At 37.3% G+C, this 57,671-nt stretch carries 60 protein-coding genes and 1 pseudogene; 9 read left to right on the plus strand and 52 right to left on the minus strand.

Going from position 1 to position 57,671, the window contains the following annotated elements; all coding sequences use genetic code 11:
• From G396_RS12050 to G396_RS0100060, 12 genes are all read right to left on the minus strand, one after another.
• Positions 1-152, minus strand: a 152-nt coding sequence (locus G396_RS12050) for a helix-turn-helix domain-containing protein (RefSeq protein WP_034907268.1), incomplete at its 3' end; no start/stop codon positions are given.
• Between the two features lie 84 nt (positions 153-236).
• Complete coding sequence (locus G396_RS09690) at positions 237-1,121, minus strand: aldose 1-epimerase family protein (protein WP_051220996.1); 885 nt, start codon at positions 1,119-1,121, stop codon at positions 237-239.
• 10 nt (positions 1,122-1,131) lie between these two features.
• Positions 1,132-2,532 (minus strand): ATP-dependent protease ATPase subunit HslU, encoded by a 1,401-nt coding sequence (gene hslU / locus G396_RS0100015; protein WP_006418287.1) that lies wholly within the window; start codon positions 2,530-2,532, stop codon positions 1,132-1,134.
• Positions 2,533-2,541: 9 nt separating this feature from the next.
• The gene (gene hslV, locus G396_RS0100020) at positions 2,542-3,069 is read right to left on the minus strand and encodes an HslVU peptidase proteolytic subunit (protein WP_006418217.1); all 528 of its coding nucleotides are present in this window, start codon (positions 3,067-3,069) and stop codon (positions 2,542-2,544) included.
• Positions 3,070-3,984: a tyrosine recombinase XerC gene (gene xerC, locus G396_RS0100025; protein WP_028124626.1), complete on the minus strand. Its 915-nt coding sequence runs from the start codon at positions 3,982-3,984 to the stop codon at positions 3,070-3,072.
• A 135-nt stretch (positions 3,985-4,119) separates the two neighbouring features.
• Positions 4,120-6,177, minus strand: coding sequence for a type I DNA topoisomerase (gene topA / locus G396_RS0100030; RefSeq protein ID WP_028124627.1), 2,058 nt, complete (start codon positions 6,175-6,177; stop codon positions 4,120-4,122).
• Positions 6,178-6,261: 84 nt separating this feature from the next.
• Positions 6,262-7,167: a DNA-processing protein DprA gene (gene dprA, locus G396_RS09695; RefSeq protein ID WP_051220998.1), complete on the minus strand. Its 906-nt coding sequence runs from the start codon at positions 7,165-7,167 to the stop codon at positions 6,262-6,264.
• Between the two features lie 48 nt (positions 7,168-7,215).
• Positions 7,216-8,016 (minus strand): ribonuclease HII, encoded by an 801-nt coding sequence (locus tag G396_RS0100040; RefSeq protein WP_034907272.1) that lies wholly within the window; start codon positions 8,014-8,016, stop codon positions 7,216-7,218.
• Positions 8,009-8,881, minus strand: coding sequence for a ribosome biogenesis GTPase YlqF (gene ylqF, locus G396_RS0100045; RefSeq protein ID WP_028124629.1), 873 nt, complete (start codon positions 8,879-8,881; stop codon positions 8,009-8,011). The genes G396_RS0100040 and ylqF overlap by 8 nt, the downstream gene beginning before the upstream one ends.
• 242 nt (positions 8,882-9,123) lie before the next feature.
• On the minus strand, positions 9,124-10,569 hold the full coding sequence (locus G396_RS0100050; protein ID WP_248623887.1) for a S41 family peptidase: 1,446 nt from the start codon (positions 10,567-10,569) through the stop codon (positions 9,124-9,126).
• 18 nt (positions 10,570-10,587) lie between these two features.
• The gene (deoD, locus tag G396_RS0100055; protein ID WP_028124631.1) at positions 10,588-11,304 is read right to left on the minus strand and encodes a purine-nucleoside phosphorylase; all 717 of its coding nucleotides are present in this window, start codon (positions 11,302-11,304) and stop codon (positions 10,588-10,590) included.
• A gap of 10 nt (positions 11,305-11,314) precedes the next feature.
• Complete coding sequence (locus G396_RS0100060; RefSeq protein ID WP_028124632.1) at positions 11,315-11,539, minus strand: YozE family protein; 225 nt, start codon at positions 11,537-11,539, stop codon at positions 11,315-11,317.
• A 135-nt stretch (positions 11,540-11,674) separates the two neighbouring features.
• On the opposite strand from G396_RS0100060, the gene trhA reads away from it, so the two are divergent.
• On the plus strand, positions 11,675-12,313 hold the full coding sequence (gene trhA / locus G396_RS0100065) for a PAQR family membrane homeostasis protein TrhA (protein WP_006418497.1): 639 nt from the start codon (positions 11,675-11,677) through the stop codon (positions 12,311-12,313).
• A 122-nt stretch (positions 12,314-12,435) separates the two neighbouring features.
• On the opposite strand, the gene proC is transcribed toward trhA, so the two are convergent.
• From proC to lepA, 8 genes are all read right to left on the minus strand, one after another.
• Positions 12,436-13,212, minus strand: coding sequence for a pyrroline-5-carboxylate reductase (gene proC / locus G396_RS0100070; protein ID WP_028124633.1), 777 nt, complete (start codon positions 13,210-13,212; stop codon positions 12,436-12,438).
• Positions 13,205-13,726 (minus strand): dihydrofolate reductase, encoded by a 522-nt coding sequence (locus G396_RS0100075; RefSeq protein ID WP_028124634.1) that lies wholly within the window; start codon positions 13,724-13,726, stop codon positions 13,205-13,207. Before G396_RS0100075 ends, proC begins: the two co-directional genes overlap by 8 nt.
• Positions 13,727-13,734: 8 nt before the next feature.
• Entirely contained in the window at positions 13,735-15,642 is a 1,908-nt protein-coding gene (locus tag G396_RS0100080) for an ABC-F family ATP-binding cassette domain-containing protein (RefSeq protein WP_028124635.1), read from the minus strand.
• A 16-nt stretch (positions 15,643-15,658) separates the two neighbouring features.
• Entirely contained in the window at positions 15,659-16,327 is a 669-nt protein-coding gene (locus G396_RS0100085; RefSeq protein ID WP_028124636.1) for a uracil-DNA glycosylase, read from the minus strand.
• Complete coding sequence (locus tag G396_RS0100090) at positions 16,311-18,056, minus strand: ABC transporter ATP-binding protein (RefSeq protein ID WP_028124637.1); 1,746 nt, start codon at positions 18,054-18,056, stop codon at positions 16,311-16,313. The genes G396_RS0100085 and G396_RS0100090 overlap by 17 nt, the downstream gene beginning before the upstream one ends.
• 75 nt (positions 18,057-18,131) lie before the next feature.
• Positions 18,132-19,646, minus strand: a complete 1,515-nt coding sequence (gene glpK, locus G396_RS0100095; protein WP_028124638.1) for a glycerol kinase GlpK — start codon at positions 19,644-19,646, stop codon at positions 18,132-18,134.
• A gap of 209 nt (positions 19,647-19,855) precedes the next feature.
• Entirely contained in the window at positions 19,856-19,990 is a 135-nt protein-coding gene (locus tag G396_RS11080) for an LPXTG cell wall anchor domain-containing protein (RefSeq protein ID WP_006418309.1), read from the minus strand.
• 81 nt (positions 19,991-20,071) lie between these two features.
• The gene (gene lepA / locus G396_RS0100105; protein WP_428829634.1) at positions 20,072-21,904 is read right to left on the minus strand and encodes a translation elongation factor 4; all 1,833 of its coding nucleotides are present in this window, start codon (positions 21,902-21,904) and stop codon (positions 20,072-20,074) included.
• Between the two features lie 260 nt (positions 21,905-22,164).
• Between lepA and coaBC the strand changes: the two genes are divergently transcribed.
• Positions 22,165-23,385, plus strand: coding sequence for a bifunctional phosphopantothenoylcysteine decarboxylase/phosphopantothenate--cysteine ligase CoaBC (gene coaBC / locus G396_RS0100110; RefSeq protein ID WP_028124640.1), 1,221 nt, complete (start codon positions 22,165-22,167; stop codon positions 23,383-23,385).
• A gap of 145 nt (positions 23,386-23,530) precedes the next feature.
• On the opposite strand, the gene G396_RS0100115 is transcribed toward coaBC, so the two are convergent.
• From G396_RS0100115 to G396_RS0100125, 3 genes are all read right to left on the minus strand, one after another.
• A complete protein-coding gene (locus tag G396_RS0100115) occupies positions 23,531-24,307 on the minus strand; it encodes a type III pantothenate kinase (protein ID WP_028124641.1) in 777 nt (258 codons plus the stop codon).
• A gap of 22 nt (positions 24,308-24,329) precedes the next feature.
• Complete coding sequence (locus G396_RS0100120; RefSeq protein ID WP_028124642.1) at positions 24,330-25,091, minus strand: ECF transporter S component; 762 nt, start codon at positions 25,089-25,091, stop codon at positions 24,330-24,332.
• Positions 25,092-25,202: 111 nt separating this feature from the next.
• On the minus strand, positions 25,203-26,162 hold the full coding sequence (locus G396_RS0100125) for a P1 family peptidase (RefSeq protein ID WP_028124643.1): 960 nt from the start codon (positions 26,160-26,162) through the stop codon (positions 25,203-25,205).
• A 260-nt stretch (positions 26,163-26,422) separates the two neighbouring features.
• On the opposite strand from G396_RS0100125, the gene G396_RS0100130 reads away from it, so the two are divergent.
• Positions 26,423-27,763 (plus strand): MATE family efflux transporter, encoded by a 1,341-nt coding sequence (locus tag G396_RS0100130; RefSeq protein WP_028124644.1) that lies wholly within the window; start codon positions 26,423-26,425, stop codon positions 27,761-27,763.
• 77 nt (positions 27,764-27,840) lie between these two features.
• On the opposite strand, the gene G396_RS0100135 is transcribed toward G396_RS0100130, so the two are convergent.
• From G396_RS0100135 to G396_RS0100160, 6 genes are all read right to left on the minus strand, one after another.
• Positions 27,841-28,473, minus strand: coding sequence for a YitT family protein (locus G396_RS0100135; protein WP_034907277.1), 633 nt, complete (start codon positions 28,471-28,473; stop codon positions 27,841-27,843).
• Between the two features lie 408 nt (positions 28,474-28,881).
• A complete protein-coding gene (locus tag G396_RS11740; RefSeq protein ID WP_028124646.1) occupies positions 28,882-29,649 on the minus strand; it encodes a thermonuclease family protein in 768 nt (255 codons plus the stop codon).
• A 226-nt stretch (positions 29,650-29,875) separates the two neighbouring features.
• Positions 29,876-30,844, minus strand: a complete 969-nt coding sequence (locus G396_RS0100145) for a glycosyltransferase family 2 protein (RefSeq protein ID WP_028124647.1) — start codon at positions 30,842-30,844, stop codon at positions 29,876-29,878.
• A 19-nt stretch (positions 30,845-30,863) separates the two neighbouring features.
• A complete protein-coding gene (locus tag G396_RS0100150) occupies positions 30,864-32,369 on the minus strand; it encodes a glycosyltransferase family protein (RefSeq protein WP_028124648.1) in 1,506 nt (501 codons plus the stop codon).
• 117 nt (positions 32,370-32,486) lie between these two features.
• On the minus strand, positions 32,487-33,068 hold the full coding sequence (locus G396_RS0100155; protein ID WP_028124649.1) for a uracil-DNA glycosylase family protein: 582 nt from the start codon (positions 33,066-33,068) through the stop codon (positions 32,487-32,489).
• 30 nt (positions 33,069-33,098) lie between these two features.
• Entirely contained in the window at positions 33,099-33,452 is a 354-nt protein-coding gene (locus G396_RS0100160; protein WP_028124650.1) for an arsenate reductase family protein, read from the minus strand.
• Positions 33,453-33,598: 146 nt separating this feature from the next.
• On the opposite strand from G396_RS0100160, the gene G396_RS0100165 reads away from it, so the two are divergent.
• Both G396_RS0100165 and G396_RS0100170 read left to right on the plus strand, forming a co-directional pair.
• The gene (locus G396_RS0100165) at positions 33,599-34,129 is read left to right on the plus strand and encodes an EndoU domain-containing protein (protein WP_028124651.1); all 531 of its coding nucleotides are present in this window, start codon (positions 33,599-33,601) and stop codon (positions 34,127-34,129) included.
• A 6-nt stretch (positions 34,130-34,135) separates the two neighbouring features.
• On the plus strand, positions 34,136-34,438 hold the full coding sequence (locus G396_RS0100170; protein WP_028124652.1) for a hypothetical protein: 303 nt from the start codon (positions 34,136-34,138) through the stop codon (positions 34,436-34,438).
• A gap of 132 nt (positions 34,439-34,570) precedes the next feature.
• Here G396_RS0100170 and G396_RS0100175 read toward each other — a convergent pair whose 3' ends face one another.
• Positions 34,571-35,620: a CobW family GTP-binding protein gene (locus G396_RS0100175; protein ID WP_028124653.1), complete on the minus strand. Its 1,050-nt coding sequence runs from the start codon at positions 35,618-35,620 to the stop codon at positions 34,571-34,573.
• A 162-nt stretch (positions 35,621-35,782) separates the two neighbouring features.
• Between G396_RS0100175 and G396_RS0100180 the strand changes: the two genes are divergently transcribed.
• Positions 35,783-36,811 (plus strand): YeiH family protein, encoded by a 1,029-nt coding sequence (locus G396_RS0100180; RefSeq protein ID WP_028124654.1) that lies wholly within the window; start codon positions 35,783-35,785, stop codon positions 36,809-36,811.
• A 70-nt stretch (positions 36,812-36,881) separates the two neighbouring features.
• Here the strand turns inward: G396_RS0100180 and G396_RS09705 are convergent, their stop codons facing one another.
• The 10 genes from G396_RS09705 to G396_RS12010 form a co-directional block, all read right to left on the minus strand.
• Positions 36,882-38,417: a cation:proton antiporter gene (locus G396_RS09705; RefSeq protein ID WP_034907283.1), complete on the minus strand. Its 1,536-nt coding sequence runs from the start codon at positions 38,415-38,417 to the stop codon at positions 36,882-36,884.
• A 114-nt stretch (positions 38,418-38,531) separates the two neighbouring features.
• Positions 38,532-39,131 carry a 3'-5' exonuclease gene (locus tag G396_RS0100190; RefSeq protein WP_028124655.1) on the minus strand — a complete coding sequence of 200 codons (600 nt, stop codon included), beginning with the start codon at positions 39,129-39,131 and terminating at the stop codon, positions 38,532-38,534.
• A 182-nt stretch (positions 39,132-39,313) separates the two neighbouring features.
• On the minus strand, positions 39,314-39,673 hold the full coding sequence (locus G396_RS0100195) for a YbaN family protein (protein ID WP_028124656.1): 360 nt from the start codon (positions 39,671-39,673) through the stop codon (positions 39,314-39,316).
• Positions 39,674-39,701: 28 nt separating this feature from the next.
• A complete protein-coding gene (locus tag G396_RS0100200) occupies positions 39,702-40,505 on the minus strand; it encodes a TatD family hydrolase (RefSeq protein ID WP_028124657.1) in 804 nt (267 codons plus the stop codon).
• Between the two features lie 5 nt (positions 40,506-40,510).
• Positions 40,511-41,254: a tRNA threonylcarbamoyladenosine dehydratase gene (locus G396_RS0100205; protein ID WP_028124658.1), complete on the minus strand. Its 744-nt coding sequence runs from the start codon at positions 41,252-41,254 to the stop codon at positions 40,511-40,513.
• Positions 41,255-41,267: 13 nt separating this feature from the next.
• Positions 41,268-41,615 carry an alpha/beta hydrolase gene (locus G396_RS11570; RefSeq protein WP_051221003.1) on the minus strand — a complete coding sequence of 116 codons (348 nt, stop codon included), beginning with the start codon at positions 41,613-41,615 and terminating at the stop codon, positions 41,268-41,270.
• A gap of 371 nt (positions 41,616-41,986) precedes the next feature.
• Positions 41,987-43,522, minus strand: a complete 1,536-nt coding sequence (gene abc-f / locus G396_RS0100215) for a ribosomal protection-like ABC-F family protein (RefSeq protein WP_028124659.1) — start codon at positions 43,520-43,522, stop codon at positions 41,987-41,989.
• 258 nt (positions 43,523-43,780) lie between these two features.
• Complete coding sequence (locus G396_RS12000; protein ID WP_028124660.1) at positions 43,781-43,975, minus strand: hypothetical protein; 195 nt, start codon at positions 43,973-43,975, stop codon at positions 43,781-43,783.
• Positions 43,975-44,196, minus strand: a complete 222-nt coding sequence (locus G396_RS12005) for a cadmium resistance transporter (protein ID WP_428829635.1) — start codon at positions 44,194-44,196, stop codon at positions 43,975-43,977. Before G396_RS12005 ends, G396_RS12000 begins: the two co-directional genes overlap by 1 nt.
• 79 nt (positions 44,197-44,275) lie before the next feature.
• Positions 44,276-44,401, minus strand: a complete 126-nt coding sequence (locus G396_RS12010) for a cadmium resistance transporter (RefSeq protein WP_345917256.1) — start codon at positions 44,399-44,401, stop codon at positions 44,276-44,278.
• Positions 44,402-44,515: 114 nt separating this feature from the next.
• Here G396_RS12010 and G396_RS0100230 point away from each other — a divergent pair, with 114 nt between their 5' ends.
• Complete coding sequence (locus G396_RS0100230; RefSeq protein ID WP_028124662.1) at positions 44,516-44,716, plus strand: hypothetical protein; 201 nt, start codon at positions 44,516-44,518, stop codon at positions 44,714-44,716.
• A gap of 21 nt (positions 44,717-44,737) precedes the next feature.
• Positions 44,738-44,905 (plus strand): annotated as a pseudogene (locus tag G396_RS12055) (hypothetical protein); the annotation flags it as partial.
• 462 nt (positions 44,906-45,367) lie between these two features.
• Here G396_RS12055 and G396_RS0100235 read toward each other — a convergent pair.
• From G396_RS0100235 to G396_RS0100245, 3 genes are all read right to left on the minus strand, one after another.
• On the minus strand, positions 45,368-46,096 hold the full coding sequence (locus G396_RS0100235; RefSeq protein ID WP_028124663.1) for an amino acid ABC transporter ATP-binding protein: 729 nt from the start codon (positions 46,094-46,096) through the stop codon (positions 45,368-45,370).
• Position 46,097: 1 nt separating this feature from the next.
• Entirely contained in the window at positions 46,098-47,549 is a 1,452-nt protein-coding gene (locus G396_RS0100240) for an ABC transporter substrate-binding protein/permease (RefSeq protein WP_081683504.1), read from the minus strand.
• Between the two features lie 296 nt (positions 47,550-47,845).
• The gene (locus G396_RS0100245) at positions 47,846-49,042 is read right to left on the minus strand and encodes a M20 metallopeptidase family protein (RefSeq protein WP_028124665.1); all 1,197 of its coding nucleotides are present in this window, start codon (positions 49,040-49,042) and stop codon (positions 47,846-47,848) included.
• A 207-nt stretch (positions 49,043-49,249) separates the two neighbouring features.
• Here G396_RS0100245 and G396_RS0100250 point away from each other — a divergent pair, with 207 nt between their 5' ends.
• Positions 49,250-49,924, plus strand: a complete 675-nt coding sequence (locus G396_RS0100250; protein WP_028124666.1) for a helix-turn-helix transcriptional regulator — start codon at positions 49,250-49,252, stop codon at positions 49,922-49,924.
• 66 nt (positions 49,925-49,990) lie between these two features.
• On the opposite strand, the gene G396_RS09720 is transcribed toward G396_RS0100250, so the two are convergent.
• From G396_RS09720 to G396_RS0100290, 9 genes are all read right to left on the minus strand, one after another.
• Positions 49,991-51,436 (minus strand): ABC transporter ATP-binding protein, encoded by a 1,446-nt coding sequence (locus G396_RS09720; RefSeq protein WP_248623889.1) that lies wholly within the window; start codon positions 51,434-51,436, stop codon positions 49,991-49,993.
• The gene (locus G396_RS11745; protein ID WP_248623890.1) at positions 51,433-51,693 is read right to left on the minus strand and encodes a hypothetical protein; all 261 of its coding nucleotides are present in this window, start codon (positions 51,691-51,693) and stop codon (positions 51,433-51,435) included. Before G396_RS11745 ends, G396_RS09720 begins: the two co-directional genes overlap by 4 nt.
• On the minus strand, positions 51,686-52,801 hold the full coding sequence (locus G396_RS10815; RefSeq protein ID WP_051221005.1) for a helix-turn-helix domain-containing protein: 1,116 nt from the start codon (positions 52,799-52,801) through the stop codon (positions 51,686-51,688). The genes G396_RS11745 and G396_RS10815 overlap by 8 nt, the downstream gene beginning before the upstream one ends.
• A 330-nt stretch (positions 52,802-53,131) precedes the next feature.
• Positions 53,132-53,485, minus strand: a complete 354-nt coding sequence (rplS, locus tag G396_RS0100265) for a 50S ribosomal protein L19 (RefSeq protein ID WP_006418246.1) — start codon at positions 53,483-53,485, stop codon at positions 53,132-53,134.
• A 167-nt stretch (positions 53,486-53,652) separates the two neighbouring features.
• Positions 53,653-53,850, minus strand: a complete 198-nt coding sequence (locus G396_RS0100270) for an LPXTG cell wall anchor domain-containing protein (RefSeq protein ID WP_028124667.1) — start codon at positions 53,848-53,850, stop codon at positions 53,653-53,655.
• Between the two features lie 361 nt (positions 53,851-54,211).
• A complete protein-coding gene (locus G396_RS0100275; RefSeq protein WP_028124668.1) occupies positions 54,212-54,865 on the minus strand; it encodes an ABC transporter permease in 654 nt (217 codons plus the stop codon).
• 1 nt (position 54,866) lies between these two features.
• A complete protein-coding gene (locus tag G396_RS0100280) occupies positions 54,867-55,781 on the minus strand; it encodes an osmoprotectant ABC transporter substrate-binding protein (protein WP_028124669.1) in 915 nt (304 codons plus the stop codon).
• Between the two features lie 3 nt (positions 55,782-55,784).
• Entirely contained in the window at positions 55,785-56,420 is a 636-nt protein-coding gene (locus tag G396_RS0100285; protein WP_028124670.1) for an ABC transporter permease, read from the minus strand.
• Complete coding sequence (locus G396_RS0100290; RefSeq protein ID WP_028124671.1) at positions 56,413-57,624, minus strand: betaine/proline/choline family ABC transporter ATP-binding protein; 1,212 nt, start codon at positions 57,622-57,624, stop codon at positions 56,413-56,415. Before G396_RS0100290 ends, G396_RS0100285 begins: the two co-directional genes overlap by 8 nt.
• Between the last annotated feature and the right edge of the window lie 47 nt (positions 57,625-57,671).

The following is a 57,671-nucleotide window of genomic DNA, read 5'->3' on the forward strand; positions in this document are numbered from 1 at the left end:
TTAATCCCTGACGTTTGATAGGCATTGACCCACCGCCTAATCTGTTGAGTATCCTTCATGTTGTATTTTTTAGCTAACGGTTTGTATCCAATCGTATCCGAAAGATATTCTGCGACGACTTTCATTTTGAATTCTAAGCTATATTTAGCCATACAAAGACCCCCTAAAGTTGGATTTTTTGGTCCAACTTTAGGGGGTCAGTACAATATAATCCGTCTTTCTAACTAGGGATTTTTTTACTGTTTCTTAAGTTCGAGCGTGAAGCCATGAATATTCATCGCTTGGGGCTCTAAAGCGGTCATTTCTTGTTTCTCTTCAAGAATACCTGAGGCATTATTTCGGTCAGGCAGACCAGTCCAAGGTTCGATTGCAATTAATTTTGCTGGTTTAGGATAAGGATACCAAACACCTAAATAATTCATTTCATTCGGCTTTACTAAGATTTCTACCCCTTGTGCTCGGTCAGTTAAGCGGACTTGGGTCCGTTTAGAAATCTGAAACACATAGGTATCAATATTAAAATTGGCCTTTTGTACGGGATTAGCTGGTAAATCTTCGTATTTGGCCTTATTGGGTGTCATTAAACCGTGACGGTTGACAGGAATCCTCAAATATTTAGCTTCAGGTACAAAATCTAAATCTAAGTCAGCAAAATCTTCTGTACCTGGATCCATGGCGACATTGAAGGCAGGGTGTCCCCCTAAGGCATAATACAAGGTTTCATTATGAGAGGTATTTAATACCTCATAGGAAACGGTCACATGGTTGTCACTCAGGATATAGGTTACCTGTAAGGAAAAATCAAAAGGATAAATTTCCTTGGTAGCCGCGGAGCTTTTTAAAAAAAAGGAGGCTGAGTTTTCGGTCACACTCTGTGTATAAAACTCCATGTCACGAGCAAAACCATGTTTATTGGGTTTAAAAATTTGGTCTTGATAGGAATAGGTACCTTTTTTTAACTTACCAATAAAGGGAAAAAGAATTGGAGCCTGTCCCTTCCAAATATCAGGATCCCCTTGCCAAAGAAATTCAAAGCCTGATTTATTATCGATAATAGAGGTGATTTCGGCCCCTACTTCTCGGATAGTGATTGTTAGAACTTCATTTTTTAATTCAATCACAAGGCACCTCCTATAAAATATAATGACTTAAGTCTTTATTCTCTGTTATTTTTTCTAAACGCTCGGACACATAATTTGCAGTGATTTCAATCTCTCCCATGGGAGTATCAGCTGCTTCAAATAGTAATTCTTCCAAGACGGTTTCAATAATCGTATGCAAGCGGCGCGCCCCGATATTATCAGTCGTTTCATTCAATTCCACAGCATAATAAGCCATCTTTTCAATGGCATCATCGGTAAAATGGATTTGAACACCCTCGGTAGCTAACATGGCTTGGTATTGCTTAATCAGCGCATTTTTTGGTTGGACTAGGATTTTAACAAAATCATCATGACTCAAGTCGTCCAAGTTAACCCGAATCGGAAACCGGCCTTGTAATTCAGGAATTAGGTCGGAAGGTTTTGCTAAGTGAAAGGCACCTGAACCAACAAACAGAATGTGATCGGTAGAAATAATCCCATATTTAGTTTGAATTTGCGTTCCTTCAACGATAGGCAAAATATCACGTTGCACTCCTTGGCGAGATACTTCACCAGAATTTTGATTTTTAGTGGCAATTTTATCCATCTCATCAATAAAGATTATTCCAGAATCCTGCGCTAAGCTGAGGGCTTTTTGATGAATATTATCCATATTGACCAATTTTTCAGCTTCTTCTTCGGAAAGCAATTTGATTGCTTCCTTCACAGTAACCGTCCGTTCAATTTTCTTCTTGGGTTGTAAGGCGGATAGACTCTCTTGCATTTCCATCATTTGTTCCATTGCAGGATTTAAATTGGTCATTTGCAATTTTTTTTCTTGCATTTTAATGGTTACTTCATGATTATCGAGTTTACCTTCACGAATTTGAGCCCGAATTGCCCTTCTGGAAGAGGCAATTTCTTCAGTGACTACTTCATCATCCTCTGAATCCTCTTGGCCAACCGGTGCAAAATTTTTCATCATTTCCATAAAATCAAAATTACCATTTTGATTCGTTTTCTTCTCGACTTTCTTGCCAGGTCTTAGAGCTTTAGCAATTCGTTCAATTGCTAAATTCTCGGCTTGGTCTTGAACTTTTTCAAATTCTTGGTCTTTAATGATTCGAATGGCATTTTCTACCAAATCACGGACCATCGATTCCACATCCCGACCCACATAGCCAACTTCAGTATATTTAGTTGCTTCTACTTTGACAAAGGGTGCTTGAGCAATGGAGGCCAACCGGCGAGCTATTTCAGTTTTACCGACTCCAGTTGGACCAATCATTAAGATATTTTTAGGCTTAACTTCCTGCCGCATTTCATCATCTAAGCGTAAGCGACGAAGGCGGTTACGTAAAGCGACTGCCACCGAGCGTTTAGCTTGATCTTGGCCAATAATATATTTGTCTAATTCACTGACAACATAACGTGGTGTTAATTGGTTCATAAAGCCCTCCTAAAACGATTCTACTAAAATATTATCATTGGTATATACATCAATCTGACTAGCAATTAGCAGTGCTTCCCTAGCAATCTCTTCTGCTTTAAGATCGGGATTTCCTTGTCTTAGCATGGCCCGCGCCGCTGCTAAGGCATAGTTGCCACCTGATCCAATCGTCAAAACCCCATCATCCGGTTCAATCACCTCACCGGTACCAGATACCATCAATAAATCTTTATTATCCATAACAATTAATAAAGCTTCTAACTTTTGTAAAGACCGGTCTGTCCGCCATTGTTTAGCTACTTCAATGGCTGCACGAACTAATTGTCCTTGGTGGCTTCTTAATTTTTCTTCAAACATTTCCGATAAGGTAATCGCATCAGCAACGCCACCTGCAAAACCTACAACGACCTTATCATCATAGATTCGTCTTAATTTCCGAGCGCCACCCTTCATAATGACAGTTTCACCCATAGTTACCTGACCGTCCCCAGCCATGGCTAATTGATTATCTTTTCTAACAGCACAGATTGTTGTCATTTATAAATCCTCCTTAGTTTGTCGATGTGCACGGGGATGAAGGTGCATATAATTCTCCCGTAGCTTATCTTTAGTAATATGTGTATAAATTTGAGTGGATGATAAGTCAGCGTGGCCTAACATTTCTTGGACACTCCGGAGGTCAGCCCCATTATTAAGTAAGTGAGTCGCAAAAGTATGTCTTAGTTTGTGGGGATGAATTGACAAGTTTAAGGCCCCTTCGCCGACAATCTCATTCAAAATTTGGCTGACCTGACGAGTAGTTAGTGTCTTTCCCTTATTAGATAAGAATACTTGCTTGGCTTGGCCTGTGACATCCAACTTAGGTCTGAGATATTTAATATAATCTTGCATAGTCTGGCTGGCAGAGTCACTCATGGGGACAATGCGTTCTTTGTTACCTTTACCGTGCACCCTGAGAACTTGAGCAAGGAAATCAACCTGACCTAGTTCTAACAAACGACATTCACTAACACGGAGTCCAGAAGCATAGAGCACTTCTAAAATAGCTTGATTACGCAAGGCTAAGGGATGTTCAGACTCAGCAGCTGCTTTTAATAAGGCTTGCATTTCATCTTCATAGAAAAAATCAGGTAAACGTTGTTTTTTCACTTGATAATTGACAAAATCCATCGGGTTCTGATCTAGTTTTGTTTCAACCAGCATAAACTTAAAAAACGATCTGAGGGTTGAAAGTTTACGAGCAATACTTGTCCGGCTTAACCGTTTTTCATTCAAAAAAGCAATAAACAGACGGATATCATAGTAAGAGATACTTTGGACCTGGTCATTACCTGAAGAAGCTAAGAAATGTGCAAATTCTTTCAAATCCCTTTGATAGGCTTGGACAGTTAGGGGTGAATACCGTTTTTCATCTTGAATATATGTAATAAACCGACTGATTTCAGCTTGCATAGAAATTTCCTCCCCCATCACAAGATGCATTATACCATAAGCATACAAAAGTAGAAAAAAGGATGATTAATACATAAGTAACCCCCACTAATATAAAAATCTTAATTAGTGAGGGTGTTTGCTTTATTAATCGATTTATTTTTGTATTTCTTCTTCATAGTCACAATGACTACACTTAACCTGACTACCCTTGCGATTTGATTTTGTTACTAGATAATGGTCACACTTGGGACAAGACCGAGCTAAAGGCTGATCCCAAGAAACAAAATCACATTCAGGATATCGATTACAACCGAAAAAGACACGATTTTTCTTAGATTTACGTTCAACTATTTCGCCTTGATGACATTTAGGACAGGTTACCCCAATCTTTTTAACAATCGCCTCTGTGTGACGACAATCGGGGAAATTTGAACAAGCATAGAATTTACCAAAACGTCCGATTTTAATTACCATCGGATTACCACATTCTGGACAATCAAATCCTGCTGGTTCATCTTTAATCTCAATTTCAGCCATTTCTTCTTCAGCCTTAGATAATTCAGTGTTAAATGGTTGATAGAACTGATCTAGAACTTCAATCCATTCCCGTTTGCCGGCTTCAATATCATCCAAATTTTGTTCCATTTGGGCCGTGAAATCTGAGTTGACAATATCAGGAAAGAATTCTTCCATGGTTGTATTGACAATTTCACCTAGTTCCGTCGGTTCAAAGCGTTTGGCATTCATTTTTACATAATAACGTTTCCGCAAAGTTTCAATCGTAGGAGCATAGGTTGATGGCCGTCCAATTCCCATTTCTTCTAAAGCCTTTACTAAGGAGGCTTCATTAAAACGAGCAGGTGGTTGCGTAAAATGCTGGCTTGGTTCAATCTTGCTTAATTTTACTTGGTCACCAACAACTAGGTCAGGTAAAAGATTATCTTTATCTTTTCCTGGATATAATTTAAGAAAACCATCGAATTTAATCGCAGAGCCATTTGCCCTAAAATCGACCCCATTTTGGCGAATGGTTACCCGGACAGTATCATAAACGGCATGGGCCATTTGACTCGCCATAAAGCGAGCCCAAATTAATGAATAAAGACGGAATTGGTCTTTACTTAAACGTTCTTTAATCGAATCAGGGGTAATGCTAGGATCAGATGGACGAATGGCTTCATGAGCATCCTGAGCCCCTTGTTGGTTGGACCGTTTAACCCCTTTGCCTAAATAGTTTTGACCATAGTTCTGACTGATATAGGAGACAGCAGCTTGGCGAGCTGTATCAGATATCCGAGTTGAGTCGGTACGCATATAGGTAATTAAACCGACGGTTCCACTCTTTAAGGCAATCCCCTCATAGAGTTGTTGGGCAATCATCATAGTTTTACCAGTTCTAAAATTTAAACGGTTTGAGGCTTCTTGTTGTAAGGTTGAAGTGGTGAAAGCCGGATTAGGTCCCCGACGTCTTTCTTTCTTCTCTACCTCACTGACATCAAAAGTTGCTTTTTGATCTAACTTAGCCATAATGTCTTGGCTAGATGCTTCATCATTTAATTTAACTTTTTTACCTTCTAAACCATAAAATTCAGCATCAAAAGTCTTTTTATCTTTTTTGAAACTGGCTGGAATGGTCCAATATTCTTCAGGTTTGAAAATCCGAATTTCTTTCTCGCGGTCAATAATTAATTTTAAAGTAGTCGATTGAACTCGTCCTGCTGAAAGCCCTCTTTTAATTTTTTTCCAGAGTAAAGGAGAAATAGAATAACCTACAATTCTATCTAAGATACGGCGAGCTTGTTGGGCATCCACTAAATCATAATTAATCGTTCGCGGATGCTTAAAAGCTTCTTTAACCGAGTCTTTAGTCACTTCATTAAAGACAACTCTGTTTTTTTCAGCCAAGTCTAGGTTGAGTAAGTGACTTAAATGCCAAGCGATTGCCTCCCCTTCACGGTCCGGGTCAGCTGCTAAGTAGACATTTTCAGCACTTTTAGCAAGTTTCTTTAATTCTTTTACTGTGTCACCCCGGCCACGTATCGTGATATAATGAGGTTCAAACTTGTTTTCTAAATCTACGCCCATTTTGGACTTAGGTAAATCACGTAAGTGTCCTTTAGAAGCGACCACTTTATAATTACGGCCAAGATATTTATCAATCGTTTTGGCCTTGGTTGGTGATTCGACAATGACTAAGTTTTTATATGCCATGTGAATTCACACCCTTTCTTATTCTTGTTAGATAAATCGTACCAATCTTATTCGATAGATTGTATATTGTCAAATAATTTTTTCTTAAACAAGAGGAAATTTAGGATAAAAATAGCTTGAAATCCGGTCTAATTCTTGACTTAAATCCTGTAAATTTATGATCGGGATGGCCCCTATTTTAATTAATTCATTACAGCCTGCTGATTGCTGATCAGTCATTCGGCCAGGAAGAACTAATAATTCCCGGTTGGCTTGTATAGCATAGTTTGCCGTAATTAAACTCCCAGATTTTAACGCGGCTTCAACCACTAAGGTTACGGGACTAATCCCCGCAACTAACCGATTTCGCATAATAAAATGGTGTCGTTTTGCCTTCTGGTCAGGTAAATATTCTGATAATAACAAGTGCTTTTGACCAAGTTGAGCTTGGAATTCTTCATGATTTTTGGGATAGACCTGCTTAAATCCAGTAGCGATAATAGCAATGGTTGACATGGGTCCATAGACCATAGCATGGGCATGACAAATTTGGTCTACTCCTTGCGCCATACCAGAAACAATTTTCCAATTTTTATTTAATATTTTATTTATTAATAAAGGTAGGACGCATTTACCATAATTGGTAACCGACCGTGTTCCTACGATTGAGATTAATCTTTGTTTTAATAGATCACGATAACCTCTAAAAAACACCAAAAGTGGTGGTTGAGCTAATTGCTGCCAAGCATGAGGAAAATCTTCATCTAAAATAAAAAGACTCTGCTGGGATAATTGGTTTAAATGTTCGTAATTAAACTTAGTCCGAATAAAAGGATTAAGCGGTTGATGCCGGAAATTTAAACTAGCATAAATTTCTTGGGCCTCTAGTAGACTCAACTCTTTTTCAAGTAGGTTCAACTTGATTAATTGCTTAAAATAGGCTAATTCTTGATGGTAAGTCCAGCCAGCTTTGCGTAGACATAAAATTTGAAATTTACTATTTATAAACATATTCGTCACCCCTCTGTATATAAATACAGTAAAAGGTGACGAATCCTTTTAGGTATTATTTAATTTTTTGACCATCGATTTGACAGGTTCAAATGAGCGACGGTGGATTGGGCTATAACCGAATTCTTTTAGCCCAGCCAAATGATTTTGAGTCCCGTATCCCTTATTATGTTGGAAATCATAATAGGGAAACTCCAGAGCATATTGGTCCATAATTTGGTCACGGTAAACCTTGGCTATGATTGATGCAGCTGCAATTGATAAGGACTTCTGGTCCCCTTTTATTATAGACCTTTGCGGGATGGAGCTTTCAATTTGCATAGCATCTAACAGAAGATAATCAGGCTGTATAGCTAAATTTGCGACAGCTTTTACCATCATTTGGCGGGTAGCTTGATAGATATTTACTTGATCAATTAATTGAGCAGACCCAATTGCAATACTATAAGCTAAAGCATTTTCCTTAATAATTTCCGCATAGCTTACTCTTTGTTGATGACTTAATTGTTTTGAATCATTGATTCCTATAAAAGCAGCACAATCTTGCGGTAAAATAACCGCGGCCGTAACCACTGGTCCTGCCAAGGGCCCACGCCCTACTTCATCTATCCCAGCAATATACTTAAACGATTGATTTTTCCATAAGTCATTTTCATAGACCAATTTTGCTTGGTGAGCTTCTATTTTAGCTTTTTCTCTTATAAATGCTTTTTCCTTAGCCTTAAGCGCCATTTGAACCCCCTTTCGAGGGTCCTTAGCTAGTATAAGTAATCGGTCATCGTCCGGACTAGATATTTGACTTAACAGGCTTTTTACTTGAGCAACTGTAAACTTACTTATATCAGTCATTCGCTTGGTCTCCAAAAGTTTGTTCTGGAATCCGGTCAAGGGTTATACGGCCCACTTTACCCTTACGGAAATCATTTATTAATCGTTCAGACCCAGCATCATAATCATCCTTAAAGCCCCAATTTTGGCTAAGTGTTAATAATAAATCAACATTGGTTAGTTTAGCCAGGCTATCATTGGATAACTTAGTATAATTACAAAGTGAATCTAAATAATGCTCTCTTAATATAGCTAAAAGTGTCAAGGCCAAATCATCCATATGAAGCAATTTATCCTTAATTGCCCCCGTGAGTGCTAGATTGATTCCAACTTGTTCATCTTCAAACTTCGGCCAAAGAATTCCAGGTGTATCTAACAACTCAAAACTCTTGCCAATTTTCAACCAACGCTGAGCTTTAGTCACACCAGGTTTGTTGCCTGTGATTGCCTGATTTTTCCCAACAAATCGATTAATTAAGGTTGATTTACCCACATTTGGGATTCCTAAGATCATCAGCCGAATAGGTCGAGGTTTAAGCCCTTTTTGAGCTAATTTTTCAAATTCAGGGGCCATTAATTCTTTAATCGCATTCTCTAAGCCTTTAAGTCCTTTATTGTGCTGTGCATCAATACTCAATGCCTTAAACCCTTGTTCTAAATAAGCTTTCACCCAAGCTTGACTCAACTTCGGATCTGCTAAATCGGCTTTATTTAAGACAATTATTCTTTTTTTATCCTGAATCAAGTCTTGTAGAATTGGATTACGACTGGATTCTGGAATCCTCGCATCGACCAACTCGATGACTACATCAATTAACTTTAATTTTTCCGAAACTTCTCGTCTGGCCTTGGCCATATGACCAGGAAACCATTGAATCGTTGCCATGCTTCCACCTCTTTACTTATAAAACTGTGCCTATTATAGCACAGACTCGCACTGGGTTAAATATTCCCACATTATCCAAAGACTTCGGTTAGTTATAGAAACATTATTCAAGCAGACAACACTCATGCAATTTAATAATAAAAAAACCAGCCTAACACGCCTTAATAATCCATAAATTACTAAGAAGAAAGTTAGACTGAGTGTCTAAAGACATGTCTAAATTATAAAGATAGAATAAGAAACTAGTTCTTTTCCTTTAATATCTTAATGGCTTGGTCTAATTGACCATCATGATCTTGTAAATACTCTTGAGCAGCTAAATTAATGGCGGCACTGGTATCCCCGGTAACGATTCCATCTTGGTCTAAATCATGGTCTTTTTGAAAAGCTTTAACTGCTTTCTCGGTATCTTGATCAAACTCATCTTTTTGATTAGCTGAGTAGCCCATCCCATTTAAAATCACATTTAAGTTAGCTACTGAATCAGAATGTCGTCCCAAACTTAATTGATCTTCACCATTCAAGAGAATGGAGGTCTGAATTGGATCAGCCTTAACTTCTTGACTCGGCTCAATTCCCTTTTCATGGATCCATTGACCTGATGGCGTTAGCCACTTGGCGATAGTTAATTTGAGTTCTCCATAATCTCCCTGCGGGATCACTGTTTGGACGGTCCCTTTACCGAAAGTTTTAGACCCTAAAATTTTGGCATCTGTATTTTCTTTGATGGCTGCCGTCAAAATTTCTGAAGCAGAAGCTGAACCGCCATTGACTAATAAGACATATGGTTCTTTAATTTTAAAGTTGCCATACTCCTTATCATTGGCGACGTAAACGGTTGGATTTTCAGTATTGGCTTCTTGAACCTGCATAATCGTATCTTTATCTTTTAGAAACATATTAGAAATTGATAAAGCCTGATCCATTAGTCCACCTGGATTATTTCTTAGGTCAAACACAAATTGTTTTGCCCCTGCTTTTCGAAGTTCTTTTACTTTATCCTGTAATTCTTGAGCAGTTGTGGTATTAAATTGACTAATCTTTACAATTCCTACATTTTTATCGGATTTTGCGATGTCACCTTCAACCGTATAAATTGGAATATCATCCCGTTTTATATCCACTTCAAAGGTTTGCTGATCTCTTTGAATTTTCAAATGAACGGATGTTCCTTTTTTCCCTCGAATAATTTGAACGACTTCATTAGCAGTCATCCCACTTAAATCCTTATCATCAGCTTTTAAAATAATATCTTTCGGTAGTAGCCCTGCTTTTTCAGCGGGAGTATCAGCGATGGGCGTCATAACTACGACTTGGTTATTTTGCACTGTAATTTGTACCCCGATTCCTGAGAAAGAACCAGAAAGATCTTCATTCATATCTTGGGTTTGATCTTGGTCAAGAAATTCAGAATAAGGATCACCCGTTGCTTCAACCATTCCTTTTAAAGCACCTTCAAGTAATTCTTTTTTATCCACATCATTAATATATGAGGTCTGTATTTGATTATAGATAGACTCAATTAGAGCTAGGTCTTCTTCGCTTAATTGATCTTCCTCAGCAACCGTATCTGAAAGTAAATCAGCTAGTCCCTGACTATGCCCTACCTCATACCCTATACCAGTTGTAATTGCAAGACCGGCAATGACGGCCAAGATAATTTCGATAAATTTTTTATTTGATCGCATATTCTTATCCCACATTCCCTAAGCAAATTCTTTAGCAGTTTGTAAAGCAATTTCCATCATTTGAGTAAATGAAGTTTGTCGTTCTTGGGCCGTAGTTTCTTCACCCGTTAAGAGATGATCAGAAACTGTACAAATAGCTAAGGCACGTTTATGGTGTTTGGCAGCAACTGCATACATACCAGCCGCTTCCATTTCAACTCCTAATACTCCATATGCTGCTAATTTTTCCTTATCCATTTCTTGATTATAAAAACGGTCACTCGATAAGACATTTCCTACATGAATATTTTTAGATGGAATCATGGTTAAAGCCTTATGATACAGGGTATCTAAAAGTTTAAAGTCTGCAATCGCAGAATAATGAACTTGACCATCAAAAATATTTCTTAAGATATTCGAATCAGTCGTGGCTCCTTGGCCAATGATAATATCTCTCACTTTAACATCTTTTTGCATACCACCAATGGATCCAATCCGAATAATGGTTTCAACGCCATAAAATTGTATCAATTCTTCTGTATAAATCATGGCAGATGGAATCCCCATCCCAGTACCTTGGACCGAAATTTTTACTCCTTGGTAGGTTCCAGTATATCCAAACATGTTCCGCACGGTATTATATTGTTGAACATCTTCAAGATAGGTCTCCGCAATATATTTAGCTCTAAGCGGATCGCCTGGTAATAAAACAACTTTAGCAATTTGGCCTGCTTGGGCTTCAATATGTGTACTCATTTTTTTCTCCTTAATCTAAATAATCAAATTTATAACGTTGCCACATTTCATCAAAAACCGAAATTAATTTTGAATATTCTAGGCTATGTTCCATATAATTAGAAATTTTTTGAAAGTCCTGACTTTGTTTGGGAAAAGAGCTATCATCATGAATTGCATTCGCTAAACGACTAATTGGATCCTTTGCTTCTTCATTTACAAACCGCATCATAAATTCATAAAAACTGGGTATCATCTTAATCTCACTTTCCTTGTTTTATAATAGATTATACTAAAATGTGACGACTAGCAAATATAAAACAAATAATTATGATTAAACTTGAAGCTTGAACATTTGAGTATATAATAAAATTAAAAAGGAGGTTGTTTTATGAAACAAGAAAGCTTAAAACCTTTCATCATAGTTGAAGTCTTTAATGCCTTGACCCATGGTATTGCAACCCTGCTTAGTATCATAGGCTTAATTGCTTTATTACAAAAAGGAATCCATCTTTCATCACCCACTGCGATTGTTGCTTATTCAATTTATGGCGCTTCCCTGATTCTTCTATTTTTAAGTTCAACCCTCTATCATAGCTTTAAATTTAGCCGGCTCCGTCACCTTTTTCAAAAGTTTGACCACTCCGCCATCTATCTATTAATTGCAGGCACCTACACGCCTTATATTCTCTTAACCATGCGTGGTTGGCCAGCCTACACCTTTTTGGCCTTAATTTGGTTCCTAGCCCTTTCAGGAATAATCTATGAAGTGGCTGCCACAGATCGATTTCCACGACTTTCTACCTTCTTATATCTCCTTTTAGGATGGCTGGGAGTCCTCCTCATTTATCCATTAACCCAAAATTCTCACCTATCCGCAACAATTTGGTTAGGAATCGGCGGCTTAGTTTATTCTATTGGGACTATTTTTTACAGTATGAAAAGTAAACCTTGGATGCATGTTATTTGGCATCTATTTGTTATTGGCGGGGCCGCTTGCATGTATTCTTCAATTCTTTTCTATATCTAGCGATTGATTAAATAATCAGTAAACTTTCTAAAAAATCATTATTTCATAATTCCTTTAATATAATAAAAAGTGGGTCTAGGGCTTTATGCCCCACCCACTCTTTTTGATTTTATAAATACTTATTATTTAATTGACTGCGCAGCTATGATGGCTTCAATGATAGCAGAGCGTAGTCCCTTTGCTTCCAGATTTCGGACGCCTTTTATTGTATCCCCCGCTGGTGAGGTGACTTGATCTTTTAATTGGCCAGGATGAAGACCACTTTCTAAAACCATAGCACCAGCCCCGGCCAAAGCTTGGGCAGCAAAACGAATGGCTTGGTCTCGACCTAAACCAGCATAAACCCCTGCATCTGACATGGCTTCAATAATAATATATAAAAAAGCCGGACTACAACCCGCTAAGGCCGTAAATGCAGGAAATAAGTCTTCAGATAATGCTTCTACTAAGCCAGCATCTTTGAATAAGTCTTCGACCAAATCGCCATAACTTACATGCTCTGGGTGACAATAGGTAATCATGCCTTGACCGACCGCAACGGGAGTATTAGGCATTAACCGAATCCAAGTTTGGGGACTTATTTTAGCTAAATCGTTGAGACTCCAACCCGAAACCACAGATAGCCATAACTTATTAGGATAAGCAGCGATTAAGCTTTCATTTTCTTTGAAGAAATCAACCACTTGTTTGGGTTTAATTGCTAATATAATTAGATCTGCTCGTGAAAGTAAATCCTTGACTGAAACAGGCTCGGCTTGGAGTTCTTGACTTAAGTCATCCAATTTATCTAAGTGACGACGGTTAAACAATAATTCATAATCAGGATGGCCGTGACGAATCACTCTCGCTAAAGCTTGGCCCATATTTCCAACCCCAATAATTCCAATTTTTTTAGTCATTTAACCCACCTTTCCTCTCTTCCTTGTCTAAACGAACCCAAACCTCTATCCGATGACGGTATGGATTTGTCGGTGATTTTTCATAAACTTCTATCTTAACCAACCGCCATAATTTGGGGTCTAAGTTTTTTACATGGGTATCACAGGTGAAGGTTGCTTCAATCACAGTCCGATAGATTACATCCACTTGATCCCAAAACAAGTCAAAAATTTGGGCACCTCCAATAATGTAAATATCTTCTGACTCAGCCAGTGCTAGTATCTCTGGAACGGTATGAAGAACCTGCAAGCCAGCGATATCTTGACCATAGTTTGCTTGTTGGGTCATAACGATAGTTTTGCGACCAGGCAAGAGTCTACAATCCATGGCCTCAAAGGTCTTCCGGCCCATTAACATGGTATGGCCCATCGTTGTGGCTTTGAAAAATTTTAAGTCATTTGGTAAGTGCCAAGGAAGTTTACCCTGAAAACCAATACCGCCTTGTAAATCTTGGGCATAAACAAAATAAATCATCTTGGTAATCACCCTTCTAAACGGTTTGACAAGTCATCGTAACGTTCATAATAATAGAGAAGATCTTCATTCAATTGGTCTAGTTGGGCTTGTAAGTCGACTAAAATACCGACATCGGTGGCATTTATCTGCATCTCAGCTTGCACTGATTCTATTTCTGCTTCAGTAGCCATTATTTTATCCTCTAATCCATCCCATTCTTGTTGCTCTTTGTATGATAAACGTTTCCTTTTACTTTTAGGGTTAGAAGGCACTACCACTGTTGAAGTCACTTTGTTATCTGAATCAGACTTAGCAATTTTGCTGACTTCTGCCTGTTTTTTCTCAGTTAAATAATCAGAATATTTACCAAAATAATAGGTAAAAATACCTTGACCTTGCACCTCTAGTAACTGATCCACAGTTTTGTCTAAGAAATATCGATCATGGGATACAATAATGACAACCCCTTGGAAACTTTCTAAATAATCTTCTAATACCTGCAGGGTTTCGATGTCTAAATCATTGGTCGGTTCATCCAATAGCAAGATATTGGGTTCTTGTATTAATAAGGATAATAAATAAAGACGACGTTTTTCACCACCCGATAAGTACTTAATTTGACTAGAATGCGTCACTGATGGGAAATTAAACCGTTCGAGCAGCTGGCTAACTGAAATGGTTGAGCCATCCTCCCGTTTAAATTGACTGGCAATCTCGGTCATATAATTAATAACCCTTTGGTCACCTGGTAAGTCTTGGTCTAATTGACGATAATAAGCCAAGCGCGTGGTTGAACCACGTTCATAACTTCCGGCCTGAACTGGACGCAATCCGGCCAGTGTATTCAAAATAGTGGATTTACCGATCCCATTTGGCCCCACAATGCCGACGCGATCTTCCTTAACAAAAAATTTAGTAAAATCTGTGAGGATTGGTAATTGGTCTAGCGCAATTGAAACATGGTCTAATTCCATAATTTTCTGACCAATACGTTGCTGGCCAAAATTGAAATCTAGGTCAGCTTGAGCTTGATTGCGTCCTGCAATATCTTCTTTCAGTGTTTCAAACCGATCAATGCGGGCTTGCTGCTTGGTCGTCCGCGCTTTGGCCCCTTTTCGCATCCAAGCTAGTTCTTGTTGGAAGAGACGGTCTTGTTTGGCTTGACTGCGGGCTTGGTCTTGGTCAGCTTTTAATTTCTGATCAAGATATGCTTGGTAGTTTCCTTGATAGCTTGTTAGTTGACCAAATTTTAATTCGATAATTTTATTGACTGATCGCTCGAGGAAATACCGATCATGGGTAATTAAAAGTAAGGCTCCCTTGAAATTGGCTAAATAATTTTCTAACCATTGGATGGAAGCAACATCTAAATGGTTGGTTGGTTCATCCAATAAGAGCAGATCTGCTTGGGCGATTAAGACTTGGGCCAGACCAATTCGTTTTCGCTCGCCCCCTGAACAAGTTGCGAGTGTGCGTTTAAGGTCCGAAATTCCTAATTGGTCTAAAATTGTTTTGGCTTGGACTTCAATATCCCAAATATTTTCCATGGTCATCCGGTCAGAAAGCTTGGAAAAATGCGCTTGAATTTTCTCATCATTTGGGTTGGCCGCTAAATCATATTGAGCTTGTTCATAAGCCAATAAAGTCTGAATTGCTGGAGCTTTTGAATCATAAATCGTCTCTAAGATTGTTTTGTTGGGATCAAAATCAGGATTTTGGTCCAAATAGGCAATACTATATTGGTTAGGATGACTAATCTGACCACTATCATAGGAATCTCTACCAGCGATAACCTTCATTAAGGAGGATTTCCCCGTTCCATTCGGTCCAATTAATCCAATCCTGTCACCAGTTCGAATAGCAAAATCCACTTGGTCAATTAAGGTTTTCGTTCCATAAGTTTTTGAGAGTTTCTCAATCTTTAGTTCTTTCATAAATACTCCTTCAACATTAAGTCAACCGCCAATCAATGGGATCTTTACCATCTGCCACTAAATAATTATTTATCTGACTAAAAGGCTTAGACCCTATGAAACCACGATAAGCAGATAAAGGACTGGGATGAGCCGACTTAATGATATGGTGATGTTTTTTTAAATATTTCTGATAATTTTGTGCTTGGCGTCCCCAGAGAACAAAGACTAAAGGTTCCGCTTTTTCACCTAAGAGCTGAATGATTGCTTTGGTAAATTCTAACCAGCCAACATCTTTCATGGAGTTAGCTTGCCCTTCTTTCACCGTCAGGGATGTGTTAAGTAGTAAGACCCCTTGCTGGGCCCAAGCACTTAAATCCCCATGTTTGACGACAGGTATGCCTAAATCTTGCTGTAGTTCCTGATAAATATTACGTAAGGATGGTGGTAAGGCTTTACCGCGATTGACAGAAAATGCTAGCCCATTCGCTTGATTAGGGCCATGATAGGGGTCTTGACCTAGAATCACTACTTTGACTTGATCAAAATCACAGGCATTCAAAGCTGCATAGATTTGATCTTGATTAGGATAAATCTGCTTGGTTTGGTAGGCCTGAATCACTCGTGCCTCTAAAGCTGTGTAAAAAGGACTATCCAAGATGGATGCTAAGGCTACTTGCCAAGAAGGATTAAGCTTTAGTTTCATCGGCCGCCCACTCCCAATCATTAAATTGCCCTTTATAAAGACTCGCATAAACCTTATCCAAGGCCATTAATTCTTGGTGACTTCCGTCTTCAACAATTCCCTCTTTGGTAACCACTAGAATACGATCTGCATTCCGAATGGTTGCTAAGCGATGGGCAATAATCAAAGTAGTCCGCCCCACGGCTAAATCATCTAGGGATTGTTGAATGTACTGCTCTGTAGCGGTATCCAAAGCCGAAGTGGCTTCATCTAAGATTAATATACTAGGATTCTTCAAGAAAATTCGGGCAATAGATAAACGTTGTTTTTGGCCACCAGATAGCGATGTGCCCCTTTCACCAATTTGGGTATCAATCCCTTGGGGCAAATTAGCTACAACCTCATCTAATTTAGCGGCTTTAATGGCGGCTAAGACCTCAGCTTCACTCGCATCAAGGCGTCCATAAAGGACATTTTCTCGAATGGTCCCATCAAACAAGAAGACATCTTGTTGCACAATCCCAATCTGTTGCCGTAAGGAAGTTAAAGTTAAATCGCGAATATCATATCCATCGACTTGGATTCTACCCTTGTTGACTTCATAAAAACGAGGTAGCAAATTAACCAAGGTTGATTTACCTGCACCTGAAGGTCCAACAAAAGCAATGGTTTGACCTGCTTTAATATCTAAATTAATATTATCCAAGACTTGACGCCCATTCTGATAGGCAAAACCCACTCCTTCATATTGGATATTACCTGTGAGCTTAGGTGCAACAATGGCTCCAGGCCGGTCTTCAATATCTGGCGACTGACTCATTTCTTCTTGGAACCGCTTGAAGCCGGCAATTCCTTTAGGATACACCTCAAGCATGGTGTTGATCCGTTCAATTGGTCGAATAAAGGTATTAGATATTAAAATATAGCCGACCAATTGCCCCACACTTAACTCACCTCTTAAGGTATAGTAGGACCCCGCCACTAAGGCAAATAGATTAATGAGGCGCATAATCATAAAATTAAAAGAAGAAGATAAGGCCATGGCCTGATAGAAAGCAATCTTGTGTTTTTTATACCCTTGAATTAAGCCTTCAAAGACAGTCTGCTCGTGATCTTCATTGGCAAAGGCTTTAACTACCTTCATGCCGGAGATAGCATTTTGCATCCCCGCATTAAAATGTCCTAGATTTCGATTGATTCCTTCATTCACTTTAACCATTTTACGAGAGAAGAAAATAAGCGCGATTAGTAAAACTGGTACTAAAAGAACTGTAATCACTGCTAGTTTAACATGAACTTGGAGCATTAAGAAAAAGGCCCCCACCAGGGTCATCACTGTAATAAAAATATCTTCGGGTCCATGGTGAGCCATTTCAGAAATCTCAAATAAATCAGATGTCACCCGACTCATTAATTCTCCCGTTTTTACTCGGTCAAAATATGCAAAGGATTGTTCTTGATAATGAGCAAATAATTGACGTCGCATATCGGTTTCAATATTAATTCCTAAACGATGTCCTAGGGCCACCACGATATAATTTAATGACATAGAAAAAAGATATAAAGCTAAGAGGAGGACCGCAAACATCAAGACCATCTTTAGGTTGTGGTTAGGTAAAATTTGATCAATCACATAGTTAACCGCTACAGGAAAGAACAAGTCAAATAAAGCCGATAAAACAGCACAGGAGAAGTCAATAATAAATAAGCGTTTATAGGGTTTATAATAAGAAAAAAAATCTTTTAACATGGTGTCATCCCTTCTAATCTTCCTTATTTTATCATAAGCTATAAGTAAAACACAGAAGACTAGTTTGATAGACTACTAATCCTCACGACATAGGTCCGCATAATATGCAGCTGCTTTGACAGCCTTCTGCCAACCTTGATACAATTTTTGCCCCTGAATTTGATCCATATGGGGTTGAAAGACTTGTCCTTGTCCTAGAAGAGCTTTTAATTGGTCTAAACTTTGCCAATAATTGGTGGCAAGGCCCGCTAAATACGCAGCTCCTAGTGCAGTCGTTTCAACCTCTTGGGCTTGGACTAATTCTTTTCCTAAAATATCCGCTTGAAATTGAAGGAGATAATGGTTACTTGCCGCACCCCCATCCACCCGGACTTGTTTAATTTCCATTTTGGCATCGGCTTCCATGGTATCAACCACATCTTTTACTTGATAAGCAATAGCTTGCAGGGTGGCTTTAGCTAAATCGGCCTTATTGGTTCCCCGACTAAGACCTAAAATCATGCCTCTCACATCAGGATTCCAATATGGGGCGCCCAATCCAGTGAAGGCGGGTACCATATAAATTGGGGTTTCCTGGTCGGATGCATCCATAGCTAGCGCTTCGCTTTCAGATGCTTTTGAAAATAAGTTTAAGCCATCCCTTAACCATTGTATGGCAGAACCAGCCACAAAAATAGACCCTTCCAAAGCATAAGTCACTTGGTCACCTAATACGTAAGCTACGGTTGAAAGCAATTGATGATCAGATAGACGGATTTCTTGGCCAGTATTCATGATTATGAAGGCTCCCGTTCCATATGTCGATTTCACCATTCCCTTTTCAAAGGCTAACTGCCCAAACAAAGCCGCTTGTTGATCACCAATCATAGCTGCAATCGGAACCTGATGGTCATGGAAATGATAGGATTGGGCATGGGCATAAATTTCTGAGTTAGATTTTAATTGAGGTAGAATTTTTTTTGGAATATTTAATAAGTGTAAAATTTCGTCATCCCAGTCTAGGGTCTTTAAATTTAACAACATGGTTCTCGAAGCATTGGTATAATCGGTCATATGCACCTGACCATTGGATAACTTCCATAAAAGCCAGGTATCAATCGTCCCAAAGAGTAAGTCTCCTGCTTCAGCTCGCGCTTGGGCACCTGGAACATGATCTAATATCCAGCGGATTTTAGTCGCTGAAAAATATGCATCAGGGATCAATCCTGTCCGTTCCTGAATAAATGAGCCATACCCTTTGTCTAGTAAATCATCCGAGATTGCTGAAGTTTGACGCGATTGCCAAACAATCGCATTATAAATGGGCTGTCCTGTCTTTTGGTCCCAAATAAGACTTGTTTCCCTTTGATTAGTGATGCCAATTGCATGGATTTGTTGTGGATCTAATTGACCATTAATTAAGGCACCTGACATGACTTTTTGCACATTGTTCCATATTTCTTGTGGATCATGTTCCACCCAACCAGCTTGCGGATAATATTGCTTAAATTCTGCTTGGTCACTGGCAATAATCTGGCCTACTTGGTTGACAATAATGGCGCGTGAAGAAGTAGTACCTTGGTCAATGGCCATAATATATTTTTCATACATATATATCTAACCGCCTTTAATTTATACTTGTTTGAACTAAGACTCATTATCTAAAAGTTAATGGTTTTAGCCTCATGGCTCTCTAAGTTTAAGCATAAAATAAAAAATCTGATAACAATGCTCCCCTAGCTATACTTTAGTTAATTTAACTAGAGTTTAACAAGGTCTTGGCATATTATCAGAAATTTTAATTAAAACACAAACGTGGTTTATTTTTTATTTTTACGAGAAGAAATAATTAAGAAAATTCCAGCTAAAACCACTAAGACACCAATAATCCAATAAATTAAATTAGAGCCTTCACCAGTCATTGGTAATAATCCTTGACTATACAAAAATTCCATAGGGCACCTCTTTCTTTTTATATATTCTATTATACACGTTTATACACGTTGCTAACAGGAATACCAAGGCAGTCTATTAATTTATTTATCATCATCCATTTTTAAAACTGCCATAAAAGCTTCTTGCGGGATTTCAACTGAACCAACAGCCTTCATCCGTTTTTTACCTTCTTTTTGTTTCTCTAAAAGTTTCTTACGACGGGAGACATCCCCACCATATAACTTAGCGGTAACATCCTTTCGATAGGCTTTAATTGTTGTTCTAGCAATAATTTTTTGACCGATGGCAGCTTGAACTGGCACTTCGAACATCTGACGTGGAATAATCTCTTTTAATTTAGCGGCAATCGCTTTACCACGTTCATAAGCAAAATCCTTATGAACAATAATTGAAAAGGCATCAACAATCTCACCATTTAATAAAATATCTAATTTCACTAAATTTGATTCCTGATAACCGATCAATTCATAATCTAAGGAGGCATAACCTTTGGTATTTGACTTTAAGGAATCAAAGAAATCAAAGATAATTTCAGCCATAGGTAATTCATAAACGACGTTAACCCGAAACTCATCTAAATAGTCCATAGTGATAAATTTGCCCCGTTTACGCTCACATAAGTCCATCACAGCTCCCACATAATCACTTGGTACCATAATCTGAGCTTTCACGTAAGGTTCCAGTATTTTATCAATTTCGGTATTATCCGGCATTTCAGATGGGTTATCGATTCTCACTTCTTCCCCATCAGTCTTAATAATCCGGTAAATAACAGATGGAGCGGTCATAATTAAGCTAATATTAAATTCACGTTCGAGACGTTCTTGGATTACATCCATATGAAGCAAGCCTAAGAAGCCGGTTCGGAAACCAAACCCTAGTGCTTGAGAGGTTTCAGCTTCAAATTGTAGGGCCGCATCATTCAGTTGTAATTTTTCCAAGGAATCACGGAGATCGTTAAAATCTCCGGAGTCAACTGGATACAAACCTGCATAAACCATCGGATTCATCTTCCGATAACCTTCTAAGGCTTGGTCCGTCGGATTGGAAGCGAGAGTAATAGTATCCCCAACCCGGGTATCTTGGATAGTTTTAATGCTAGCTGTTAGGTAGCCGACATCCCCTACCATCAGATAATCTCGTTGCACTGGATGGGGAGAAAATACCCCTACCTCGTTTACTTCAAAGGTTTTACCGTTGGACATTAATTTAATAGTATCCCCCGGTTTCACCAAACCATCTATCACCCGAATATTTAAAACAACCCCCCGATAAGGGTCATAGGCTGAATCGAAAATCAGGGCTTTAAGTGGGGCCTCTAAGTCTCCGGTAGGTTGGGGAACTTTTTGCACGATTTGTTCAAGGATTTCTTCAATCCCAATTCCCGCCTTAGCAGAGGCAAAAACCGCCTCTGAAGCATCGATACCTATCACGTCTTCAATTTCTACTTGGACACGTTCTGGGTCAGCAGCAGGTAAATCAATTTTATTAATCACGGGTAAAATCTCAAGATCATTATCAATCGCTAAATATACATTGGCTAAGGTTTGAGCTTCAATGCCTTGGGCCGCATCAACGACTAAGATAGCCCCCTCACAGGCCGCCAAAGACCGGGATACCTCATAGGAAAAATCGACATGGCCAGGTGTATCAATTAAGTGGAAAATATACTCTTGACCATCCTTAGCATTATATGTTAATTCAACCGCGTTTAACTTAATCGTAATGCCACGTTCCCGTTCCAAGTCCATTGAATCTAATAATTGATTTTGCATGTCTCGCTCAGCCACCGTCTCAGTTTGTTGTAGAATGCGGTCGGCTAAGGTTGATTTACCATGATCTATATGAGCCACAATAGAGAAATTGCGGATTTTTTTCTGTCTTGCTTTTAAGTCTTGCATATCTATCTTCATACTTATTCTCGCTTTCTCAGGAAAATCTTTAGTATATACTAATCTATCATAACAAATTTATAGCTAAGTCTACAATCTTTTCTTACGATATCGATTGATTAAATCATCAGACCAAGCAGAGTTAACTAAATTATTGAGAAACCGTGTTAAACTTTTTATAAAGTAATTACTTTAACTTAAAGTCAATTAAATGAGAGAAATTTTAAGAAGACATATGTTAAAATAAGGATAAGAATAAGAAATTAAAAAGGAGAATCTCCGTGCAATTAACCAATAAAAAAATCCTCTTAGCAGTGACAGGTGGAATCGCTGCTTATAAGGCTCCCGCCATTGTTTCTTTATTACGTAAACAAGGTGCCCAAGTCAAAGTCATTATGACCCAAGCAGCGCAAGAATTTGTCACGCCACTCACCTTTCAAACTATATCAGGAAACTATGTTTATCAAGATCTTTTTGATAAAAAACCAGCTAGTCCTTTAGTAGAACACATTGAACTAGCAAAATGGGCGGATGTCTTTGTCGTTGCCCCTGCCACTGCCAATACCATTGCCAAATTTGCCTTAGGGATCGCAGATGATTTATTAACCTCAGTTTACTTAGCTCATCGCAGCCCTCTGATTATTGTTCCAGCAATGAATACCTTTATGCTAAACCATCCTGCCACCCAAGAAAATATACAAACATTAAGGAAACGCGGACACCAGGTTCTTGACACCCAAGATGATCTTTTAGCTTGTCAGGACAAGGGGGCTGGCAAAATGCTTGAACCTGAAGATATCGTCGATGCTATTGACACCTGTCTACGACCTAAAGACTTAATCGGTAAACGCTTTACGATTACAGCTGGTCCAACCCAAGAGGCAATCGATCCGGTCCGTTATTTATCCAATTATTCATCAGGTAAAATGGGTTATGCCTTAGCTAATCAAGCAAAAAAACGGGGGGCCCAGGTCACTTTAATCTCAGGCCCCAGCCACTTACCCCGACCTAAAGTCGATCAATTTATCGAAATTAAATCAACCCTCGACCTCTTCGACGCAGTTGAAAAGAACTTTGACCAAATTGACTGTCTGATTAAAGCGGCCGCTCCAGCCGATTTCCGCCCTGCCCAAATAGCCAATCAAAAAATAAAAAAAATTGGCCAAGGCGCTGGTTTAAACCTTGAATTAGTCAAAAATCCTGATGTTGCGCTCCACTTTGGCCAATTAAAGCAAGACCAAATAATTGTTGGTTTTGCTGCAGAATCACAAAATGAACTAGAAAATGGTCGCAAAAAACTAGAGTCTAAAAATTTTGACTTGATCGTCATTAATAATATCAAGCGAGCTGATGCAGGCTTCCAAACTGATAATAATGCCGTCACTCTACTCGACCAAAGTCAAGCAGCTGAAGAACTTCCTTTGATGTCTAAAGAAGATTTAGCCAATATTATTTTAGACCGCGTCAGTGACATGTTCATAACTAAAGCAAATACTAAATAGGTAATTTAAAAAAGGACTGAGCTTTTTCTGCTTAGTCCTGATTTTTACAATAATTTATATACGATTATTGCCTCATTCGATTTTATCTAAATTCTCTTTCAATCTCGTTTTAGTAAACTCAATATTTGCTAGAAAGATAATTAGTCTATGCTATATTTCGCTGATAGATTAAACATAATCCTTCTAAAGTCAATAAAGGATTTATCTCAATCGGATAATCTGACAGGTTAGCGATTAACTCAGCATAATTACCTGTTGCAACTAAATTGGTTTGATCTATAGATAGGTCCATTTCCTTTACAATTGCTTTGATGATATAATCAACCATTCCAATATATCCATTAACAAGCCCAGATTGCATTGCTTGAACTGTATTTTTACCAATTAGATGACGTGGGTGCTTAATTTCTATCTTAGGTAATTTTGAAGTTGAGGCCACCAGACTATCAGCAGTAATTTTAATTCCTGGACTGATTAAGCCGCCAACGTAATCTCCTTTAACATCTATGACATCAAAAGTAAAAGCAGTCCCCATATCCATAACAATTGCTGGTGTACCGTAATTTTCTTTGACTGCCACAGCATTAACTATTCGATCTGCTCCTACTTCTTTAGGATCATCATAACGAATGTTCAATCCTGTTTTAACCCCCGCGCCAACAATCATAGGGGATTGCTTAAAAAATTTTTTACAAACAATCGGCATAGTATCCATAATATTAGGGACCACGGAAGATAAAATAATAGCACTTACTTGATCAACTTCCACAGCTTCACTAGCTAATAATTGTGTAAATAAAAGGCCATATTCATCCACTGTCTTATTTGGATCCATTGAAACACACCAATGGTGAATTAAACTTAGATCTTGGTAAAGCCCTAAATCAATATTTGAATTGCCAATATTAATCGCTAATAACATAGATCAACCCTTCTCTTTAATTCTATTTTCTTCCTAGGGCTTTGGTAATTGCCATCACTAAAATAATCGCGATAATACATTCAGGAATACCATTCACAATTCCGATTCCTAGAATCGTTTTACCAGCATTGGCTGGATCCACTCCCATAAGTGATACATATCGTTCACCATAAAAGAGATAGACACCACCCAAAAACCCTACGGTATTCGTTAAGGTGCCGACTATCGCAGCGATGACTTTATCTAAAGAAGCCTGGTAAGAATCGGCAAGTTTTGAAAATTCTAAGAGGGCCATAGCCGCCACCAGGATAAACAAACCACTATTTACCCAAATAGACATAGTATTCCCCGCTTGAATTGCTGTAAAAATTCCATGGCCTAGATAGCCTAAAATTGCTAGCCAAAAAATAGATAGAGCAATCTTAGCTTTCTTAAGTCCAACATGATTTAAATAACTATAAACATAGTAAGGAAAAATCCCAATAAGAATACGCGGTAGAACTGATACTAAGGGGTTAAGGACCACAAATGAGAAAGGAGTCGGATTTAAGATACCCTTCATCATTGAAAATACTCCAAAAATCAAACCAACTAATGAACCAACAGCTGGGCCAAAAAGGATTGACGAAGTGATAACTGGAATATGCATGGTGGTCGCACCTGTCACTCCAATTGGAATGAAACCTAAGGGAGTTGACCCCAAAACAATCGTTAACGCCCCCATAATTCCAACAATAGCAATTTTATGGGCATCAAATCTACGCATTAAAACTTTATTATTCATTTTTTTACCTCCGATCCAGTTCCAAAGGATACTGGTCTATTTTGTTATCGATATTGTTTCGTTGTTAACCATTTCTCAGTCCTAGTCCTATGATCTAGGCTGATGAATAGATTAAGGTTTAAAAATATTTTGATATGCCGGAAAGTTTTGATAGGCATCTGCCGCATACACAGCATTCATAATAGCTTTCTCCATTGCCTCAATAGCCATCACGCCTACAAGATTTAAATCTGCCATTACTTCTTGAGTGGCTAAAGCAAAAATGGTATCGCCGTCAGAAGAAGTATGCACGGGTGCAATCGTTCTAGCAAAGGCATTATGGGTCATTTCAGCTAGTTTATTGGTTTGTTCCTTATCAAAACGTGCATTGGTAGCAATACAAGCAATCGTCGTATTAGTAATCGCATTTTCCATGTGAAATTGTCGTAACAAATCGCTTGTTTTAAGAAAATGTTTCTTTTGACGGTCATAGACGCCAGCTATCTGTTCATCCTGGTTTCTGTCAAATACATCTCCCATGGCATTTAAAACCACCAAGGCTCCAACTACTAAGGACCCCAACTTAACCGAAGCTGACCCAAGTCCCGTTTTCATAATATAATTTGGTCCTAATATTTTACCAACAGAAGCTCCTGTACCTGCGCCGATGTTTCCTTGGAGCGATTCATTGACCTTTGCATTTTTTGCAGCCAAATAACCCATATGATAATCAGGACGAATTCGACTAGAGCCTAATCCCAGATCAAAAATAACCGCTGAAGACACGATAGGAACTTTAATGACTGGCGTTTGATAGCCCACCCCCTCCTCTTCTAAATATTTCATCACACCGCCAGCAGCATCTAAACCGAAGGCTGAACCTCCGGCAAGCACAATCGCATGTACTTGGTTAACCGTCTTTTTCTGACCAAATAGGTCAGTTTCTCTTGTTCCCGGCGCAGATCCCCGAACGTCTACACCGCCAACTGCACCTTTTTTTGCTAAAATAACACTACAACCTGTCATGGCTTCATAGTTCTGAGCATGACCTACTTCTATACCTGGCACATCCGTAATATAACCTTGATACACGATAATATCCCCCTTAGTTTACAATAAAATTTTAATAATACAAGTCTTTTTGGAAAGCGATTTATATATTATTGATATTTACTTTTTAAAGAATATAGACTAGCTAAGTATAGCATGCTTACGCGGAATAAATCATACCAAGTCTTATTTTTAATTAATTTTCTTAGAGTATTACAAACTAGCTATTAATGTGGAAAAGGAGTAAGATAACTTTTACATACAGTTTTTATGCTTTATTTATTAATTAACGAAAGGAAATTATGGAACATAAAGAATATTATAAAACCGCCCTACAAATGGCCTGGCCCTCGGTACTTGAGTCCTTCTTCATCTCTCTAGCCGCTATGATTGATACGATGATGGTGGGGTCACTCGGTTCATATGCCATCGCTGCCGTGGGCTTAACTACTCAACCAAAGTTAATTGGATTCACTGCATTTATAGCAATATCAATCGCAGTTTCTGCGCTTGTTGCCCGTCGTCGGGGGCAAGATGATAAATATGGGGCGAATGAGGTCTTATTAACCGCACTCATTATAGCTCTGAGTTTGTGTATTTTAATTAGCTTTGCCATGGTCTTTTTTGCAGATACAATTATGCATCTTGCTGGATCCAATCAAGATACCCATACCGCATCGGTTCAATATTTTACCATTATTATGGCTGGCTTAATATTTAACGTGACCGCCATGGTCATTAATGCAGCCCAAAGGGGATCTGGTAATACCAGAATTGCCTTCACCACAAATTTGACCTCTTCTATTATTAATATCATTTTTAACTATCTATTAATAAATGGAAATTTAGGGTTTCCGGCCTTAGGCCTAAGAGGAGCAGCCTTTGCAACGGTCTTCGGGTCTTTTATTGCTATGTTGATGAGCATTCGTTCATTATTCAAAAAACAAAGTCTAGTTCAAATTCCTTATATTATAAAGGAAAAAGTTCGCATGCATAAGAGCACGGCTGCCTCTATTTTTAATCTAGGCTCAAATATGTTTGTAGAGAACCTTTTTATGCGGGTGGGCTTCCTAGCAACCGCATTAACTTCAGCAAAATTAGGTACAGATTCTTTTGCGATTTATAATGCCGGTATGAATATTTTATCTCTAGGATTTTCATTTGGGGATGGGATGCAAGTAGCCGCAGTCGCCCTAGCCGGCCGTGCGCTTGGACAAAAGCGCCCGGATATCGCCGTATTATACGGCCAGGTTTGCCAACGAATCGGACTCATTATTTCAATTGGACTTTCTGCTTTTCTCCTCTTCTATGGTGATAATGTCATGGAAATCTACTTTGACAACCCAGAAATAATAGGTGAAGCCACCATGGTAACCCAGTTTATTATGGTCATTGTCCTTTTACAAATTTCCCAAATTATCTTTGGCGGATGTTTACGGTCTGGTGGGGATGTGCGTTATACTTTAATGGCCGGGATTATTTCAGTCACAATCATTCGCACCAGCATGACTCTCCTTTTAGTTAATGTCTTTTTACTAGGTCAAATGGGTATCTGGCTGGGTGTTTTATCTGATCAACTTTCCCGTTTTGTTCTTCTACGTCATCGCTTCAAACAAGGTAAATGGACTCAAATTGAAATATAGCAAATATTACTAAAACACTCGTCATCTTTCCATACAGGAAGATAACAAGTGTTTTTAATTTATAGAAAAATTAAAGATTAGCTAAAAGAAACGGGTTTGAAATTTGTTTGGGGTAGTTTCAATTCAAACTGACCAATAATAAAAGATGAAATAAAAGTCGTAACTAATGAAATTAAGACATTAGTAAAAGGCATATAAACTACAAATGATAAAGCTAATACAATAAAATCACTAATGAAATAGGCCATCGAGAGCGATAAATGATTGTATTTAACATTTATTAGGGCTAGACAATCTTCACCACCAGCCACACATCCCCGTGAAACAACCAAGCCGCAACCAAGTCCGACTAATATACCTCCAATAATAGCGGCAAATAGAGGGGCATCCTGTAAAGAAGGCAAGATGGGCCCTAATTTATAACATAAACTATAAATGATTGAATAGGAAACAGTTGTAAGAATTGCCTTAGGTAGGAAAGCCCGACTCAAACATAAGAAACCAATAAAATAAAGACTTAAATCTAGAACTAGATTGACTGTGGCTGGGTTAAAGCCATTTAATTGGTAAAAAACTAAAGCTAAGCCCATTACTCCGCCCTCACTAATTCGCGCGGGAATATGAATATTTACCATAGCAAAAGCCATAATGAAATTTCCTAAATTAATCCAAGCAAAATCTCTAAGACTTATTTGGAATTTATTAGTCAAATAATTAGTGAGAGATGCAAAAGAAAAACCAATGTTTTGTTGCGTTTTAATAATAATTCAACCTCTTTTTTGTCTAAACACAGAGGCTTGTGCTTTTTGGCCATTAATAAAGACTACCCTGGCCGTGAGACAAGCTCCGTGCTGTACAATCTGATGGTGGTTGATGTGTTATTTTGTTTGATGATTCTTTCTTGTAAGAACTCTGATAGGCACACTTCTTCAACATAACGATCACATCAGATAGTTAGTCACAATGAAGATAGCTGAACAGATAAAAACTACCATATGGTACAAGACATTTTTTCATATGGTAACCATCGGGGTCTTACCCCATCCCCGATAGGATACCACACTAAATAAAATATATGAAATATAATAACTCTGAAATATAAGGTAAACGTTTTCTTTCTATACTTCACATCCGATTCCATCATTATCCCGATCAAACTGGGGTCTAAAACCAGGATCGCCTGGATAAATAGGTGCTTTCCCTGCTGCTTTTACCTCTTTACAATTTTTATAATAAACATCTTCATTTAAAATAGGATCTGTAAAGTTCACTTGATTGGAAGCGGTAGACGCATTAGTATTTAGATATTCGGCCTGGTTGATATAATTTATATCACCATCCACCCAGACGCGCACACCTTCATACTTGGCCTGGTCTTGGGCAGCATAAATTGCTTCTGCATAAGGGGAGTTAGGTAAGTACGCTTGGATATAACGAGCAATCGCATAACCTTCCCTAACCATAATTTCTTCTAGCAAAATACCATCAACCCAAACATGGACTAAATCACGACCATATTTATCCTTTTCTGGGCCTTCGTATTCAACCTCGATCAAATCAGCTTGGCTCAATAGCTCACTAACTCTTTTCTTAGCAGCCTTACTATAGGGAACACCCCCTCGTAATTCGGGGACATCAATTAGTAAAAAGCGGGCTTTAATTGAGGGCTCGGTTTTTCGGTCTAAGATAAAATCTGCCGTATCCCCATCAATTACAGAATAATCAATGACTTCAAACACACTTTCTTGACTGCCTGCCCTTTGAGCAATTGTTGAATAGCCTAGGCTTTCGAAATCGATATTGGCAAAGACCAATGACTTTTGATTGGGATTCATACAAGTAAAAATAAAAATAAATAATAAAATAAATTTAAAATAATTTTTCATTTGTTCAACCTCTTTTTTCTCCTTTCTATTATAATTACAACTTAAATATTTCGTCAATATACTATTTTTATCTAATATATTTTCACGAAAAATCACTCAAAAATCTTAAATTTTACTAGTTCAATGTTACTAAGTTTAACAAAAAATTTTAATATTAATTTAAATGCATAAACAAAAAACTAGCCCCCAAGGACTAGTTTTTAATGTGACTATCAATTAAAAATATTTAATGCTTTTCAATTTCTTCTTTTTGCGTGCGTTTAGCAATAATATATTTTGGACGAGCTTTAACTTCCAGATATATCTTACCAATGTATTCCCCTATAACACCAATGGATAATAATTGGATTCCTCCCATAAAGCAGACAACAATATAGGTTGAAGCCCAACCAGCCACTGTATTATCCGTCCAATATCCATAAAATACCCATATAATTAAAAGCAAACTGAGAAGTGTCGCAAAAGCCCCCATTAAGGTTACTAAGCGAATGGGCTTAATCGACAAACTTGTAATACCATCAAAAGCTAAGGTCAACATTTTTGATAGAGGATAATGGCTCTCACCTTCCATTCGTTCATACCGTTCATACTCCACGACAGAATAATTAAAACCAATTAAAGGAATCAAGCCTCTTAGATATAAATTCACTTCTTTATAATTTGACAATTCATTTAAGACTCGCTTCGATAATAAGCGATAATCTGCATGATTATAAATGGTATCAGCACCTAAAAAGGCCATTAATTTATAAAAAAGTTGGGCTGAACTTCTTTTAAACCAAGTATCTGACTTTCGATTAGACCTCACCCCATAAACTATATCGGAACCATTTTGGTAGGCCGCGACCATTTGATCAATACAATTAATATCGTCTTGTCCATCACAATCGATAGTGATCACGATATCAGCTTGTTTTCTCGCTTCCATCATCCCAGCAAAAATAGCATTTTGGTGACCACGATTTCGACTTTGACTAATTCCTTGCGTATGGTGATTTTCCATTGAAAATCCTTCAATCAAATCCCAGGTCTTATCCTTAGACCCATCATCTACATACATAATCTGACTAAGAGGCGAAATTTTTGCTGCTTGAATTAAATTCCGAATTTTATTTAAGAATAAGGGATGAGTTTGAGGGAGTACTTTTGCTTCATTATAACAGGGAATAACTAAGTATAAGATCGGTAAGTCCATTTTATCCTCCTAAATTAGGCTAATCTTGTGAATTCCAGCCTGGTATATAGTAAACAATATCATTCAATAGTCTTGCTGCCAGTGGAATTAATGTGAATACATAGGTATAAAGATATTGACTCTTCCCTTCCCAGACCAAATGAAAAAGGAAGCCTCCAACGAGATAAATCATAAACGGTAGGAAACTTGCTTTTCCACGGAAGTGGATACAAATAAAAGCCAAACTAGCTATTAATATTAATAAATAAATTCCACGACAGGCCTGGTAGATATTGGCAAAAGTAAAAGATTCTTGATGGAGACTTTCCCCCCACTTTGAATGATAAGTTTGTGCTGCTCGAGATGTGGTCCAAAGTGACTGGAAGGTTGGTTCAGTCCATTGAGAATCAATTTTTAAATTGAAATAATCTTGAAAATAAGCTGGATTTTCTTGAAAATAAGCAATATTTTCCTTAAGTTTGGTCTGTCCAATAGCTTTCGCTTGATCATAATCATTATTTACTTGAGACATAGTATTATAATTAAAACCATTATACCATCCTGCTGACCGGTCTAAGTTTTGAGGGTCAGTTCCCATGGCGACCCATAGATTCGATGGAGACCCACTAGGAAAATCCTGGTCGAGAATTAATTCATAACTAAAGGCTAATAAACGACTAGGTAATATCAAGCAAGCAATCAAGCTTAAAAGAAGAAAAACTTTTGACCAAGAATTTTTACCAATTAGACTCACGAATAAACCAATAATAATCGCAATAATTCCAATCGCGAAATTCTGTCGGATTATTACCGACAGACTAAAAGCCAAACAAGCGGTAAGGTAGTATGCCAAAGCAAATTGGCTTGCTTTGATGCCTTTCATTAGCAAATAGGCACCCAGGATTAAAAAGAAGAAACCAGGAATCAACCCATAGCCAAAGTGTACATAAATTAATTGGGGTAAAAATAAGAAGCTAAGCATAATGGTCATTGACTCTAGGCCATGACGGTCACCAAAGACGAGAAGAGTTAATTTAGCTACTAAGTAATTTATGGCTAAGATTTGCAAAAAGTTAACAAAAAATATTATTTTAGGAGAGGACCATAATCTAGTTAAGAGTCCATCATAAATCATAAGTCCTAGCTGAAAAGGATATTTTAAAAAGTAATCTTCTGAAAAAACTGCTGCCTTATTTTCTGAAAAAAGAGTTTGACTCAACTGGTAGACAATATCAGCATCTGCCCTTAGTCCAAAATCAATTTGACTGGATAAGAAAATAAAGAGAAGGCAATATATCAAAGAACAAACTATATAAACCGTTCGTCCCTTAAAGTTAGCTGCCAAAAACACGAGGGCTAAGCTCAAAGCGGCAAAAGGAAGCCATGACCAAGTTGCTTGTAAAATATCTACTTTTTCACCACCGATAAATTCTACATAAGCCATATGGTTTAGATTTCGCCAAATAAGCCAAGTTAATACCAACAGGACACAAAGCTGGGCCATGTAAATTAATAATTTAGTTAAACTATTTTGCCATTGCTTCATCTTTTCATACTCCCTATCTTATCCATTGCTCATATAACTCAATCATTATACCTGACCATGATTTAAAAGACTATCCTCAATCTATATTTTTTATTGAACCACGATAGAAGGATGGTCCTAATTTTCACCTAATATTTGAGCAACCTTTATTTTTAGATCCGGTAATACATCTTTCTTAAACCAGGGATTCTTAGCCTGCCACCTAAAGTTAAGAGGGCTGGGATGAACTAAAGGGAAATAATCAGGCAAATACTCTTGATAGCTTGCTACAGTTTGGGTCAAGTTCTTTTTAAAAGCTTTACCTAAATAAAACTTATTGGCATATGCCCCAATTAATAAGGTCATTTGGATTTTAGGCATTAAGGCCAAGATGCTTTGATGATAATCATGTGCAATAAATTTCCTTGGTGGCAAATCACCACTTTTCCCCTTTCCAGGATAATAAAAGTCCATAGGCATAATCGCAACTACTTGGCTATAAAAACTTTCTGGACCAATTCCTAACCACTTTATTAAGGTTACCCCTGACTTATCATCAAAGGGAATTAAGGACTTTTCAACATGAGATCCAGGTGCTTGACCAATAATTAGTAGTTTGGCCTCTGGATTAATTTGAAGCACCGGTGGGATTCCACGTTGACTATAACTTTCATTTCTTGGGTCTGTTTTCAAGGCTTGAATAATCTCTTCTATCGTCAAAAATCTAGCTTCCTCTCCTAATGAAATACATTATTTGTCAAAATTAGCTTGCCACTGATCTACTTTAAAACCAATTAAGATTTGATCCTTTTCTACTAATATGGGACGTTTAATCAGCATCCCATCACTCGCTAACAGTTCTATTTGTTGGTCTAAGGACAGGGTATCCAGCTTATCCTTGAGTCCCAGTTCTTTATATTTATTACCAGACGTATTAAAAAATCGTTTAATTGGCAACCCAGACACTAGATACCATTCCTTTAACTCTTCGGGCCTAGGCGTATCTTCCAGTATATGGCGACTTTCAAAGCCAATATTATTTTCTAGTAACCACTTTTCTGCACGTTTACATGTTGAACATTGAGGTAAATGAATGAATTGCATGGGTCCAGACTCCTTTCAAGACTTAGTTCAAAGACAACTACTGTTTTATTGTAACCCTGCTAGATAGAAATACAAGTAATTGGATAGTAATCCATTGAAGGCTAATTATAAAATCGTTATAATCATACTAGAATTGGGAGGAATATATGAAAAAATTAATACGCCTACTTTTTTTGTTAGTCACCCTTTACTCTGCCGTAGCTTGTCAAAGTAATTCAAGTAATCCAAGTCAAGCTAACCAAGAAAAACAAGAAAGCCAGCTTCAGAATAGTCAATTTAGACTATCAGATCTAGAGAACACCCAACATTTCAATCGTAATGCCTTAGAACATATTTTTTACGGTAGTATCAATCGCAAAGGTAATGCAACGGGTTACCATTACGAAGGTATCAGTCAAATGGCTCAAATTCTGCCTGACACCCGTTCCAAGAATGATAAGCATGGGGTTTACCGGGCTAAAGTAAAGATTGAAGGGCAAAAGAAAAAAGCCATGTCCACCTTCTTCCCCAAAGATTGGAGCCCCCAAGAAGTCGTTGATGCCATCAATGAGGCCTATGACATGGCTGATCATGTTTCAGGCAATATCTATGAAGGAGCTAGTCAAGGCATTACTATCCAAATGTATTTAACGGATGATCAGAAAATTATTTCGGCATTTCCAATTTATGAAAGGTAGATAAAAATGTATTATTATTTTGAAAAAAACAAAGGAAAATGGCATGTTAAGCTAGATGGTAAGGATAAAGACCTACTTGATAGTTTCTTACAAGTGGAAGGAGCTAGTTTTTCCGACCTCATTATGGATGCAATCCAAGAAGTCAAAACTAGCAGGCAAAAAAGTGAATTTTCAGGAAATACCTTTAGTCTGAACTTAGATTCTAATCAAGCTCTTATCAGCGATGAACTAGGAGAACAAGAAATAAAACTAACCAGCCAAGACTTTATTTCAATTTTTATTTTCTGGTCGCGCTTAAGTCGTCGCTAAGCAAACTTCTCTTATTAAATTTGAATACATTCAAAAAATCGCCTGCTGAGTGGATTTAAATCCTGCAGGCGATTTTGTTAATTTTATGAATATCGAGAAAGATAAAAATAAATTCTTGAAAGGAAGTCCTTACTACATGGATAGAGACTTCAAATCTGAAAAAGCATCTGTAATTAATTTTTCATCCATTTCCTTACCAATCAAAACCAGTTGCGTCTTCATTTTGTCATTATTAACCACTGGGTCAAACTGATAATTCATAGAAACACCTTGAAGTAAGTAGGCATGGTCTTGATTAGTCAATTTGATAAAGCCTTTATAACGATAAAGTCGGTCTTGTTGTGACATCATAAGCCAATCAATGAAATATTGAACTTGATTACCATCTAAAGGTAAAGAAGTCTCTAGATAGATAGTTTCAATCCCATGGTGGTCATGGTGATGGCCATGATTATGACCTTCTTCGTGATGATGGTGATGGTCATGGTCTTCTTCGTGATCATCGTGATGGTCATGGTCATAGTTACTTTCCTCCGCCTGCAGCATGGCCTGTAATTCTTCAGGTTCAAATACTTTATTATATAATCCTTGATTGAAGAATTGATGGCTTTCAATAGGAACATCTAAGTCAAAGGGAATAACTTGAGCAAATGGATTTAAATGACTGAGGTCTGCTTTAATCACGGAGGCATCTTCTTGACCTAGCTTAGAAAGATAAATCCGGTCTGCAAAGACTATCTGTTGAGAAACTTCTTCAAATTTTGTCAATGAGTCTTTATAATTAATGGCATCGACCACAGTATACACGGAATCAACAAAGAAAAAGTGGTCATTCCCTGCCATTAATTGAATTGTTTGTACAATAGGTCTAGGGTCAGCAATCCCTGTCGTTTCAATAATGATATGTTTTAAATTCCACATCCCAGTTTGATACATATCACGAATATTCTTTAAGATGGCTAATAAATCTGACCTTAAATTACAACAAATACAGCCTTGATTTAACTGATAAATTTCTTCAACTGATTCAAAGATTAATTTATGGTCTACTCCGACATCACCGACTTCATTTTCAATCACGGCAATTTCTTTGACATTTTGACTAGTTTTTAAGACTTGATTTATTAAACTAGTTTTACCAGAGCCTAAAAATCCGGAAACTAAGGTAATTGGAATTCCCATTGTGAACCTCTTTCTATCAAAACAGTAACCACTACGATTTATTCGATAAGTCTTATCATAATACCGAGCATTGAAATTGTCAATATTTGAGCCTATAAAGGTTGATATTGTCAGTTCGAACTCAAAACCCTATAATAAATGTATTAGAAATGGAGTTGACCTATGAATAAAATAAATAAACTAATTAAAGGCATCTGTCTATGTCTTGTTTTTGCATTAGTGGCTTGGTTTTTAGGACAAGTATTCCCCTTGATTGGTGGACCCGTCTTTGGCATTTTGCTAGGTATGTTATGTCATAATTTTGTCAAAGATGCGAAAGACTATCAAGTGGGGATTAAATTTACTGCTAAAAAAGTCCTTCAAGCAGCCGTTGTTCTATTAGGCTTTGGCTTAAATCTCAACATTATTCTCAAAACTGGAGCACAATCCCTACCGATTATTCTTTCGACCATCACTGTGGCCTTGGCCTTGGCTTACCTAATGCAAAAAGTATTAAAATTACCCCTTAACCTTGCTACCCTGATTGGGGTTGGGTCTTCGATTTGTGGCGGTTCAGCTATTGCTGCAACAGCACCAGTAATTGATGCGGATGACCAAGAAGTTGCTCAAGCTATTTCTGTTATATTTTTATTTAATGTCATTGCTGCTCTGGTTTTCCCAAGTTTAGGTCAAGCTTTAGGGTTTGACACAAGTAGCGGCCAAGCTTTTGGTATTTTTGCAGGAACCGCAGTCAACGATACTTCTTCAGTTACAGCCACTGCAGCTACTTGGGATTCCTTGTACCACTTAGGTAGCCAAACCTTAGACAAAGCTGTAACCGTAAAACTTACCCGAACCCTAGCTATTATACCGATTACACTTGGTCTAAGTTTTATCCAAAGTAAAAAGAATAGGACACACGATCAAAGATTTTCATTCAAGCGAGCTTTCCCTACCTTTATCCTATATTTCATCCTTGCTTCACTCATCACTAGTTTATTTTCCAGCTTTGGTTTCAATCCTTCCCTATTTAATCCCCTAAAGACTTTATCAAAATTTATGATAGTTATGGCCATGGTAGCGATTGGTTTAAATACCAACCTAATCCAACTCATCCGTAAAGGGATTAAACCGATTTCTTTAGGCTTTACCTGTTGGCTTGGTATAACCCTAGTCAGCCTGGTCATGCAAAAGGTCATGGGCTTACTTTAAACTTATCCTTATATTCAAAAAGGTTCCTCTGCTTGCTAGTCATGCGAGGAACCTTTCAATTAAATTGTGCTTACTTCCTTGAATCTTCAAAATATTCAAAGATTTCTTGATCAGGATCTTGGTCTTGATGAAATTGATGGTATAGATCAATAATCTCTTGTTTATGCTTGTTCCATAAATCTTGACCTTCCTTTATTTGTTCCTTGGTAAAAGCTTGATTCTCTGCTTGTTGACGTTTTACCAAGGCTAACATTGCTGCCTTTTCTTGTGGATCCTGTATTTGATCTATACGAGATTGAATGGTCTCCCTAACCATCTCACGATATTCCCGAGCCCGAGACCGTTCTAATTCGATGTGCTTATGAATAATCTTCATCATTTCACGTGGTGAATGAAAAATCTCAACCACTGCGTTGACCGGATCTGCATCCACTAAAGAGTAAGTCAGCTTACCTAATAATGGCATAACAAAGACAGTTAGGGCTCCTGCGGCAACTAATACTGAAGCAATATCTGCTTGCATTAAACCTGCTCTCTGTGCTATTCCTGTAATTGCTACAATTAATGGTAAGGCTGTAGTACAATAAAAGGCCACTGAAAACCGATTGTGTATATCCAGTTTATCCTCTTTTTCCTTCTCTAAGGAAAGTGATACTACAATCGGGATAGCCCGAATTAAAACTAAACCTAGTATAAAAACGACTAGTAAGATGGGATACTTTAGCACGGCCGCTAAATCAATATGAGCACCTGATACAATAAAGAACAGGGGCACTAAAAAACCATAAGCAATACCATCTAACTTTTCCTCAAGATCCTTGTTATCTGCCGGACTGATATATCTTAAAACAAATCCAGCAGCAAAGGCTCCTAAGACAATATCCAATTCAAAAACAGCTGAAAAAGCGACCAGTAAAATTAATAATAAGATAGTTAGACGAACCATTGATTGAGAAGTAGTTTTGGCCTTAGTCTCAATAAAATTGTAAAGACGCGTATCATGTTCAACTGCCTTATTGGCAATGAATGAGATCCAAAGACAAATAATCACTAAGAGGCCCAAAATTAAACCTGTGGCCCAAGTGGCGCGGGTCGATAATAAAACTGCCATGGCTAAGACCGTGGCCAATTCTCCCCAAGTTCCGTAGGCAATCACTTTGTCTCCAATGACTGTATCCATTATGCCTTCTTCTTTTAAAATCGGCATCAAAGCCCCTAGAGCGGTCGTCGTAAACAGTAAGGCGGTGGCAATCTTACCTTGAGTGCCACTAGCCAATTGAGGCAGGAAACTAGTTAAAATAAAGGCAATTAAAAATGAAACTGCCCAAGTTGCCAAGCCTTTTTTACCATCTTTTGCTGTTAAAACCCGTGGATTAATTTCATAACCCGCTAAAAGAAATAGAAAAGCACATCCTAGTTCAGATAAAACAGTAATTGCATTACTATCGGCTTTAATTAAGTCAAACATATTGGGTCCAAGAATTGCTCCAGCTACGATTAGAAGAACCGTTTCTGGTACAATTTGTTTGGGTATTATTCTTGCGACTATCGGTGTAAATGCTGAAATACCAGCGATAATCATGAGTGAGATAAACATTTCTGTCATCGTTTTCTCCTCCTATCAATATAAAAAATCTACTTTATAAAGTAAATTATACACTGTTTCATAAAAATAGGCCTGACCTATGCTTATGAACAGAAAATATAGGAGAAATACCAATTATTTATCAACTGGAAATAGTGCCGAAAGATTAGCAAAGGGATTATTTTCAATTAGTTCTTGGTTAGCTTGCTGAAGGTAACTTTCATTTTCTTCAAGTTCCAGTAATTTTTCATAGACTAATGCAGTCATTCGGGCATCGTTCAAGCTATTATGGCCTCTTCCCTTAATTTTAAAATAATTCGCAACGGCTTGCAGACTAAGACCTCGACTACCCGCCAGATAAGAATCACGGCGGTTTCTTGCTTCTTCGTAAACATCAATTTGATACTGGGCATCTAAGTCTAAATTATTTGCCTTAAGTAAAGGTAAATCACTTTTTAAGGCATTATAACCGATTAAGGGTAGGTCACCCACAAAATCCTTAACTTCATTCATCACCGTATCTATCTTTGGCGCGGCTTGTATCTGGTCTAAGGTAATGCCAGTCAATCCAGAAATAAAACTCGGAATTGCATGGTCGGTATTCACAAAGCTATCAAAGTGAGCAACCTCCTGCCCCTGTTTAAATCGGACGGCTGAAACTTGAATAATCTGACTATCTTCCTCAAAAGAGGTGAACTCTAAATCAAAAGCAATGTAATCTTTTAAACGTTCCATTGATTTCCTCCATTAAAATTTAAATATATAGATTAAATATAGGGCATTAAAATAGCATCCTCTACCGTCACCCTTCTTTCTAGTAATTACCAAAATAATCTAACTATATAAGCCTACATAGATCATAAATCTTTCCAAAAAGATAAATTTAATAGAATCACTAAAAAGAATACTCAGTCATTTTAGTCCCGAGTAGGCACTATAAAAAATAAGGTAATTAACATTGAAATTGTGATAAAAGTTAAGCCAGCTTTTAACCATAAGGAAGGTGCAAAAAAAATAGAAATCCCCATCAAGATAAGGAAATTTAAAGCCATTTTCTTTTTCCGCTGATGAGGAATAGAACGAGTTTCAAGATAATCGGCCACATAGAACTGATAGATTTTAGTCTGTTTTAACCATGTGTCAAACCTTTCAGAAGACCTTGCAAAACAATAGGCAGTCAAAAGTATGAAGGGGGTCGTCGGTAAAACTGGCAAAATAACTCCCATTGAACCTAAGAAAAAAGAAATAAAACCAATAATCAGATATAAAATTTTCACAGTCACACTCCTAAAATGTTTGTAAATATTAAGGATAAAGCTTTTTTTGATTCAAAAATAATTGTCTACGAAAATCAGCTTGACGTATCTCTGACACTTGGTCTAAAGTATCGTTCAAACTGGATTCCAAAGCAAGCAATAGCTTATCGACACCTACTTCTTGCCCATTAATATGGCTAGCTGGTAAATCACTTTCTAGTAAAAGTCGCTCCGCAGGTACTTGTTTAATATAAGCCCGTCCCTTCTTTCGTTGTAACATCTCCGGATGAACCGATATATAGCCACCTAATCGAATTAATTGAGTTAATTCATCAGACTTCCCATTAAAACGATGAAAAATGGGAATGATTTTCTGACCTAATTGCGAGGACCACGGCATTAAAACACCTAAAACTTCACTTGCTGATCTGACGGTATGAATCGACAAGATGTATTTCTTATCCTGTCCTCTCTGGTCCCCAAGCATATTAAAAATCTCTGCCAAAACATAGGTTTGAAGACTTTGATTAGCCTGGCTTAAACGTTTGTGATTCCAGTCCAGACCAATTTCGCCAATATAATGGGTTTGATTCAAATTATCGGAAAAAATCTTAAGTTCCTGGTCAGCCTGTTGATATGATGTGATATACCAGGGATGAAAACCTAAGGATGGAATGACTTCTTTAGGATTTCCTTGAGATTTTAGAAAGTCTATGAGCCCATTATACTGCGACGGCAAAACAGTTTGCCCGACCAACCTCAGGCCATGCTTTTTCAGTTGGTCAATTAAGGCTGTCCTTAAATTACGGTCTTGAATAAAATCAAAATGGTAATGACTATCAATTATTTGCATCTTAGTCATCTCGTCCCTTTGGGCATGGCTTCAAGTTTAGTTAAGCGCCGAATCACTTTTCCGGCTAACATTTGTCCCATAATCGGTGGCATATATGACATAGAACCCAGGGTAGCCCCCTTTTCTCGGCCTTGAGGATTTGACACTTTAAATGGGATTTCATTAGAATATAAGACCTCTAAATTTTTTATATCACGTTTACGACATTCTCGGCGCATGACTTTGGAGAGAGGACAATAAGTCGTATGTTCAATAAAATCAAATTTTAAATAAGATGGATCTAATTTGTTGGCTGCCCCCATTGCAGCTAAAAGAGGCAGGTCTTGACTTTGGCACCACTGCGCTATGGTTAATTTGGGAGAAACAGTATCAATACAATCAATGACATAGTCTGGTCTGCCAAATTGCCCAAGAAGCTCATTAATATTATCTTTATGAAGAAAAGCCGCCATACTTTCCAACTGACAATCAGGATTAATATCCTTGATAATATCTGACATAACCTCTACTTTTAAACGTCCCAGGGTTGATTCGAAAGCCAAGGCCTGACGGTTAATATTTGATCGTTCAATCCGGTCACGATCTACGAGAATAAGCTGGCCCACCCCACCACGAGCTAAGGCAATCGCACAAGCAGAGCCAACTCCGCCTAATCCTAACACCATTACTCTAGCCTTGGCCAAATCTCTTAGTCCCTCATTGTTTAATAATAAGCGTAATCGATCCAAACGTTCTGATTTTATATCCATACTTCAATTCCTTCTATAAATAGTCTAAAACCCACTGAATACCATCTGCTAACCGTTTTTCTGAATTTTGAACATGATTGCCAGAGTTCCATTGGAGGTAAGACTTACTTGTATTTCTTTTTAAGTAGTCCGCTTGCAAAAGAAAACGGTCTGCCACCTGAGCCATCGTCTGATTTTTTGTCTTCGCTTCCTTATCCCCTAAACTTAGATAAACAAGGGGGCTCAAGCAAGTATTCTTATCAATATACTTATCCCAATCTTGATACCAAACTGAAGCTGAGGCTGGGACAAAGCATGCAAAAATTTTAGTTTGATAGCTAGACCATAAGCTAAAGAGTCCACCTAAGGAATAGCCTAGCAAAATTACAGGAAAAATCTGAGGATTGTATTTTACAAGTAAGTCTTTAAGAATAAAGTCTAAAATAACTTGAGCTTGACCGGAAAAATCCTTTTAACCAAAAAGTGCAGGAGCTGGCCAAGGGCTCATCTCAGCCTCCCAATCAAGAATTTCCAGGCCAATAAAAGAAAAGTTTAATTTTGTTTGTTTTATCAGGTCTAATTATCTATCCAATAATTCAACATCATGGTAATCACACACTTGAAGGACTAAACAATCTGTATTATCTAACAAATCAAGATATAGTTTATAGTGGTGACACATTTCTGTTTTAATCATGATCAATCCTACTTTTATAACTATTAGAATAGCAAGACAGATTCATATTGACAAGTTTATTCGAACTCCTTGTGCTTTAATTCATCAATTTTATTTTTTAAAGCCTTAATCTCATCCAAATTAGCTTGTGAATCCATTACTAAATTTTGTAAGCGAAATTCTAATAAAGCAATTTTCTTACTTAGTGTATCCTTATATTTATTTTGATACTGTGGCCAAAGTAGATGACTGTCCTTGATTTTTAATTCCAGCTGGCAGGTTGACTGAAGAAAAGCATTATCATGGGATACCATAAGTAGGGCTCCAGGATACGTTTTAATAAAATCTTCCACCGCTTCTAAGGTCCTTATATCCAAAAAGTTAGTCGGTTCATCCAATAATAAGAGGTTATAATCACCTAAGAGTATTCTTGCCAAAGATAGGCGGACCTGTTCTCCTCCGGATAAGCTACCACTTTCCTGGTTTAGTTTATGGTCCACAAAGCCTAAAGATGCTAATACTTGTTTAATTAAGTAGATATCTTGAAGGGAATGCTCGCTAACATTTGCAAGAACAGACTGTTCCTTGTTTAAATTTCTTAAATTCTGGGCAAAATAACCAATTTTCAAGTCTGGACTATAATAACCTTGATATATTTGCTTAACTATTCCCCTTAAGAAAGTAGTTTTGCCTGCCTGATTTTGTCCAGTTAAAGCTATTTTTTGTCCCATTTTTAATTTGAACGTATTAAAATCAAATAATTTTCGTTTCTGGATCATAACCTCACCTGGCTCAAGATTTAACAAAGTTTTTGATTTAGGATCCAAAGCCCCAACCGACTTAAATAGATACTGAGTTTCCTGACTTGGTGCGGCAACTTCTTCTAATTTATCCAACCGCTTTTGCAAGCTTTTTGCCCGCTTAGCCATAGCTTTCTCCTGACCATCGTAACCACCGGCAAAGTTGTTAACTTTATAGTCTGATACAGATACTGACGCTTTGCGTTTTTTGAAGTGCTTAGCTTTTTCTCGACGATTATGCATATCCCGGGTCAACTGTTTCCGTTTTGCCTGGTAAGCCTCATAGTCCTGGGCTTGTTTCGCGATGGCCTGGTCCTTCTCCTTTTTATAGTCAGTGTAATTTCCTTGATAAGTCGTCAATTTTCCCTGGTCTAACTCCCAGATTTGATAGACCGTTTGATTTAATAAGGTCCGATCATGACTAGCCATAATCAAAGTGCCTGAATATACTTTAAGCTGATCAATCAACCACTGGCGCCAATCTTGATCTAAGTTAGTTGATGGTTCGTCTAAAATAAGGATCGGAGCGTTACTTTCAAAAGATTTCTGTAACTCACTGAGGGTTTGCTGCCCTCCAGACATAGTTGAAACAGGTTTTAATTGTGGTAAATAAGCAAATTTGCTATTGATTTGACACTTTCCTTGATAATCGTTATCCTGACCAATCAAAATTTTAAGTAAAGAGCTTTTACCTTGACCATTGGGGCCAACTAAGCCAATCCTAGCACCCTTTTCTACTAGAATCTCCTTGATTTCAAATAGTATGTGACCTGCAATTTCTTTTTTTAAATTATAAATTTCAATCTCAGACATCACTATGTCCACCTTTCTTTTTACCTTGTCCTAAAAACAAGCTAAGCAAAAAAGTGCACACAAAAAGACAGGGTAAATTTAATTAAGCCTGTGCTAAAGTGCATACTTCTCCCTCAAAAATTAAGGGTTGCTTAGCATCACTTAATTAAATTATCCATGTCTTTATACCTCTCGTTCTTTTATTTAAATTAATTATAACACATTAATGCAATATCATCCTGCTTGATTAAAATTTTCTTATTTTAGAAAATTAGCAGTTTATATCAATAAACTCAAGTCAGTCATCATTTGTTTGACTTGTTCATCAACAGGGTAAGTCTCATTCTCACCGATTAGTTCAAGCGCAGCAATCGCCACTTTAGACAAAGAAACCGTCATATCTGCCACAATTTCTTGATCATTTACAAATGACTTTAAGGTGTTGATGGTATTAATATCATGCTTCCCCATCATTATAGTGGAACCATGATTCTTTCAAATTCTTCAATTATCTCTGACACACTCGATAATTTAGTTAACCAGCGACTTAATTCAATTAATATAATAATCCCTAGAAAAAATACTAGTAAAACAAGTCCTAGGTACTGGCTCTTGAAGGCTGTAAAATAAGGAATGTAAACTCCTAAATTGTCACCACCAGAAGTAATGGTCATTAAAGTAATTGTCCAAAAAATCGTCTCTTGGAGTTATAGATTTGACTCGTGAGCTCAGCTGGATCCTCCTCTTCTTCCCCTATTAATGCAAACCGAATACCTAAAAAATAGGAATTAAGCCTAATAATCCGGTCAACCCGGCTGCAGGTGTAAAGTTTAGCAGATAGGCAAAGAGTAATGATACCATCACCAAAAAACCGATGCCCAAAAATTGCCCTGTATAAATTTATTTTATCTAATTAGCACTTTTGACCTGGGGAATCAAAATAAGCAAAATAAGCAAAATAAGCAGATAATCAATACTGGTCGAAACATAAACAGCAACTGCTGAAATTAAAGTATGCTAAGTTATTTACCATCCGATAAAGCCACCTTAATTCCTTTTGTTTCCATTTCTAAAGAAATACTAAGTCAGATGAATACCCTTAGCGTAGCTGATTTTTCCCAAGAAAAAATACCCTATCAGTTATTGGATGTACGCCACCCTAAGGAAATCACTCGGATTGTACCTCAAAAAAACCTGATCAATTTGCCATTTTAAAGCTTACTTAAGGTATATTCTCAACTAGATCAGAATCTTCCTATTTTTTGTCTCTGTGGCTCAGGAGGACGTGCCACCGCAGGTGGTGCTTACCAAATTAAACAAGGCTTTTCTGATGTTTGGGTGATTGAAGGCAGGATGAAGGCTATTGAAAGCTATCGTGAGTTTCATCCCAATTTATTACAATAATAAAAGGAGTCGAAGGGGCTGGGCTTTTTTGCCCAGCCCCTTGTATTTAATTAAACACTAGATGTTTTATCGCAGTAGTTTGCTGTGGTTCTTGGAGTGAAACGACTTAGAAACACAGTAATTAAGCGAAGGGATAAGCTTAACTTCTATGTAGCAAAGCGATTTATTCCATCCTAGTCAACTATGCGGGGGGCGGGCAATCAAGGCAGCTGAGCTCTAGATGATAAGGAAGCTGAGTGCGTAGGTGCACTCAGCTATTGAAAAAGTAAGTCGTTCCACTCCAACTTTTTCAACAAGCTACTGGAGCACTTACTGGGGCGCTTGGAGTGAAACAACTTAGTGCCCCAGTAGTTGAGTGAAAGTATGAGCTCAACTACATTTATCCGAGTGCCCCAGCAAGCGAAAATCACAGATTTTCTACTTCTTGCCCGATCCCATTCGGCTCCTATTTTCTATTAATAACTAGAGGACCTTATCCAAGAATTCCTTGGTTCTAGCCTCCTTAGGATGATTAAAGACTTGTTCAGGCGCTGCATCCTCTACCACATAACCTTGGTCCATAAAGACAACCCGGTCAGAGACCTCACGCGCAAAGCCCATTTCGTGGGTTACCACAACCATCGTCATACCATCTTGGGCTAATTTCTGCATAACAGCTAATACATCCCCAACCATTTCTGGGTCTAGCGCTGAGGTAGGTTCATCAAAAAGCAAAACTTCGGGTTTCATCGCTAAGGCACGAGCAATCGCAACCCGCTGCTTTTGCCCACCCGATAAAGAATTTGGATAAGCTTCAGCTTTGTCACTTAAACCTACAATCTCTAGTAATCGTAAGGCTTCCTTATCAGCTTCCTCTTGAGTCATTTTATCTAATTCTACTGGTGCTAAGGTAATGTTCTCTTTAATACTCAAATGAGGAAATAAATTAAAATGTTGAAAGACCATTCCCACCTCTTGACGAGCCTGGTTGATATCAATTTTTGGATCCGTAATATCATGACCATTAATGACAACTTGGCCCCCATTAATTTTTTCTAGCCGGTTCATACATCTTAATAAAGTTGACTTTCCTGACCCAGAAGGGCCAATAATACAGACAACCTGCCCCTCTTCCACCTTCAAATCAATCGATTTAAGGACATGATTTTTACCAAATGATTTTTTTAGTCCTTTAATTTCAATAATTGACATCCTATACCACTAGCTCCTTTTCAAGTAACTTGGAAATTTTTGTAAGAATAGTAATAATGATCACGTAGATTATACCAACAATCAACCACATAGACCCTGATTGATAGGTTCGGGCAATGATAATTCGTCCAGTTTGGGTCAATTCGACCATACCAATGACAGATAAAATTGAAGTATCTTTTAAGGTAATGACAAATTGGTTAATAAATGATGGCAACATTATTTTAAAGGCTTGGGGTAGAACAATTTTCTTCATGGTTGTTTTACGAGATAAGCCTAATGAACGGCCTGCTTCCATTTGCCCTTGGGCAATTGATTGAACCCCACCACGGACAATTTCTGCCACATAGGCGGCTGCATTGAGCCCAAGTGTCAATACTCCAGCAATTAAATTAGAGAACTTAATGCCTGTCATTTGGGGAATACCAAAATATATAAAGAAGGCTAAAACTAAAAGTGGCAAGCCCCGCATGATATCAATATAAACTGTGGAAACACCGCGTAAAATATTATTATGACTCGCTTTCATCAGTCCTAAGAGCGTTCCTAAAATAAAAGCAATAATTAAAGACAAAATGGTAGCTATAAGGGTTTTACCCAAGCCGACCATTAAAGCCGGGAAATTTTGGGTTAATTGACCGAAGAAGCTGGTTTCAACTTTTTCGACATTGTCCCCCGTATATTTAGCTAGAATATCATCATAAAGACCTGACTCTTTAATATTGGAAAGTCCCTGATTAAATTTGTTAATTAATTCTTGGTTTTTTCCTTTATTTACCGCAAATCCTAAGGGTAAAGTATCCATCTCTTCCCCAATTAGGGTCAGATCTACCGTTCCCGTCTTGGTTGCATAAGCCATTACTGGAGCATCTTCTATTACGGCATCTGAATTCCCAGACTTAATATCTTGATACATATTGACTGAATCTTCAAAGGTCATAATTTGATACCCATAGCGATCTTTTAGTTCATTAGCAATTTGCGCCCCTTGAGAACCAATCTTAGTAGCAACTTTCTTACCTTCTAAGCCTTTTAAATCTTTAATTCTAGATTTAGTTGAAACAGCAAACATAGACCCTACTTCGAAATATGGATCTGAGAAATCAAAGGACTCTTTCCGTTCATCCGTAATCCCCATGGCTGCAATCATTCCATCGGCTTGGTTACTCTCTAAAGCTTGTAAACCTGAAGAAAATGGCATTAATTCATACTCTATTTCAAACCCTTGGTCTTCTGCAATTGCTTCTAAAATTTCGATATCAATTCCAACTAACTTGCCACTGGAATCGGTAAATTCAAACGGTGCATAATCAGAAGAAGTTATAATCGAATAGCTTTCTTTTTCCTGTGCTTTAACCGCAGAAAAACTAACAAAATTTGAAATCATTAAAATAAACATCAAAGGCCACAACATTTTCTTCAGAACTGAATCTGATTTTTGATCTAGTATCATATTCACACTCCTCACAAATAATTATAGAAAAAACATTAATTTTTTTCAAATAATAAGCTCTTTTTTCTGTTTAAACAGGTATAGAATAGCTATTTAAAAACATTTAATATTAAAATAAAATTAGATTTATTATTATCAGCTCCTTCAAGCATTAAATTTAGATTTAAATTTTATACATTTTAATTGTGAATAATGCAATCACTGTTTTAACAAAAAACTTATTAAAACTCTTAATCGTCAATTTTATAGATATAATTGATTTTGAGCTTTAATAAGCTAAATTTTAATAGTTTTATTCAATTGTTTAAATAATCTAAACATAGGCTATAGAAAGCAGCCACTCCTCGATAGAGTTCACTTTCATCCAGATCAAATTTAGGATGATGGTGACCATGAAATTGACCTTCAATTAGTCCAGGATTTGCTAAATAGAAAAAACACCCTGGTAGCTCAGCTAAATAAAATGCAAAATCTTCCGCACTCATGAGCGGATGGGCAAGTTCTTGTACTTGGTCATTTCCAAATATAGATTTCAGAACTGATAAAGTATTATTCGTTACCTCTCTATGGTTCAATAGTGGTGGGTACTTGTCACTATAATCTAATTCACAGGTCACATGCAAAGCCTGTCCAAGACCTTGACATATTTCAGCAAGACGAACTTTAATCGATTGTCTCACTTGTTCATCAAAAGTACGGACGGTTCCTTCAATTTCGACAGCATTGGGAATAACATTTTGATTTACACCACCTTCAATCCGGGTAATTGAGATAACCGCCGGATCTAAGGGATTTATGTTGCGGGAATGAATCGTTTGAATGGTTGTAATTAATTGAGCAGCAGCAACAATCGGATCCTGGGCTTGATCAGGATAGGCAGCATGATAACCTTTCCCAAGGATAGTTATTTTAAACCGATCCATTGAGGCCATTAGTGGACCAGGCCGAGAAGCCAGAGAACCTTTTTCCATATTAGGCTCAAGCTGGCCAATATGGAGGCCAAATATTCTATCCACTTTTGGATCTTCTAAGACCCCCTCTTCAACCATTATCTTAGCTGCTCCGGGATATTCTTCGCCTGGTTGGAAAATTAACTTGACTTTTCCAGCAAAGTGTTCTCGGTTTTCTTGCAGAACTTTAGCCGTTGCTAATAAGATAGCTGTATGACCATCATGTCCACAGGCATGCATATTTTCTTTAGCGGCAAATGGTAAACCTGTCTCCTCTTGGATAGGGAGTCCATCCATATCTGCCCGTAAGGCAATGACCTTTTCGTGGTTGCCCTTATTTTTTCCTTCAATCAATGCAACAATACCATTGCCATTAACATAGGATGCATCATAATTAATACCAAGCTGTTCCAAAATCTGAGTCACATAAGCTACTGTTTGAGGAAGTTCTATTCCTATTTCAGGCATCTGATGCAAGTCTCTGCGCCAGGTCACTAATTCAACTTGCACAGATTTAGCAATTTCTATCGGATTATTATTCATCGCTCTCTCGTTTTCTATCAAATTATCATTTATCAATCAAAGTATAGCCTTCTCCTAATTTATAGTCAATAAAGTATTATTACTAGAAGAATTTTTCGTTTAAAAAAATAATATTTTATATGTTATAATGTAAGGGCTTAAGAAAGCTCAGTGTCTATTAAGAAATGACTATTTTAAAAGCTTTTAAATAAAAGAAGAGGACAGGTTATGAATAGCTATTTATTATCAATGTATCAGCAATTAACGAAATTTTTAGCTTCTGTGTGTGGTAGAGAATTTGAAATTGTGCTTTATTGGTTTGAAAAAGGCGAAGTTTATATTGCAGCTTTAGAAAATAGTCATATTAGTGGTCGAAATTTAGATTCACCCATGACTGAATTTGGCCTCTCTCTGATAAAAAATAAAGTATATCTTGAAAAAGAATATGTGACTAATTTTCACTCAGTGAACAACCGAAAAAAACACTTAACGAGCCATACTTTTTTTATCAAAGATAATTCAAACCAATTACTGGGTATACTTGGAATTAATCATGACCGTTCAATTGACCAAACCATGTTACTAAAGGTAAAAGATTTAGTAAATATAATGGAAGATCGCTTTCCTACGGATAATCAAACAGATGATATTTCTAAAGATTCAATTACTAAACCTCAAGTTTTAACCCAAAGCATTGAAGAAATTATTTATACCATTATTGATCCTCAACTCTTATCTGAAGATGTGTCTCTTTCTCAAGAATTAAAGATAAATATTGTCGACCAATTAAACCAACATGATGTATTTACTGTAAAAGGTGCCGTGGCTAAAGTTGCAGATATCTTAAATATTTCAATTCCGAGTGTTTATCGTTACCTAAAAGTAGTACAAGATAATAAATAAGATAAAAATCCGTGATTTTCAGTGTTAACTTGAAATTCACGGATTTGATATTTACTTATATTCTAATTAATTTGAAACGGTATAGAGTGAATAAAAATATCCTTTAGCTGCCATTAACTGATGAAACTTTCCTGTTTCTATAAGTTGGCCATCTTTAAAAACAAGAATCTGATCATATTGCTCTAATAAATGTTGGTCTAATCGGTGGGTCACCACAACTCGCATAAGAGATTTCAGATTTAATAAGGCTTGGGAAATCTGAATCGCAGTTGGATTGTCTAAAGCTGAGGTGGCTTCGTCCACTAAAATGATTTGACCCTTTTTCAATAAACTTCGGGCAATGGCGATTCTTTGTCTTTCACCACCAGACAATTTATTTCCATTCTCTCCACATTTATAATCACGACCTCGTTCAGCCAGAAGTTTATCGAGTCCAGACAATTTAATGACGCGGTCGATTTCAGATTGAGGGAAATCTCTATATAAGGTTACATTTTCAACAATAGTTGCATCAAAAATAAAAACAGTTTGTTGTATTAAAGATATGTAACTGTACAAAGATTGTTTGGACAGCTCTTTAATCTCTATCCCATCCAATTGAACACTGCCTTGGTAATCGTTAAAATTCCCCATCAAACAATTAACTAAGCTTGACTTACCAGACCCAGATCCTCCTACGATCGCATAAGATTTACCTGTTTCAAAATGGAAATTAAAATCAAGCAAAGCTTGTTTACTTCCATCATAACTTAAGGATAGGTGGTTAATCTCAAAACCATCCTCTACTCCATTTCTAAGATATTTTTCTCCGTCTTGGGTATTTGCTTGCAAATAGTTACTTACTTTTTCAACCAAACCTAGGGAGGCTTTGGCTTGACCTAATAATTGAGGAATCTGAGAAATGGGTTGTAGGACAAAATTCATTAAATTAGTAAAAGCCATGACTTTACCAGGCGTCAGTCCTCCGACATCATTTAAGACAAACCAAACCCCAATAACCATAATTCCCATATGAACACTTAAAGAAGCAAGATTACCAATACTTTTAACGATGATAGAGGTTTGTTCCCGGTCTTTTTTTAGGGCTTCTAAGAGGTGGTTTTGCTTTTGATAAACTCTTTCAACTTGGTCTTCCGCTTGGAAAGACTTTACTACTGAGAATCCGTTAAGAATATCTTTACTTGTTGCCACATAGCTTTCATTCTGTTGGGAAACTTTTCTTTCTTTTTCTGTCAGTTGATTTGCTGTGACTAAGGAAATCACTAAAGGGACCACGGATAGACCTAATACAATCAAGGTCAAAGATAAATTATAATAAAACATAAGACCTAGGGCCCCAAAGAATAAGACCAACATCTGAATGATTTCAAAGAATCGTTTAAGAAAATTGGCTTCAATCGCCACCACATCATTCGTTAAGGCTGAGATGTATTTGGCAGTATTCTCACTGGAAAAAGATGCTAAGTTCTTCTTCAATAAGTCATGAAACACCCGATCTTTGTATTGATTCATGGCTTTTTGGATAAACTAGGAAAAGTCCAGTATTCTGTGACTTGAATCAGTAAAACGAAAGCCAAGATACCGCCGTAAAGATAAAGAGTTTGACGAAAGTCTAAAGCTAAAGACCCAGCCATAATATCTGTGATTACTTGGATAAACCAGGAAATAATTAAATTAAGTACAGCATCGGCCATATATACCATTATTTCTAGTCCAGTATTGACTTTATTATGATGGAAAAAAGCTTTGACATAATTTGTTTTATCCATCCTTTTCCCCCCTTAATTGCTGCCAAATTTTCAATAAATCATCTTTAATAGTCTGATGAACCATTAATTCTTCAATGCTTTCTTCCATACCTTTTTCTAATAATTGATCAGCTGGATCGAAGCCCACATAATCTTGGCCAGCTTGGATGAATTTTAGGCCTTCCATGGAGTAATCAGGGGCTTGGTCGAAGGTCCGGGCTAAATCTAATAAGTCTTGCATCGTAGCTTGAGCTTGAGTTGCTTCTTCCATTAAAAGATAAATTTTGGCTTTTTCCAAAAGAAACATGGCCTTAACTCGGCTAAAGAAATTAATCGAGGTCGCCATAAAGCTGTCAATTAAGTCGACATAAATAACGATAATCTCAAGTGCTTTAGTATAATCCTTGATTTGATCACAAGAGTAAAATTCTTGTAGGGCGAACACACTGGTCATAAATCGATCAAAGATAACTAAAAGACTTTTACTTAAATAGTCCAGCCCTTCATCGATATCAGCCTGATTTTTCTGATCCTTTTTAGCCAACAAAAGTCCTATTGTATCTGCTTGACTATCATTGAAATCAATTGTTTTAAGTAAACCAATAGCCTGGTCTACTTGGTCCAAACTAGCCATGGTCCGAGCTAACTGAGCCTTAATCGTATATTCATTAATATGGGGATCGCGGCACTGGTCTATTAAGTTTAAACATTGATTAAATAGGTCAATGGCTTCCTGTAAATATTTCTGATCCTCTTTCATACCAACCAAACGGAAGAGTCCTGCAGAAACATATAGTACTTGAAAATCATTTGGAAACCGTTGCAACATTAAGTGACTGTAGTCGATAGCCCCCTGAAATTCCTGTTTCTTAATTAATTGCTTTATCTCTTTCTCCCAATCCTTGATTGACAGACTCTTTACCTGATACTTAAACAGTACATCCAAAGATATTTGGAAAAACTGGGCAATTTCTAGCAAGGTAGGTAAATCAGGAAGTGTTTGCCCCCGCTCCCACTTTGATACCGCAGAAACGGTCACTCCTAAGGCTTCAGCCAAGGCTTCTTGAGTGAGTCCTTTTTGTTTACGAAAAATTTTAATTTGCGGTCCTACGGCCTGGATATAATTCATCTCCTTAACCCCTTTCACTCTTTTACTATAATCCTTTATACCTGTTAGTAAAAGAGCAAATCGGGAAAGTAAAGCAATAAATTATTATCTTACTAGGAAAGTGTTTAATTCGATATATATAAATTTAAGTTAGATTAAGTTATACCAAAGATGTCTCAGAATTTATGAATAATGAAGCATTTCTAAAAGAGATTATTCAAACTTTGGACCAAAAATCTTCATAACTATAAAGAGATTTTGCCTTCATTCAATTTCTAACCGAATTAAAAATTAATTACGAGCATAAAAAAAATCTACAAACCTCGAATTAACAAGGTTTGTGGATTTTTCTTATCTACCGCGTTCTTTAATTCTGGCAGCTTTACCAGATAATGAACGAATATAGTACAATTTAGCACGTCTAACTTTACCTTTACGTACAAGTTCAATCTTAGCAACACGTGGTGAATGTACTGGGAAAGTACGTTCTACCCCAACGCCAGATGACATCTTACGTACAGTATAAGTTTCGCTAATACCATATCCACGGCGTTTAATGACTAAACCTTCGAAGATTTGGACCCGTTCACGTTCACCTTCAACGATTAAGGCATGAACACGTACAGTATCGCCAGGGCGAAATTCTGGAATGTCAGACCGTAATTGAGAAGCTGATAATTTTTCGATGATTGGATTTTGGCTCATCATCATTCTCCTTCCAACAAAACATTCTTGCATAGTCTTTCTATGTAGCGGAATATCGTTATTCTGGGTTATTAAACCACTATTTCCATTATACATGAATTGAAAGTTAAGTAAAGGATTAAACACAAATATTTCATTTTATTTTATCATAACATTCTTTTCCTAAACTAATTATGTTTACAGTTAGGGATAAGTATACCTGCAAGAGAAAGTAGACAAAGGGCAAGAAGCATTGTCCAAGAATAATTTTCACCTGTATTTGGTAAAGTAGCTACACTCGCAGGTTGAGCTTGAACATTTTCATCTAAGATTATTTGATCATTTTTCTTAGGAGTATCTTCCTCAAGTTTATCTTCCTCAGTCACTGTATCATATCAAAATTTACTATTGGGTTAAATTTCTATAATTTTTTAATAGAATCATTTTTAGTAACTAATTGTTTCAGTTTAAACATGTTTTATAATTAGGCATTATTTTCTATTTGTCGACCTATCCCTATTAATGTGTCAAAATTGTTTATAAATAAAAATAAATAAAATATTTTTATAAAAATAATACTTAATCATTAATTTTATTTATCCAAAAATTACTCTCTTAAATACCTACAAATATAAATCAAGCCAACTGAAGATATTTTATCTCCGACTGGCTTGATTTATAAATTTATATTTTTATCACTATGATTTTTATACTATCTTTACCCATATATTTTTGACTAAACATTTATTATGCCTGATTCTTTTCAAACCTTCTTTGAATAGCACCGAGGAATATATCGGTAATAATCGCCATTAAGGCTGTGGGGATAGCCCCTGCTAAAATAATTGCCCCACCATCTGTCGCATTAGTGCCTCGGATAATAATATCACCCAGGCCACCAGAACCAATAAAGGACCCAATCGCAACAATCCCAATAGCAACAACTAACGCATTCCGAATCCCTGCCATTATCACTGACATAGACAGTGGCAATTCAACTAAACGAAGACGCTGAAATGAGGTCATGCCAATGCCTTTCGATGCATCCATAATATTTGGGTCAAGAGTTTGCATGCCTGTATAAGTATTCTTAATAATCGGTAAGAGCGAATACAAGAATACTGTAATTATAACCGTCCTTGCACCCAACCCGGCTACTAACATAATAATTGACATCATAGCAAGGGAAGGAATAGTTTGAATGACATTAGCTATGCCAATCACCCAATCAGATAATTTATGGTAACGAGCAATCAAAATTCCAAGCGGAATACCAACAATGGCCGCTAACAAAACCCCTTCAATTGAGAGAAGGAAATGACGCATAAATTGTTCAAAAATATATGAACCATTAATCCGATAATAATAAAGGAATTGTTCAAATAGATTCATTTCATTCATATTAATTGTCCTCCCCTCTAAAGTAATTATTGGCTTCTAGAAATTCTTCTGCTACTACAGAAGGTTCTTTTAATAAATGGTCTGCCTCATAATTTAATTCTTGCATTTGTTCCGTTGATATTTTCCCTTCTAAACGTTCTAATAATCCATCTAATTCAGGATAGATATCTAGAATTTCTTGAGTAGCCATCGGAGCGGCATCATAAGGTGGGAAAAATTGCTTATCATCCTCTAACATAACCAAATCATAAGAAGCAATCCGACCATCTGAAGAATAACCTAGGACTAAATCCATTGCCCCTCCGGCCAATGCATTGTAGACTAAACCAATTTGCATGGCGTTGGTATGATCAAAAGCAAATCCATACTCTTCTTTAAAGCCAGGATAACCGTCGCCTTCTCTGACTAACCATTGTGAATCAAAACCGGCTCTTACGGTATCTGAGATTTTCTCTAAATCAGATACGGTTTTTAGGTCATTTTCAGCGGCGAATTCAGGTGTCACTAAGAAAGTATAGGTATTATTAAAGCCATAAGAATCATAATACTTATAATTAAATCGTTCTTTAAAGGCTTTTTGGACATAAGCTAAAGCTTCATTTGGATCTTTAATCGGTGTTTCATTTAGAACTGCCACCATATCAGTACCTGTATACCTGGCTGGAGTAATATCAGCATCCCCATTTCGTACCGCTTGTTGGCTGACCACGGATGTACCCAAATTATTAATCATCTCAACTGGATAATCTGTCTCTTCTTCAATTAGCTTTTGAACCAAAGCTGATAGAATTTGACCTTCCGTTGTACTCAAGCCAGCAATCCGAATCGGATGATTTTGACTGGTCACACCTGGCACACAAGCAGATAGGACAAGCAAGGATAAACACATAAGAAGGATAGTTTTAAATCGTTTCATTCATTAATCCTCCTTTAATCCTGTAGATGGAATGAGTTTGTTTTCTAATTTCCCTAAAATAAAATCAGTCAATAAGGCTAAGAAGGTTACGGGAATTGTACCAGCTAAGATGAAGTCAATTCGGTACAATTCTAAACCATTAAAAATAAAATCACCTAAACCACCCGCTCCGATATATGAAGCCAAAGTAGCCCATGCCACAGCATACACCGCTGATAAACGAATACCAGCCATGATTACAGGCATAGCCATGGGGATTTCAACTTGGGTGATTGATTCCCAATTGGTCATTCCCATTCCCTTTGCCGCATCCTTAATATCGGGTGTCACTTCGTCCACACCAATATAGGTATTTCGTAAAATGGGTAGGAGCGAATAAATAAATAAGGCTACAATGGCCGGAAAGCGGCCAATCCCAATAATAGGAATCATAAGGGCTAAAAGAGCCAAGGTTGGGACAGTTTGAAGGATTGCGGCTAAACCAATCACAAAATTTGCCACTCTTGGAAAACGAGTGAGTAGTATTCCTAAAGGTACTGCTACCAAAACAGCTAAACCCAGGGCGGCAGCCGCAATAATTAAATGTTGTCCCGTTTTAACCAAGAGTTCCATCCCATACTCACTTAAGAAATTAAGCATGGACATCCACCTCATCATTCTCAGAAACTACTTGATTTTGAGCTTGGTTTGCTTTTATGGCTTCCATATCAGCAAATTCATCCCCTTCACCCCAAATTGCATCATAAACAATATCAACTAAAGTAGACCGTGTCACAATGCCTACCAATTTTTTATCCTGATCAACAACTGGAATATAAGATAAGCCCCGCTTAAGAATCCGTGAAATTGAATCACGAACTAGAGTATTTTCCCGAGTGAAGAAAACCTCCCGTTGCATAATATCAGAAATTGATTTAGATTTATCACGAAAATTAGCTTGGATTTCCTGAATATCCACAAAGCCCTTTAAATAGCCCTCGTCATCAGTCACAAGCAAGGTATCTACCCGATTTTCATGCATCATTGCAAGTGCTTGTCGTAAAGACTTACCAGGTGTGATTGATACCGGATTAGGTCGCATAACCTGTCCAACCGTCGTCACATCAGGTTTAGCCTCAATAAGTCGGTCCTCACCGATGAACTCAGCCACAAAATCGTTGGCTGGATGGGTCAGAATTTCTTCAGGGGTACCAACTTGGACAATTTCACCATGGCTCATAATGACAATCCGAGTAGCCAAACTTAGGGCTTCATCCATATCATGAGTTACGAAAACAATGGTCTTACCTAATTTTTCTTGTAATTCCTTGACTAGAGCTTGTAAAGAATCACGTGTAATTGGATCTAATGCACCGAAAGGTTCATCCATTAAAATAATATCTTGGTCAGCTGCTAAAGCCCGTACCACACCAATCCGTTGTTGTTGTCCTCCAGATAATTCCGCTGGATAGCGGTCTAAGTAATCTTCGGGCAATTCAGCTAACTTAATCATTTTTTTGGCAACTTCATTCTTTTTATCCTCATCCCATTTTAAGAGACGAGGAACTAAAGTAATATTTTGACGAATGGTCATATGAGGTAAGAGTCCAATATTTTGAATCACATATCCAATTTCTCGTCTTAATTTTACTGGATCAATATCTTTGATATTTTTCCCATTCACAAAAATTTGGCCTTCCGTTGGTTCTATCATGCGGTTTATCATCCGCATTGAAGTAGTCTTTCCAGAACCTGAAGTACCAATAAAAGCGATAAATTCGCCCTTTTCTATTTTTAAATTAAAATTATCAACAGCTTTTTTGCCGCCTTTATAAATTTTTGAAATATTTTTAAATTCAATCATCTATTTAATTCCCCCGTTCACGAATTATAGTGTAACAAGTATCAAAT

Origin of the sequence: Eremococcus coleocola DSM 15696 (genome assembly GCF_000428865.1) — a bacterium.
Taxonomy (GTDB): domain Bacteria; phylum Bacillota; class Bacilli; order Lactobacillales; family Aerococcaceae; genus Eremococcus; species Eremococcus coleocola.

Excerpts from the sequence above, each read along its gene's own strand:
- hslU (WP_006418287.1), bottom strand. The coding sequence starts at position 2,532 with ATGAACCAATTAACACCACGTTATGTTGTCAGTGAATTAGACAAATAT.
- hslV (WP_006418217.1), bottom strand. The coding sequence starts at position 3,069 with ATGACAACAATCTGTGCTGTTAGAAAAGATAATCAATTAGCCATGGCT.
- xerC (WP_028124626.1), bottom strand. The coding sequence starts at position 3,984 with ATGCAAGCTGAAATCAGTCGGTTTATTACATATATTCAAGATGAAAAA.
- topA (WP_028124627.1), bottom strand. The coding sequence starts at position 6,177 with ATGGCATATAAAAACTTAGTCATTGTCGAATCACCAACCAAGGCCAAA.
- dprA (WP_051220998.1), bottom strand. The coding sequence starts at position 7,167 with ATGTTTATAAATAGTAAATTTCAAATTTTATGTCTACGCAAAGCTGGC.
- G396_RS0100040 (WP_034907272.1), bottom strand. The coding sequence starts at position 8,016 with ATGACTGATATAAGTAAGTTTACAGTTGCTCAAGTAAAAAGCCTGTTA.
- ylqF (WP_028124629.1), bottom strand. The coding sequence starts at position 8,881 with ATGGCAACGATTCAATGGTTTCCTGGTCATATGGCCAAGGCCAGACGA.
- G396_RS0100050 (WP_248623887.1), bottom strand. The coding sequence starts at position 10,569 with ATGCGATCAAATAAAAAATTTATCGAAATTATCTTGGCCGTCATTGCC.
- deoD (WP_028124631.1), bottom strand. The coding sequence starts at position 11,304 with ATGAGTACACATATTGAAGCCCAAGCAGGCCAAATTGCTAAAGTTGTT.
- G396_RS0100060 (WP_028124632.1), bottom strand. The coding sequence starts at position 11,539 with ATGATACCCAGTTTTTATGAATTTATGATGCGGTTTGTAAATGAAGAA.
- trhA (WP_006418497.1), top strand. The coding sequence starts at position 11,675 with ATGAAACAAGAAAGCTTAAAACCTTTCATCATAGTTGAAGTCTTTAAT.
- proC (WP_028124633.1), bottom strand. The coding sequence starts at position 13,212 with ATGACTAAAAAAATTGGAATTATTGGGGTTGGAAATATGGGCCAAGCT.
- G396_RS0100075 (WP_028124634.1), bottom strand. The coding sequence starts at position 13,726 with ATGATTTATTTTGTTTATGCCCAAGATTTACAAGGCGGTATTGGTTTT.
- G396_RS0100080 (WP_028124635.1), bottom strand. The coding sequence starts at position 15,642 with ATGAAAGAACTAAAGATTGAGAAACTCTCAAAAACTTATGGAACGAAA.
- G396_RS0100085 (WP_028124636.1), bottom strand. The coding sequence starts at position 16,327 with ATGAAACTAAAGCTTAATCCTTCTTGGCAAGTAGCCTTAGCATCCATC.
- G396_RS0100090 (WP_028124637.1), bottom strand. The coding sequence starts at position 18,056 with ATGTTAAAAGATTTTTTTTCTTATTATAAACCCTATAAACGCTTATTT.
- glpK (WP_028124638.1), bottom strand. The coding sequence starts at position 19,646 with ATGTATGAAAAATATATTATGGCCATTGACCAAGGTACTACTTCTTCA.
- G396_RS11080 (WP_006418309.1), bottom strand. The coding sequence starts at position 19,990 with ATGGAATTTTTGTATAGTCAAGGATTATTACCAATGACTGGTGAAGGC.
- lepA (WP_428829634.1), bottom strand. The coding sequence starts at position 21,904 with ATGAAGATAGATATGCAAGACTTAAAAGCAAGACAGAAAAAAATCCGC.
- G396_RS0100115 (WP_028124641.1), bottom strand. The coding sequence starts at position 24,307 with ATGTTATTAGCGATTAATATTGGCAATTCAAATATTGATTTAGGGCTT.
- G396_RS0100120 (WP_028124642.1), bottom strand. The coding sequence starts at position 25,091 with ATGAATAATAAAGTTTTAATGCGTAGATTTGATGCCCATAAAATTGCT.
- G396_RS0100130 (WP_028124644.1), top strand. The coding sequence starts at position 26,423 with ATGGAACATAAAGAATATTATAAAACCGCCCTACAAATGGCCTGGCCC.
- G396_RS11740 (WP_028124646.1), bottom strand. The coding sequence starts at position 29,649 with ATGAAAAATTATTTTAAATTTATTTTATTATTTATTTTTATTTTTACT.
- G396_RS0100145 (WP_028124647.1), bottom strand. The coding sequence starts at position 30,844 with ATGGACTTACCGATCTTATACTTAGTTATTCCCTGTTATAATGAAGCA.
- G396_RS0100150 (WP_028124648.1), bottom strand. The coding sequence starts at position 32,369 with ATGAAGCAATGGCAAAATAGTTTAACTAAATTATTAATTTACATGGCC.
- G396_RS0100160 (WP_028124650.1), bottom strand. The coding sequence starts at position 33,452 with ATGCAATTCATTCATTTACCTCAATGTTCAACATGTAAACGTGCAGAA.
- G396_RS0100165 (WP_028124651.1), top strand. The coding sequence starts at position 33,599 with ATGAAAAAATTAATACGCCTACTTTTTTTGTTAGTCACCCTTTACTCT.
- G396_RS0100170 (WP_028124652.1), top strand. The coding sequence starts at position 34,136 with ATGTATTATTATTTTGAAAAAAACAAAGGAAAATGGCATGTTAAGCTA.
- G396_RS0100175 (WP_028124653.1), bottom strand. The coding sequence starts at position 35,620 with ATGGGAATTCCAATTACCTTAGTTTCCGGATTTTTAGGCTCTGGTAAA.
- G396_RS0100180 (WP_028124654.1), top strand. The coding sequence starts at position 35,783 with ATGAATAAAATAAATAAACTAATTAAAGGCATCTGTCTATGTCTTGTT.
- G396_RS09705 (WP_034907283.1), bottom strand. The coding sequence starts at position 38,417 with ATGACAGAAATGTTTATCTCACTCATGATTATCGCTGGTATTTCAGCA.
- G396_RS0100190 (WP_028124655.1), bottom strand. The coding sequence starts at position 39,131 with ATGGAACGTTTAAAAGATTACATTGCTTTTGATTTAGAGTTCACCTCT.
- G396_RS0100200 (WP_028124657.1), bottom strand. The coding sequence starts at position 40,505 with ATGCAAATAATTGATAGTCATTACCATTTTGATTTTATTCAAGACCGT.
- G396_RS0100205 (WP_028124658.1), bottom strand. The coding sequence starts at position 41,254 with ATGGATATAAAATCAGAACGTTTGGATCGATTACGCTTATTATTAAAC.
- abc-f (WP_028124659.1), bottom strand. The coding sequence starts at position 43,522 with ATGTCTGAGATTGAAATTTATAATTTAAAAAAAGAAATTGCAGGTCAC.
- G396_RS12000 (WP_028124660.1), bottom strand. The coding sequence starts at position 43,975 with ATGATGGGGAAGCATGATATTAATACCATCAACACCTTAAAGTCATTT.
- G396_RS0100230 (WP_028124662.1), top strand. The coding sequence starts at position 44,516 with ATGCTAAGTTATTTACCATCCGATAAAGCCACCTTAATTCCTTTTGTT.
- G396_RS0100235 (WP_028124663.1), bottom strand. The coding sequence starts at position 46,096 with ATGTCAATTATTGAAATTAAAGGACTAAAAAAATCATTTGGTAAAAAT.
- G396_RS0100240 (WP_081683504.1), bottom strand. The coding sequence starts at position 47,549 with ATGATACTAGATCAAAAATCAGATTCAGTTCTGAAGAAAATGTTGTGG.
- G396_RS0100245 (WP_028124665.1), bottom strand. The coding sequence starts at position 49,042 with ATGAATAATAATCCGATAGAAATTGCTAAATCTGTGCAAGTTGAATTA.
- G396_RS0100250 (WP_028124666.1), top strand. The coding sequence starts at position 49,250 with ATGAATAGCTATTTATTATCAATGTATCAGCAATTAACGAAATTTTTA.
- G396_RS09720 (WP_248623889.1), bottom strand. The coding sequence starts at position 51,436 with ATGAATCAATACAAAGATCGGGTGTTTCATGACTTATTGAAGAAGAAC.
- G396_RS11745 (WP_248623890.1), bottom strand. The coding sequence starts at position 51,693 with ATGGATAAAACAAATTATGTCAAAGCTTTTTTCCATCATAATAAAGTC.
- G396_RS10815 (WP_051221005.1), bottom strand. The coding sequence starts at position 52,801 with ATGAATTATATCCAGGCCGTAGGACCGCAAATTAAAATTTTTCGTAAA.
- rplS (WP_006418246.1), bottom strand. The coding sequence starts at position 53,485 with ATGAGCCAAAATCCAATCATCGAAAAATTATCAGCTTCTCAATTACGG.
- G396_RS0100275 (WP_028124668.1), bottom strand. The coding sequence starts at position 54,865 with ATGAATGAAATGAATCTATTTGAACAATTCCTTTATTATTATCGGATT.
- G396_RS0100280 (WP_028124669.1), bottom strand. The coding sequence starts at position 55,781 with ATGAAACGATTTAAAACTATCCTTCTTATGTGTTTATCCTTGCTTGTC.
- G396_RS0100285 (WP_028124670.1), bottom strand. The coding sequence starts at position 56,420 with ATGCTTAATTTCTTAAGTGAGTATGGGATGGAACTCTTGGTTAAAACG.
- G396_RS0100290 (WP_028124671.1), bottom strand. The coding sequence starts at position 57,624 with ATGATTGAATTTAAAAATATTTCAAAAATTTATAAAGGCGGCAAAAAA.